This is a genomic window from Cryobacterium sp. TMS1-13-1 (assembly GCF_004403125.1).
Lineage (GTDB): Bacteria > Actinomycetota > Actinomycetes > Actinomycetales > Microbacteriaceae > Cryobacterium > Cryobacterium levicorallinum.
On the sequence record NZ_SOGX01000006.1, the window covers coordinates 57,672 to 114,391 of the forward strand.

The 56,720-nt window shown below is 64.5% G+C and carries 55 protein-coding genes and 1 pseudogene (1 of these 56 only partly in view); 24 read left to right on the top strand and 32 right to left on the bottom strand.

Features of this window, described 5'->3' with window-relative positions:
- Window positions 1–153 precede the first annotated feature (153 nt).
- Window positions 154–867 (bottom strand): GAF and ANTAR domain-containing protein, encoded by a 714-nt coding sequence (locus E3T31_RS04915; protein ID WP_134467742.1) that lies wholly within the window; start codon window positions 865–867, stop codon window positions 154–156.
- 228 nt (window positions 868–1,095) lie between these two features.
- Here E3T31_RS04915 and E3T31_RS04920 point away from each other — a divergent pair, with 228 nt between their 5' ends.
- Entirely contained in the window at window positions 1,096–1,944 is an 849-nt protein-coding gene (locus E3T31_RS04920; protein ID WP_134467743.1) for an alpha/beta fold hydrolase, read from the top strand.
- A gap of 250 nt (window positions 1,945–2,194) precedes the next feature.
- Here E3T31_RS04920 and E3T31_RS04925 read toward each other — a convergent pair whose 3' ends face one another.
- On the bottom strand, window positions 2,195–2,926 hold the full coding sequence (locus E3T31_RS04925) for a hypothetical protein (RefSeq protein ID WP_134467744.1): 732 nt from the start codon (window positions 2,924–2,926) through the stop codon (window positions 2,195–2,197).
- A 332-nt stretch (window positions 2,927–3,258) separates the two neighbouring features.
- Here E3T31_RS04925 and E3T31_RS18630 point away from each other — a divergent pair, with 332 nt between their 5' ends.
- From E3T31_RS18630 to E3T31_RS04965, 8 genes are all read left to right on the top strand, one after another.
- Window positions 3,259–3,582, top strand: a complete 324-nt coding sequence (locus tag E3T31_RS18630) for a metallophosphoesterase (RefSeq protein WP_166788390.1) — start codon at window positions 3,259–3,261, stop codon at window positions 3,580–3,582.
- A gap of 67 nt (window positions 3,583–3,649) precedes the next feature.
- Window positions 3,650–4,069 carry a prevent-host-death protein gene (locus E3T31_RS04935; RefSeq protein WP_134467746.1) on the top strand — a complete coding sequence of 140 codons (420 nt, stop codon included), beginning with the start codon at window positions 3,650–3,652 and terminating at the stop codon, window positions 4,067–4,069.
- Window positions 4,062–4,499 carry a cytotoxic translational repressor of toxin-antitoxin stability system gene (locus tag E3T31_RS04940; RefSeq protein ID WP_134467747.1) on the top strand — a complete coding sequence of 146 codons (438 nt, stop codon included), beginning with the start codon at window positions 4,062–4,064 and terminating at the stop codon, window positions 4,497–4,499. The genes E3T31_RS04935 and E3T31_RS04940 overlap by 8 nt, the downstream gene beginning before the upstream one ends.
- A 347-nt stretch (window positions 4,500–4,846) precedes the next feature.
- Complete coding sequence (locus E3T31_RS04945) at window positions 4,847–6,019, top strand: MalY/PatB family protein (protein ID WP_134467748.1); 1,173 nt, start codon at window positions 4,847–4,849, stop codon at window positions 6,017–6,019.
- Window positions 6,019–7,461, top strand: coding sequence for an O-acetylhomoserine aminocarboxypropyltransferase/cysteine synthase family protein (locus tag E3T31_RS04950; RefSeq protein WP_241977659.1), 1,443 nt, complete (start codon window positions 6,019–6,021; stop codon window positions 7,459–7,461). Before E3T31_RS04945 ends, E3T31_RS04950 begins: the two co-directional genes overlap by 1 nt.
- Before the next feature lie 20 nt (window positions 7,462–7,481).
- Complete coding sequence (locus E3T31_RS04955) at window positions 7,482–8,036, top strand: hypothetical protein (RefSeq protein WP_134467749.1); 555 nt, start codon at window positions 7,482–7,484, stop codon at window positions 8,034–8,036.
- Window positions 8,036–9,994, top strand: coding sequence for an ATP-binding cassette domain-containing protein (locus E3T31_RS04960; RefSeq protein ID WP_134467750.1), 1,959 nt, complete (start codon window positions 8,036–8,038; stop codon window positions 9,992–9,994). The genes E3T31_RS04955 and E3T31_RS04960 overlap by 1 nt, the downstream gene beginning before the upstream one ends.
- Complete coding sequence (locus tag E3T31_RS04965) at window positions 9,991–10,920, top strand: ECF transporter S component (protein ID WP_166788383.1); 930 nt, start codon at window positions 9,991–9,993, stop codon at window positions 10,918–10,920. The genes E3T31_RS04960 and E3T31_RS04965 overlap by 4 nt, the downstream gene beginning before the upstream one ends.
- A 309-nt stretch (window positions 10,921–11,229) precedes the next feature.
- On the opposite strand, the gene metH is transcribed toward E3T31_RS04965, so the two are convergent.
- Window positions 11,230–14,847, bottom strand: a complete 3,618-nt coding sequence (gene metH / locus E3T31_RS04970) for a methionine synthase (protein WP_134467752.1) — start codon at window positions 14,845–14,847, stop codon at window positions 11,230–11,232.
- A 432-nt stretch (window positions 14,848–15,279) separates the two neighbouring features.
- Here metH and E3T31_RS04975 point away from each other — a divergent pair, with 432 nt between their 5' ends.
- Genes E3T31_RS04975 through E3T31_RS04985 form a run of 3 tightly spaced genes read left to right on the top strand, consistent with a single transcriptional unit; the run spans window position 15,280 to window position 16,647 of the window.
- Window positions 15,280–15,870 (top strand): DUF6545 domain-containing protein, encoded by a 591-nt coding sequence (locus E3T31_RS04975; protein WP_134467753.1) that lies wholly within the window; start codon window positions 15,280–15,282, stop codon window positions 15,868–15,870.
- On the top strand, window positions 15,867–16,322 hold the full coding sequence (locus E3T31_RS04980) for a hypothetical protein (RefSeq protein WP_134467754.1): 456 nt from the start codon (window positions 15,867–15,869) through the stop codon (window positions 16,320–16,322). The genes E3T31_RS04975 and E3T31_RS04980 overlap by 4 nt, the downstream gene beginning before the upstream one ends.
- A gap of 31 nt (window positions 16,323–16,353) precedes the next feature.
- Entirely contained in the window at window positions 16,354–16,647 is a 294-nt protein-coding gene (locus tag E3T31_RS04985; protein WP_134467755.1) for a putative quinol monooxygenase, read from the top strand.
- A 48-nt stretch (window positions 16,648–16,695) separates the two neighbouring features.
- Here E3T31_RS04985 and E3T31_RS04990 read toward each other — a convergent pair whose 3' ends face one another.
- Window positions 16,696–17,022, bottom strand: coding sequence for an antibiotic biosynthesis monooxygenase (locus tag E3T31_RS04990; RefSeq protein ID WP_134467756.1), 327 nt, complete (start codon window positions 17,020–17,022; stop codon window positions 16,696–16,698).
- A 127-nt stretch (window positions 17,023–17,149) separates the two neighbouring features.
- Between E3T31_RS04990 and E3T31_RS04995 the strand changes: the two genes are divergently transcribed.
- Window positions 17,150–17,812 (top strand): histidine phosphatase family protein, encoded by a 663-nt coding sequence (locus tag E3T31_RS04995; protein ID WP_134467757.1) that lies wholly within the window; start codon window positions 17,150–17,152, stop codon window positions 17,810–17,812.
- 85 nt (window positions 17,813–17,897) lie between these two features.
- Here E3T31_RS04995 and E3T31_RS05000 read toward each other — a convergent pair whose 3' ends face one another.
- Together E3T31_RS05000 and E3T31_RS05005 are read right to left on the bottom strand one after the other, a co-directional pair.
- Complete coding sequence (locus tag E3T31_RS05000) at window positions 17,898–18,290, bottom strand: MmcQ/YjbR family DNA-binding protein (protein ID WP_134467758.1); 393 nt, start codon at window positions 18,288–18,290, stop codon at window positions 17,898–17,900.
- Window positions 18,291–18,299: 9 nt separating this feature from the next.
- On the bottom strand, window positions 18,300–19,298 hold the full coding sequence (locus E3T31_RS05005) for an LLM class flavin-dependent oxidoreductase (protein ID WP_134467759.1): 999 nt from the start codon (window positions 19,296–19,298) through the stop codon (window positions 18,300–18,302).
- Between the two features lie 299 nt (window positions 19,299–19,597).
- Here E3T31_RS05005 and E3T31_RS05010 point away from each other — a divergent pair, with 299 nt between their 5' ends.
- Entirely contained in the window at window positions 19,598–19,792 is a 195-nt protein-coding gene (locus tag E3T31_RS05010; protein WP_134444555.1) for a hypothetical protein, read from the top strand.
- Between the two features lie 500 nt (window positions 19,793–20,292).
- On the top strand, window positions 20,293–22,125 hold the full coding sequence (locus E3T31_RS05015; RefSeq protein WP_134467760.1) for an HNH endonuclease signature motif containing protein: 1,833 nt from the start codon (window positions 20,293–20,295) through the stop codon (window positions 22,123–22,125).
- Between the two features lie 91 nt (window positions 22,126–22,216).
- On the opposite strand, the gene E3T31_RS05020 is transcribed toward E3T31_RS05015, so the two are convergent.
- Entirely contained in the window at window positions 22,217–23,692 is a 1,476-nt protein-coding gene (locus tag E3T31_RS05020) for an MFS transporter (protein WP_134467761.1), read from the bottom strand.
- 84 nt (window positions 23,693–23,776) lie between these two features.
- Here E3T31_RS05020 and E3T31_RS05025 point away from each other — a divergent pair, with 84 nt between their 5' ends.
- Complete coding sequence (locus E3T31_RS05025) at window positions 23,777–24,637, top strand: 3-methyladenine DNA glycosylase (protein ID WP_134467762.1); 861 nt, start codon at window positions 23,777–23,779, stop codon at window positions 24,635–24,637.
- A 30-nt stretch (window positions 24,638–24,667) separates the two neighbouring features.
- Here E3T31_RS05025 and E3T31_RS05030 read toward each other — a convergent pair whose 3' ends face one another.
- The 14 genes and pseudogenes from E3T31_RS05030 to E3T31_RS05095 form a co-directional block, all read right to left on the bottom strand.
- The gene (locus E3T31_RS05030) at window positions 24,668–25,687 is read right to left on the bottom strand and encodes a class I mannose-6-phosphate isomerase (RefSeq protein WP_134467763.1); all 1,020 of its coding nucleotides are present in this window, start codon (window positions 25,685–25,687) and stop codon (window positions 24,668–24,670) included.
- Entirely contained in the window at window positions 25,684–26,727 is a 1,044-nt protein-coding gene (locus tag E3T31_RS05035) for an NAD(P)-dependent alcohol dehydrogenase (protein ID WP_134467764.1), read from the bottom strand. Before E3T31_RS05035 ends, E3T31_RS05030 begins: the two co-directional genes overlap by 4 nt.
- Window positions 26,728–26,756: 29 nt before the next feature.
- The gene (locus tag E3T31_RS05040; protein WP_241977661.1) at window positions 26,757–27,593 is read right to left on the bottom strand and encodes a DeoR/GlpR family DNA-binding transcription regulator; all 837 of its coding nucleotides are present in this window, start codon (window positions 27,591–27,593) and stop codon (window positions 26,757–26,759) included.
- Between the two features lie 42 nt (window positions 27,594–27,635).
- A complete protein-coding gene (locus E3T31_RS05045) occupies window positions 27,636–28,427 on the bottom strand; it encodes a triose-phosphate isomerase family protein (protein ID WP_134467766.1) in 792 nt (263 codons plus the stop codon).
- Window positions 28,414–28,884 carry a ribose-5-phosphate isomerase gene (locus E3T31_RS05050; RefSeq protein ID WP_134443987.1) on the bottom strand — a complete coding sequence of 157 codons (471 nt, stop codon included), beginning with the start codon at window positions 28,882–28,884 and terminating at the stop codon, window positions 28,414–28,416. Before E3T31_RS05050 ends, E3T31_RS05045 begins: the two co-directional genes overlap by 14 nt.
- Window positions 28,881–30,623, bottom strand: a complete 1,743-nt coding sequence (locus E3T31_RS05055) for a dihydroxyacetone kinase family protein (RefSeq protein ID WP_134467767.1) — start codon at window positions 30,621–30,623, stop codon at window positions 28,881–28,883. Before E3T31_RS05055 ends, E3T31_RS05050 begins: the two co-directional genes overlap by 4 nt.
- A 150-nt stretch (window positions 30,624–30,773) precedes the next feature.
- Window positions 30,774–31,751: a D-ribose ABC transporter substrate-binding protein gene (locus E3T31_RS05060; protein WP_134467768.1), complete on the bottom strand. Its 978-nt coding sequence runs from the start codon at window positions 31,749–31,751 to the stop codon at window positions 30,774–30,776.
- Between the two features lie 43 nt (window positions 31,752–31,794).
- A complete protein-coding gene (locus E3T31_RS05065; RefSeq protein ID WP_134467769.1) occupies window positions 31,795–32,928 on the bottom strand; it encodes an ABC transporter permease in 1,134 nt (377 codons plus the stop codon).
- A gap of 3 nt (window positions 32,929–32,931) precedes the next feature.
- Window positions 32,932–34,494, bottom strand: coding sequence for a sugar ABC transporter ATP-binding protein (locus tag E3T31_RS05070; RefSeq protein WP_134467770.1), 1,563 nt, complete (start codon window positions 34,492–34,494; stop codon window positions 32,932–32,934).
- Window positions 34,495–35,115, bottom strand: coding sequence for a DUF2291 family protein (locus E3T31_RS05075; RefSeq protein ID WP_198416975.1), 621 nt, complete (start codon window positions 35,113–35,115; stop codon window positions 34,495–34,497).
- An 11-nt stretch (window positions 35,116–35,126) separates the two neighbouring features.
- Window positions 35,127–36,149 (bottom strand): zinc-dependent alcohol dehydrogenase family protein, encoded by a 1,023-nt coding sequence (locus E3T31_RS05080; protein ID WP_134467772.1) that lies wholly within the window; start codon window positions 36,147–36,149, stop codon window positions 35,127–35,129.
- Between the two features lie 368 nt (window positions 36,150–36,517).
- Window positions 36,518–37,297: a hypothetical protein gene (locus tag E3T31_RS05085; RefSeq protein WP_134467773.1), complete on the bottom strand. Its 780-nt coding sequence runs from the start codon at window positions 37,295–37,297 to the stop codon at window positions 36,518–36,520.
- Window positions 37,294–38,067, bottom strand: a complete 774-nt coding sequence (locus tag E3T31_RS05090) for a hypothetical protein (protein ID WP_134467774.1) — start codon at window positions 38,065–38,067, stop codon at window positions 37,294–37,296. Before E3T31_RS05090 ends, E3T31_RS05085 begins: the two co-directional genes overlap by 4 nt.
- A 13-nt stretch (window positions 38,068–38,080) precedes the next feature.
- Window positions 38,081–38,491 (bottom strand): annotated as a pseudogene (locus E3T31_RS05095) (phosphogluconate dehydrogenase C-terminal domain-containing protein); the annotation flags it as partial.
- Between the two features lie 135 nt (window positions 38,492–38,626).
- Between E3T31_RS05095 and E3T31_RS05100 the strand changes: the two are divergent.
- Both E3T31_RS05100 and E3T31_RS05105 read left to right on the top strand, forming a co-directional pair.
- A complete protein-coding gene (locus tag E3T31_RS05100) occupies window positions 38,627–39,388 on the top strand; it encodes a FadR/GntR family transcriptional regulator (protein WP_166788391.1) in 762 nt (253 codons plus the stop codon).
- Between the two features lie 269 nt (window positions 39,389–39,657).
- Window positions 39,658–40,197 carry a hypothetical protein gene (locus E3T31_RS05105; RefSeq protein WP_134467776.1) on the top strand — a complete coding sequence of 180 codons (540 nt, stop codon included), beginning with the start codon at window positions 39,658–39,660 and terminating at the stop codon, window positions 40,195–40,197.
- Window positions 40,198–40,252: 55 nt separating this feature from the next.
- On the opposite strand, the gene E3T31_RS05110 is transcribed toward E3T31_RS05105, so the two are convergent.
- A complete protein-coding gene (locus E3T31_RS05110; RefSeq protein ID WP_198416976.1) occupies window positions 40,253–40,654 on the bottom strand; it encodes an ankyrin repeat domain-containing protein in 402 nt (133 codons plus the stop codon).
- A 355-nt stretch (window positions 40,655–41,009) separates the two neighbouring features.
- Window positions 41,010–41,639: a phosphoribosyltransferase gene (locus E3T31_RS05115; RefSeq protein ID WP_134467777.1), complete on the bottom strand. Its 630-nt coding sequence runs from the start codon at window positions 41,637–41,639 to the stop codon at window positions 41,010–41,012.
- 146 nt (window positions 41,640–41,785) lie between these two features.
- On the opposite strand from E3T31_RS05115, the gene E3T31_RS05120 reads away from it, so the two are divergent.
- Entirely contained in the window at window positions 41,786–42,562 is a 777-nt protein-coding gene (locus E3T31_RS05120) for an alpha/beta fold hydrolase (RefSeq protein WP_134467778.1), read from the top strand.
- A gap of 3 nt (window positions 42,563–42,565) precedes the next feature.
- Here the strand turns inward: E3T31_RS05120 and E3T31_RS05125 are convergent, their stop codons facing one another.
- Window positions 42,566–42,997: a VOC family protein gene (locus E3T31_RS05125; protein ID WP_092451521.1), complete on the bottom strand. Its 432-nt coding sequence runs from the start codon at window positions 42,995–42,997 to the stop codon at window positions 42,566–42,568.
- A gap of 227 nt (window positions 42,998–43,224) precedes the next feature.
- Between E3T31_RS05125 and E3T31_RS05130 the strand changes: the two genes are divergently transcribed.
- Window positions 43,225–45,099: a DEAD/DEAH box helicase gene (locus tag E3T31_RS05130; RefSeq protein ID WP_134467779.1), complete on the top strand. Its 1,875-nt coding sequence runs from the start codon at window positions 43,225–43,227 to the stop codon at window positions 45,097–45,099.
- A gap of 296 nt (window positions 45,100–45,395) precedes the next feature.
- Here E3T31_RS05130 and E3T31_RS05135 read toward each other — a convergent pair whose 3' ends face one another.
- The gene (locus E3T31_RS05135) at window positions 45,396–46,424 is read right to left on the bottom strand and encodes an NADPH:quinone reductase (protein WP_134467780.1); all 1,029 of its coding nucleotides are present in this window, start codon (window positions 46,422–46,424) and stop codon (window positions 45,396–45,398) included.
- Window positions 46,425–46,459: 35 nt separating this feature from the next.
- Window positions 46,460–46,828: a hypothetical protein gene (locus E3T31_RS05140; protein WP_134467781.1), complete on the bottom strand. Its 369-nt coding sequence runs from the start codon at window positions 46,826–46,828 to the stop codon at window positions 46,460–46,462.
- Window positions 46,829–47,303: 475 nt separating this feature from the next.
- On the opposite strand from E3T31_RS05140, the gene E3T31_RS05145 reads away from it, so the two are divergent.
- A complete protein-coding gene (locus tag E3T31_RS05145) occupies window positions 47,304–48,581 on the top strand; it encodes a sensor histidine kinase (protein WP_134467782.1) in 1,278 nt (425 codons plus the stop codon).
- Window positions 48,572–49,228: a response regulator transcription factor gene (locus tag E3T31_RS05150; RefSeq protein WP_134467783.1), complete on the top strand. Its 657-nt coding sequence runs from the start codon at window positions 48,572–48,574 to the stop codon at window positions 49,226–49,228. Before E3T31_RS05145 ends, E3T31_RS05150 begins: the two co-directional genes overlap by 10 nt.
- Window positions 49,229–49,268: 40 nt before the next feature.
- Here the strand turns inward: E3T31_RS05150 and E3T31_RS05155 are convergent, their stop codons facing one another.
- Window positions 49,269–49,922, bottom strand: a complete 654-nt coding sequence (locus E3T31_RS05155; protein WP_134467784.1) for a YigZ family protein — start codon at window positions 49,920–49,922, stop codon at window positions 49,269–49,271.
- A gap of 67 nt (window positions 49,923–49,989) precedes the next feature.
- Window positions 49,990–50,979 carry a DMT family transporter gene (locus tag E3T31_RS05160; protein ID WP_134467785.1) on the bottom strand — a complete coding sequence of 330 codons (990 nt, stop codon included), beginning with the start codon at window positions 50,977–50,979 and terminating at the stop codon, window positions 49,990–49,992.
- A 73-nt stretch (window positions 50,980–51,052) separates the two neighbouring features.
- Here E3T31_RS05160 and E3T31_RS05165 point away from each other — a divergent pair, with 73 nt between their 5' ends.
- Complete coding sequence (locus tag E3T31_RS05165) at window positions 51,053–51,607, top strand: CGNR zinc finger domain-containing protein (protein ID WP_174844848.1); 555 nt, start codon at window positions 51,053–51,055, stop codon at window positions 51,605–51,607.
- Window positions 51,608–51,657: 50 nt separating this feature from the next.
- The gene (locus E3T31_RS05170) at window positions 51,658–52,155 is read left to right on the top strand and encodes a nucleoside deaminase (RefSeq protein WP_134467786.1); all 498 of its coding nucleotides are present in this window, start codon (window positions 51,658–51,660) and stop codon (window positions 52,153–52,155) included.
- Here E3T31_RS05170 and E3T31_RS05175 read toward each other — a convergent pair.
- From E3T31_RS05175 to E3T31_RS05195, 4 genes are all read right to left on the bottom strand, one after another.
- Window positions 52,152–53,123, bottom strand: a complete 972-nt coding sequence (locus E3T31_RS05175) for an NAD(P)-dependent alcohol dehydrogenase (RefSeq protein ID WP_134467787.1) — start codon at window positions 53,121–53,123, stop codon at window positions 52,152–52,154. The two genes, E3T31_RS05170 and E3T31_RS05175, sit on opposite strands and share 4 nt — an antisense overlap.
- Window positions 53,124–53,587: 464 nt before the next feature.
- Window positions 53,588–54,553, bottom strand: a complete 966-nt coding sequence (locus tag E3T31_RS05185; protein WP_134467788.1) for a biotin-dependent carboxyltransferase family protein — start codon at window positions 54,551–54,553, stop codon at window positions 53,588–53,590.
- A complete protein-coding gene (locus E3T31_RS05190; RefSeq protein WP_134467789.1) occupies window positions 54,543–55,436 on the bottom strand; it encodes an allophanate hydrolase subunit 1 in 894 nt (297 codons plus the stop codon). Before E3T31_RS05190 ends, E3T31_RS05185 begins: the two co-directional genes overlap by 11 nt.
- Window positions 55,433–56,720, bottom strand: the 3' portion of a protein-coding gene (locus E3T31_RS05195; RefSeq protein ID WP_134467790.1) for an acetyl/propionyl/methylcrotonyl-CoA carboxylase subunit alpha. It continues 68 nt past the right edge of the window; 1,288 of the gene's 1,356 nt are visible here — the last part of the coding sequence; the start codon falls outside the window, past its right edge; its stop codon occupies window positions 55,433–55,435. Before E3T31_RS05195 ends, E3T31_RS05190 begins: the two co-directional genes overlap by 4 nt.

The following is a 56,720-nucleotide window of genomic DNA, read 5'->3' on the forward strand; positions in this document are numbered from 1 at the left end:
CACAGACGGTCCAGTTCACGGCTGCATTAGTCCCGCGCTCGATGGTTTCGTGGTCTGGCTCGGCAGGGTCGGGAGGACTCGTCCAGGTCAGAACTATAGCCAGTACCTCTACGAATGCATGGCTCACGCAGAGCGTGAATCGGGACACCCGACCTAGATCATGACGCGGCTGCGGATCACGTCTGCGGCGCTTGTGTGCATCGGCTCCTGACGCGAACGGGCGTGCTCGCGCAGCCGCTGGAAAGCTTCATCCATATTGATGCCGTTTCGTTCAGCGATGACTCCCTTGGCCTGCTCGATGAACACTCTGCTATTGAGGGCACGCTGTAGCTGTTCGTTTACCGTTGCATTCTCTCGAGCCGTGCGTTCATGGAGAAGGCTGATCGTCGCGACGTCGGCTAGGGCCTGACCAATTGTCGCGTCTTCATCACTCAACACGCCTTTCACCGTTCGAAACAGATTCAGCGCCCCGATGGTGTGGGGACGAAAACGCATCGGAATGGCGTGAACGGATTGGAAGCCCTGGGACAATGCCGCGGCCTGAAAAGTGGGGTAGAGATCCCCGTTGGTGGCGATATCGCTGAGCGTGACGACCTTTCCTGACCGATACGCGTCGATGCAGGGACCTGCTCCGGCTTCACGTTGCAAAACTTCAACGATCTGGCTTTCTTCACTCGTGGAGGCGACAACTTGCAGATTGCCGTTGTGGTCCGCTAGAAGGATGCCAGCTGCGGTGGCGTCAAGTAACACCACGCATTGGTCGACCAGGGTGTGCAAGAGATCGAGCACGTCATATTCGCCGACCAGTGCGTCGGCTAGTTCTACAAATGCTCCGCTTACCAGCGCGGCCCGGGTCATGCTCGTCATGCGGTTTAGTCTGGCTCTTAACTCGTATCGGGTGGCGCGTCAGAGTCGAATGTCAGTGCTTTGGCAGGTTGCACGATCTGCCTCCTCAGTCCCGGTCAGTTCTGTCGGATGTGGGGGACGAGCCCGACCGATGGCGCCGCCTACAGCCGTCTCCCAGCGAACACCGCTTACCTCGAATTAACCATCCCGATTACCTCCAAGGAACCATCCCGATTGCAAGGAGTGAACATGCCTTTCATCACCGTCACCGGTCAGAACGATCCGAGCGTTGAATTGCATTACGACGACGTCGGTGTCGGAAAGCCCGTCGTACTTATTCATGGTTGGCCCCTCAGTGGCAGATCCTGGGAGGGCCAGGTGCCAGCACTGGTTGACGCCGGCTACCGGGTGATCACCTATGACCGCCGCGGGTTCGGCCAGTCATCCCAGCCGTGGAACGGGTACGACTACGACACGTTCGCCGCCGACCTAAAGACCGTTCTCGATACCCTCGACCTGCGGGATGTTACCCTCATCGGATTCTCGATGGGCGGCGGCGAGCTCGCCCGCTACGTCAGTACCTACGGCACCGACCGCGTGGCGAAACTCGTCTTCGCCAGCGCGGTGACCCCGTACCTATGGAAGTCGGAGGACAACCCCGATGGCGGTGTCGACGCCGCCCTGGCCCAGTGGTTCCACGACGGTTTGACCGGCGATCGGCCGGCATTCCTGAACGAGTTCCTGACGATGTTCTTCACGGCGGGTAAGCCGTCCTTGGTCAACAAGCCGAAGGTCAGTTCCGAACAGATTGCGTACAACCTCGATATCGCCCAGATGGCTTCACCGAAGGGCACGCTCGATTGCACCACCGCCTTCGCGACGACGGACTTCCGCGACGACCTGACGAAAATCACCGTGCCGACCCTGGTGATTCACGGCGACTCTGACATCATCGTGCCGTTCGAGGTCAGCGGCAAGCGCACGCACGGGGCCATCTCCGGCAGCGTACTCGTACTGATCGAAGACGCCCCCCACGGTCTCACCGTTTCGCACAAGGCCGAGTGGAACCGGCACGTGCTCGCGTTCCTCGCCAAATAGCACGCCCGACAGGGCCCCTACCCACGATGTCGGGCCTTGTCGGTACGCGGCGGGCCTGAAAACTTTTCGTTACCTGTTCACCCGGTCACCCAGGACGTGGCCGAGAACCCGCACGACGAGATAATGACCTCCAAGAACTGTCGGTGGGTGGCTTGGCCCCTTCGCGTGTAGAGGTCTACTCGCAGAAAGTGACGCGGCAGTCAACGGCAGGCTGGAGTGGTCAGGGCTGGAGTGGTCAGGGCTGGAGTGGTCAGGGCTGGAATTTTCCCAGCACGCAGGCGGTGGTCGCTGACATCTGACCACCTGCTTCCTTGAAAATTGGCATCAGGCGCACGGCGCCCTCGCGTGTGTGAATGACCCCGGCAGTGTCTAGAATGGCCACAGCCTCAAGGTCCCGGGTAAGGGCCCAAAACGGCTGATGGAAGAGCCGTGTGCCGCCGTTGGGTAATTGGGTATGGGTCTGCGCGGTGTAAGCCGCCACAGCGGCTCGCGTTGACGGAAACAAGAGCAGAAATTGCCCGGCGCTCTGATCGTCGGTGCCGTCAGTGGACATGGTCGCCGGCACTACGTTCCACTCATTCGGGTCGTTCACGACCGACGTCAGGAAGCTACTGATCAGCCTGTATACGAGGGCACGAGGCGTGGTATTCGGCGTGACTCGGGGCGCCTGAAGACCCGTGGCGAACTCGATCATCTTCACGATCTCGTGCGAACTCTCCGAGTTCACAATGCGTCGCCATCCAATGTTGACGGCCTCACCCAAAACCACAAATCTGATGCCGCGTTCCAAATCGAACTGAATGCGCATGCCATCTTGTTCGTCGTGGAGCAGAACTACTGGTCCGTCGTCTTCAGCTGTGACGCCCGTTATGAGTAGATGCGGATGCCGGCGAACCAATTCGCTGGCGATCCACCAGGTCTGAGCCGTCATAAACCGGCTGGCCGCCGCAAAACGCGACTCAGAGGGGGGATTGAAAGTCACCGGAAGGCGATCCGGTGCCGGTGTACGGATCGGGTAACTAAATCAGGATTCGACATTGAGATGGAATGCTCCGTCATTTCGGGGTTCTCACCCGCGCGGTCGCGCGGGAACCAAGCAATCCAGCCATCAGCGCTAGGACGTTTCAAAGTTAGAGCGAAGTGTAAAATACTCATATTACGGATTTTTGAATCCAAACCGCTCCCCCCGAAAGAGTTACGGGCCACCACGATAACCGTTTTCAGCTAGTGGCGATCAACTCGCGCGATGTGACATGCATGGTGCAACGCGGTGGCAGATGGTGGTCATTGCGCAGATGTCAGATCCGCACTCCGATGGAAGACCTCGAAGCGCTTAATCGGTTGGTCCAGGTGGCCGATCACCTGAGAAGCCTCGCTGTTCCGCCTGAGCTCGTCATTGTTAGTGGTGACCTAACTACTCGGACCGTGGACGCCCTTCGTGCTGCCGAACGGACGGCGTCGGCCCTTCCCAACATTCAGTCTTTCCTGGCCGAACTTTCCGCAGATGTCCCGGTGCTCTGCTGCCCGGGAAACACGGACGATCGTGTCGCGTTTGCGGCCTACTTCGGCTCGTCCCCATCCGTCCCCGATCCTGTGCATCAAGTGCCGAGGTGGCCAGAGGAGGTGACACCGAGATAACATGTACATGACGTACTCAGCGTACGTTCGCATGTGCGCGCGGGTTCACCTGCGCAGAAAGGTCGAAATGCCACTTGTCGCCGATTACCGGACCTTTACAGACGTGCGCTCACATCTCAAGGAGGTGTTCGATGCAACCGCGCGCGGGCGAACCGTCACCGTGCAGCGCGATGGTCAGCTCTCTGCGGTCATGCCGGTGGATCGGCTCCGTACATACTTCTCTCGAACTGTATCGCCGCGCGTTCGCGTCACTCGGGAAGATGACCGCACCATTGCGTTGATGGATGGTCGCCCCTTCGTGTCAGAGGGTACGGATGTTGACGGCGCGCTCGCTGACCTCGCCCTGTCGCTTCGTGAGTACGCCGAAGACTGGGACGACCGGCTGGAGCGTGCTCCGAATCACGCCGGTAACTGGGCACTTGTGCAGCTCATTAAACTTTCAACCGACGAGCAGCTCCTCGAATGGCTTGAGCGCGGCGGTGAGTAAGTACCCGGCCGCGACCCGCGACGACCACGACGATTTCTGCGTGGCGGAGAAGTGGCAGCTCGTACGCGGCGCATCAGGACAGCCTGTTAGGCATCACCGCACCTATGAGTTGGCGCTCTGGGACGGGCAAATCCTCCGCACTCGAATCTCCAGCCCCATCGACCGGTCGACGTACTCTGCCGGGATGTGGACCCACATCCTGCGAACCCAACTCGCCGTTGACGCTGAGGCGTTCTGGGCCTGTGTTCGTGACAAGAAGTTGCCGGACCGCGGGGTGCCCGAAACCGTGACCCAGAAGGAGCCATTACCGCTGTATCTCGTTCGGGCGCTCAGCGAACTCGGCGTTGACGAAAGCGAGAGCCTGGCACTGACCGCGGTGGAAGCAGCGCAACTGCTGGCCGAGAAGATGGCCCAGCGCTACGGCCAATAAAGCCGTTCATGAGTGATTCGACACCGTCGTAGAACATGTCTCCCGTTGATGCCTTCTCGCCCGCGAACAGGGCCACTACGACCCGTCCATCCGCCGGTGGGAACCAGAAGGTCAGCCGACGCGCAATGCCGACGCAGCGAATCCTCGCAGTCTGGCCATACAGAAACGTCCCCTAAGCCGTCGGCTTACGGAGCGCTTGACATGTCGGTTCCCATTGCCTATCCAGGGCGTTAGTCAGGGGTGACAACACCCTTGACCGCTGCGACCGGGCACCGGCGGCATCCGCTCTGTGTCGAATATTTACGGACCTGTTCGCTAATTCGGGGCGGCAGGAACATGCTGTGGTCATGTCAGTCATCAAGGCCGCACCGCTGGAGCATATCCGGCGAGAGCGCAGCAGCATCAAGTGGACTCGGTTTCCCGCCGACGTACTTCCCTTGTTCGTTGCCGAGATGGATTACCCCCTGGCACCAGAGATCGTCGCGACCCTGGTGGAGCGCGTACAGGCTTCCGACACCGGCTACCTCGACGGCCCTGGGCCGCTTGCTCCGGCCTTCGCCGCGTTCGCCCTGAACCGCTGGGGCTGGAACGTCGACCCGAGCCACGTACATCTCGCCACGGACGTCAGCGTCGGCATCGTCGAGGCCCTGCGCCTGGCCGTGCCGGTTGGCGGCCGCGTCGCGATCACCCCGCCGGTCTACCCGCCGTTCTACGAACTGGTGGAGGAGGCCCTCGGTAACGTCGTGGAGACCCCACTGATCGAGCACGGTGACACCTGGCTGTTCGACTTCGCGGCGCTGGAGCGCAGTTTCGCTTCCGGCGTCGATGCCTTCCTCCTGTGCAACCCGCACAACCCGCACGGCATCGTGTGGGCGCGGGCCACACTCGAGGAGCTCGCCCGGCTCGCGGCCCGCTATGACGTCTTCGTGATCTCCGACGAGATCCACGCCCCGCTCACCTACCCCGGCGCCACCTTCACTCCGTTCGCCCCGCTGGCCGTGGCCGCCGGCGCGCGCGCGGTGACCGTGACCTCGGCGAGCAAGGGCTGGAACATTGCCGGGCTCAAGTGCGCCATCATGGTCGCGGCCGATGATGTGACCAACGAGCTGTTGGGCCGCCTGCCCGAGGAAGTTGCCTGTCGCACCAGCATTCTCGGCCTGCACGCGAATATCGCCGCGTTCGGTTGTACCGACTGGCTCGACACTGCCATCGACCAAATTGTCAGCAACGATGCTCTCCTGAATTCCCTACTCCGCGAACACCTGCCCGCCGTGATCTATCACCGGCCGCGCGCCAGCTATCTTGCCTGGATGGATCTTCGCCACGTCGGTCTCGGGGACAATCCGTACCAGCGCATTCTCGACGATGCCCGCGTCGCCCTCAACAGCGGTGAGTCCTTCGGCCTCGGCGGTCAGGGCTTTGCCCGCCTCAACCTGGCCTGCTCCCCCGACACTCTGCGCGAGGCCGTCGCCCGCATCGCGGCGCTGGTTGCCCGGGTGTCGGCCGAGGCTGCGGCCTGATGACCACCTCTACCCAAACGGATGCTCCGCTCCCGACCCACACCGACGCAACAGGAAGTTCCATGGCTACGCCAGCACCAGTATCCGCTTCACTCACGTCGTCACCGCTGAACCCTGACGCTCGTGAGGTCGTGGACCCGATTACCGACTGGGACGGCTTCAGCTTCGACACCCGCCAGGTGCACGTCGGCGAATACGCCGACGAAAACTGCAACGCACGCATTCCGCCGCTCACCCTGAGCGCCGGGTACGTCTTCGACTCCTTCGACGACGGTGCCGCCCGGTTCAACGGTGGCTCCCGCGAACCCATTTACTCCCGGCAGGGCAACCCGACCAACGCGGTCGCCGAGCAGCGCCTCGCCTCGCTCGAGGGCGGCTCCTCCTGTGTCGCCGTGTCGAGCGGGCAGGCCGCGATCAGCGCCGCCCTGTTCGCCCTGGCCGAATCGGGCGAACACATCGTCTCGACCGCGAGTATTTACGGCGGTACCCGCATTCTGCTCGGTCGCAGCTTTCGCCGCATGGGCATCGAGGTCGACTACGTTTGGGACACCGATTCCGATGAGGCCTGGGACGCGGTCATTCGCCCGGAGACCAAGGCGATTTTCACCGAAACCATCCCCAACCCGCGCAACGACGTCGTGGATATCGCCCGCATTGCCGCCGTCGCCCGCCGCCACGGCATCCCCCTCGTCGTCGACAACACCGTGGCCACGCCTTACCTGATTCGCCCGTTCGAGCACGGCGCCGACATCGTCGTGCACTCGACCACCAAGTTTCTCAGCGGCCACGGCGCCGGTGTGTCCGGCGCGATCGTCGACGGCGGCACCTTCGACTGGGCGGCGAGTTCCCGCCGCTACCCGCTGCTGACCGACTCGCTGCGCCCCGGCCTGCCGTCGCTGCTCGACCGGTTCGGCCCGGCCGCCTTCGCCCAGTATGTGCGCGAGGCCGTCGTCAACGACGTCGGCCCGTCGCTCTCCCCGTTCAACGGGTTTCTGCTGCACCAGGGCATCGAAACCCTGTCGCTGCGCATGGAACGCCACGTCGACAACTCCCGTGCCATCGCGCACTGGCTCGAAGAGCAGCCGGAGGTCGAGGTCGTCGACTACGCCGGCCTGCCGAGCAGCCCCCTGCACGACATTGCGCAGCAGTACTACAACGGGCGCACCGGCTCGGTCTTCGCCGTCACGGTCAAGGGCGGCACCGAGGGTGCCCGCGCCTTCACCAACGGCCTGCGGGTGTTCAGCCGCATGACCGGTATCGGCGACACCCGCTCGATGGTGCTGCATCCGCTGACCACCACCCACGCCTCCTTTGCCCCCGACCTCAACGCCCGCCTCGGCATCACCGCCGGAATGCTGCGCCTGTCAGTCGGAATCGAAGCGCTCGACGACCTTCTGCTCGATCTCCGCGGGGGGCTCGACCGAGTCGCCGGCATCCTCTAAACGCTAGGTACTCTGAACCAATGAACCTCACCCTGCCCACACGCACTCTGTCTACACTCGGCGCGCTCGTGCTGCTCGCTGTTCTCAGCGGATGCGCCGCCGCCGATCCCGGTGCCGGCTCGCCGAGCTTGGCTGCCGCCACCGCAACGGCCAAAGCGGATGCCTCGGCCACCGACTGCGCCGGCATCAACGTCGTCGTCGACTTCGGTACGCTCGACGCCGACACGGTCACCGACTGTGTCGACGCGACTGAGGCCATCGCCGCGAGCGCAGCACTCACAACGACCGGCATCGCCACCGAGGGCAGTGTGGAATACGGCGACGCCATCGTCTGCCGTGTCAATGACCGTCCGGCTGCCGACGAAACCGTCGGGGTGGAGGGCCAGGAATCGTTCACCGAGAGCTGCGCCTCGATGCCGCCCGCGTACGCGTACTGGGCCCTCTGGGTGAAAGCCACCCCCGACGCTGACTGGGACTACGCCATGGAGGGGCTCGGCACCCTCGAGGTCGAACCCGGCCAGTCCGTCGGGCTCGTGTACACCACCGGTACCGAGACACCCACGCCCGGCAGCTAGTGTTTCGCCTGCGCCTCGCCCCGCTCCGCGCGGCAGTCGTGCTCGCTGTCGGCTTCGTGCTGCTGCGAATCGTCTACCGAGTGGTGTTCGGGGGTGCTGGCGCCGGAGCTGGCGCCGTACTCATGGAACTTCCGAGGCTGCGGCTCGACGGCCCGTTCAGCCACATCACCCTGCTCGGGCCGATCACCACGGTCGGACTCGGCAACGCCGCGCTCAGCGCGCTGCCGGTCGCCGCGGTCATCGTATTCTTCGGCCTGCTCAATGCGGTCATCAACGTGCAGTCTCTGTTCGCGCGCGGTGCAGGGCGCGGTCGATTGCGGGCCATCTCGCGCTCGCTCGTGATCGCCTGGGCTACCTTTCCGGCACTTCTGGAGTCGGTGCGGCGGGTGAACGTCGCCCGGGCGCTGCGCGGCGAGCGGTCGATCGCGTCGCTGCTCGTGCCGGTCTTCGAGCAGACCATTGAGCGTGCACTCGCGCTGGCCGCGTCGATGGAAACCCGCGGATTTGCAGCCACCCGCGTCGTTCCCGGCGTGTGCGAGACACCGGTCGTTTTAACGAATGCCGCTCTCAGCTTTGGTGCCGACTGGCACCTCGACGAGCTCAACGTCACTCTTGAGCCCGGTAACCTGACCGTGATCGTCGGCGCAACCGGGTCGGGCAAGACCAGCCTGCTGCACGGCATGAGCGGCCTGTTCCAGCACTTCTACGACGGCGTTCAGACCGGCGGAATCGATATCACCGGCGCCGATCGGGCCACCACTCCCCCGCGCGACACCGCCGGATTCGTCGGGCTTGTCGCGCAGAACGTGCGCCTCGGCTTTGCGGCCGAAACCGTGCACGACGAAATCGGATTCGCCCTCGCGGTGCGCGGCGTCGCGACCACCATCGTGCACTCCCGGGTACGTGACATCGCCGCCCGGCTGCAGATCGATCACCTCGTTGACCGCCCCATCGAGCAGCTCTCGGCCGGCGAGGCCAGCATCGTGGCCATCGCGGCTGCGCTGGTGAACAACCCCATCCTGCTGCTCGTCGACGAACCGCTCGCCGACCTCGACACTGCCGCCCGCGACCGCGTCTGCGCCGTGCTCGACCAACTCGCCCACGAAGCCGGCGTCTGTGTCGTCATCGCCGAACACAACACGCGCGAATTCGCATCGATAACGGATGTCTGGCTGCAGATACGAGGAAACCACCTGCACGAGGTCTCCGCCGGTGAGATGCAGGCGCTGTCGACCGCCGAGACTCCCACGCCGACGCCGGTCGCGTCGCGAGATTTCGGAACCGTGCCTGCTGTGCTGTTGGCAAGCATCCGCCGGCTGAGCGTTCGACACCGAACGAGTCTGGTCGTCGACGACGTGTCCTTCAAGGTGCAGGCCGGCGAGCTGATCGCGCTTCGGGGTAGCAACGGCGCCGGTAAAAGTAGCCTGTTGCGGGCGATGGCGTTGCCGACGGCTGCCGACACCGTCACGGTTGCCGGCCATGACGTGCACTCCCTCAAGCGGCGAACCCGTCGGCAGGCCGTGGCGCTGGTGCCCGAGAACTTCGATGACCTGTTGTTTGCGATCACCGTGGCCGAGGAGTGTCGGCGGGCTAACGGCACTCTGGCTGGCGCCGATACGGCACAGACATTTGCGCAGCTGCTGGGTTTCGATGGCGTCGCGGATGCCGCGCACCTGCTGCAACGCCACCCACGCGACCTCTCTTCCGGCGAACGCCTCTGCCTCGTGATGGCCATTCAACTCGCGGCCCGGCCCGCCCTGCTGCTCATCGACGAACCCACTCGCGGCCTCGACCTCACGTCGCGTGCCCTGGTATGCGACGCTTTGCTCAAGGCCGCGAGCCACAGCGCTGCGGTTATTTTCGCTACCCACGACGACGACTTCGCGCGGGGTCTCGCCACCCGAATCCTGCGCATGGAAGCCGGCCGGCTGGAAGCCCCTATCGAGGTGCACTCGTGACGGTCATTGTGAGCGCGCGCCGGCGCATCCGCTGGACGTCGTGGATTCTGGGCAGCGGCAGCGTTCTCGCCGCCGCAGCCTTCGCCTGGCCGTTCTTCGTCGCGGCGGTGCCGGCCGACGCGCAGGTCGCCGTGCCGATCGTGGCGTTCGCGCTCATTCCGGCGCTCATCGTGGCCCTCGCGCTCACCCTCGACCGGGAGATGTACACGGCGAAAACAGTGGCGCTGCTCGGTGTGCTCGCGGCGGTCGGTGCCGCGGTGCGAATCGCGGGTGCCGGCATGGGCGGGGTTGAGGCGGTGTTCGTGCTGCTGATTCTGGCCGGACGGGTCTACGGCGCGCGGTTCGGTTTTCTGCTCGGACTGCTCACCATCGCGGTGTCCTCCCTGCTCTGGGGCGGCTTCGGGCCCTGGACCCCGTTCCAGATGTTCGCCTGCGGCTGGGTCGGTGCGGGCGCGGGGCTGCTGCCGCACTGGCCGAAAGCGACCCCGACCGCCCCCAGGACCCAACCGGCGTCGACCGCACAAGCGCCAAGCCAACCCGCGCATGGCGAGCCCGCGCCAGGCGCACCCGCGCAGCGCTGGCACCTCCCCAGGCTGAACGCGCAATCGCGGCTCATGACAGGGACGCGCTGGCATGGGAGCCTCGAAATCGTGCTGCTGGCCGTCTACGGCGTCGTCTCGTCGTACCTGTTCGGCCTCATGATGAACCTCTGGTTCTGGCCGTTCGCCGTCGGTAGCGGTACCGGCATCTCCTACACGGCCGGGGCCGACGCCGGGCAGAACCTCGCCTCGTTCGCGTTGTACTCCCTGGTCACGTCAACCCTCACCTGGGACACCGTGCGGGCCATCACCACTGTGGTCGGCATCTCCCTGGTGGGCCCGGCCGTTCTCGCCGCCCTGCGCCGCGCACGCCTGGGCCCCCGCTGACTCGTTCTCTGGCTCGAAGGCATCCGTTTCGCGCTGCGCGGGACTTGCGCCCGTGCGCGGGAGGCGCAACTCCCGCGTACTGGCGCAACTCCCGCTTCACGAGTGGCGCGGGAGTTCTGGCCAGGCTACAAGTCCCGCGCACTGGCGCAACTCCCGCGTGGCGCGAGCCCCCGAAGCCACCCCACTGCCGGATCTCCCGCGCATCGGCGTAACTCCCGCGCGTCTCGGCCCCGCAGCCGACGAGGCTCTGCAGCGAACACCCGCGCACTGGCGCAACTCCCGCGCGGAGCCCCCTCCGACCCCGACGAACTACACCGAGAAGTACTTCGCCTCCGGGTGGTGGAACACGAACGCGTCGGTCGACTGCTCGGGGTGCAGCTGCAGCTCCTCCGACAGCACCACGCCCATCCGCTCGGGCTTCAGCAGCTCGACCACCTTGCGGCGATCCTCCATCTCGGGGCAGGCCGGGTAGCCGAGCGAGAACCGGGCACCGCGATACTCGAGCTTGAACATGCCGGCGATATCGGTGGGGTCTTCGCCGCCCACACCGAATTCCGAGCGGATGCGCGAGTGCCAGTATTCGGCAAGCGCCTCGGTCAGCTGCATGGTGAGCCCGTTGAGTTCCATGTAATCGCGGTACTGGTTCGCGGCGAACATTTGGGCCGTCACTGAGTCCACGTTCGAGCCGGCGGTGACCAGCTGGAGGGCGACAACATCCGTTTGGCCAGACGCGCGACCGCGCACGAAGTCGGCCAGGCACAGGTGTTTGTCACGGCGCTGCCGGGGAAAGTTGAAGCGCAGGCGATCCGTGCCGAGCACGCCGTCGGAACCTCCGTCGGGCGCGAGCAGTCCAGCCTGGCCAACCAGGCCGGTCGGGTCGTCGCCGTGGTGCAGCACGACCAGGTCGTCGCCGTCGGCAACCACCGGAAAGTAGCCGTAGGCGACGGAGGCATCGAGCATGCCCTCGCCCAGGATGCGGTCGAGCCAGTAACGCAGGCGCGGCCGACCGACGGTATCGACCAGTTCCTGGTAGCTCGCGCCATCTTCAGCCCGGCTGGGCTTGAGCCCCCACTGCCCCATGAACGTGGCGCGTTCGTCGAGGAAGGCCGAAAAGTCGGCTAGGGCCACGCCCTTGACGATGCGGGTGCCCCAGAACGGCGGCACCGGGATCGGGTTGTCGCTCGCGACCTCGGACCGAGCGGGCATCTCCTCGGGTTCGGTCAAGGTGAGCAGACTCTTCTTGTGGATGCGTTTCTTGAGCGGCGGCAGGCCGACCGATTTGGGGTCGGCACCGCGGGCGATGGCCACGAGGGGTTCCATCAGGGCGAGGCCCTCAAACGCGTCGCGGGCGTAGCGCACCTGCCCGGCGAAGACGCTGTCCAGGTCGTCCTCCACGTAGGAGCGGGTGAGGGCGGCGCCACCGAGCAGGATCGGCCACTTTTCAGCGAGGCCACGCGATTCGAGTTCGAGCAGGTTCTCTTTCATCACCACCGTGGATTTCACGAGTAGCCCGCTCATGCCAATCACGTCGGCGTTGTGTTCTTCAGCCACCCGAATGAACTCAGCAATCGGCTGTTTGATGCCGATGTTGATCACGTCGTAACCGTTGTTGGTGAGGATGATGTCGACGAGGTTCTTGCCGATGTCGTGCACGTCGCCGCGCACGGTGCCGAGCACGATCGTGCCCTTGCCGGCCGCTTCGGATTTCTCCATGTGCGGCTCGAGCAGTGCGACGGCAGCTTTCATGACCTCGGCCGACTGCAGCACGAACGGCAGCTGCATTTCGCCGCTGCCGAAACGGGCGCCGACGACCTGCATGCCCACGAGCAGGTGCACGTTGACGATGTCGAGAGCGCTCAGCCCCCCCGCCCGGGCAAGGTCGAGGTCGGCTTCAAGGCCCTTGGCCTCGCCGTCGATAATGCGTCGTTCCAGGCGTTCGCCCACCGGAAGGGCGGCGAGTTCGGCGGCGCGCTCGTCTTTCAGGGCGGCGGAGTCGACGCCGGCGAACAGGTCGAGCAGGGCCACCAGCGGGTCGTAGGTGAGGGTGCCTTCGGCATCGTATTCGCGGCGGTCCCAGACCAGGTCCATGGCCACCTTGCGGCGGTCATCGGGCACCGAGGCGAGCGGCACGATCTTGGCGGAGTTGACGATGGCGGAGTCGAGGCCGGCCTCGGTGGCTTCGTGCAAAAACACCGAGTTGAGCACCGACCGGGCGGCCGGGTTGAGTCCGAACGACACGTTCGACACGCCGAGGGTCGTGTGGATGCCGGGGTATTTCGCCTTGATCTGGCGGATCGCCTCGATAGTTTCGATGCCGTCCCGGCGGGTTTCCTCCTGGCCGGTCGCGATGGGAAAGGTGAGGGCGTCGACGATGATGTCCTCGACCCGCATACCCCACACGTTCACGAGGGTCTCGACCAGCCGGGTGGCGATGCGCACCTTGTGTTCGGCGGTGCGGGCCTGCCCTTCTTCATCGATGGTGAGGGCGATCACGGCGGCGCCGTGCTCCTTCACGAGCGGCATGATGCGGCCGAAGCGTGAGGTGGGACCTTCGCCGTCTTCGAAGTTGACCGAGTTCACCACCGGGCGGCCGCCGATGAGTTCCATGCCGGCTTGCAGCACGGCCGGTTCGGTCGAGTCCACCACGAGCGGCAGGGTCGAGGCGCTCGCGAGTCGGGAGACGACCTGTTTCATGTCGGCGACTCCGTCACGGCCGACGTAGTCGATGCACACGTCGAGCAGGTGGGCGCCGTCCCGCACCTGGCTGCGGGCGATGTCGACGCAGTCGTCCCAGTTCTCGGCGAGCATCGCATCGCGGAACGCGCGCGAGCCGTTGGCGTTAGTGCGCTCGCCGATGGCGAGGAAGGCGCTGTCCTGGTCGAAGCTCACGTGCTGGTACAGGCTCGCAACGCCGGCATCCGCTTCGAGCGTTCGCGGTTTAACGGTGATACCACGCAACCGCTCAACCACCGCGGTCATGTGTGCGGGAGTCGTGCCGCAGCATCCGCCCACCAGCCCCAGCCCGAACTCCTTCACGAACTGTTCGTGCGCCGTGGCGAGCTGGTCGGGGGTGAGCGGGTAGCTCGCACCGGTCTTGGTCAGCTGCGGCAGGCCGGCGTTCGGCATACAGATGACGGGAACGCGGGAGAATTTGGAGAGGTGGCGCAGGTGCTCGCTCATCTCGGTCGGTCCGGTCGCACAATTCAGGCCGATGGCGTCGATGCCGAGGGGTTCGAGCGCCGTCAGAGCTGCGCCGATCTCGCTGCCCATCAGCATGGTCCCGGTGGTCTCCACCGTCACCTCCACGAAAATCGGCAAGCGGATGCCGGTTTCGGCGACGGCCTGCTTGCATCCGTTCACCACGCTCTTGGTCTGCAGCAGATCCTGCGAGGTCTCGATCAGAAAAGCGTCGGCGCCTCCGCGAATAAGGCCGAGCGCCTGCTCGGCGAAGGTGGCCTTAAGGTTGGCGTAGGTCGTGTGACCGAGGCTGGGCAGCTTGGTGCCCGGGCCCATCGAACCGAGCACCCAGCGCACGCGGCCGTCGCGGGCCTCGAACTTCTCGGCACTGGTACGGGCGATCTCCGCGCCGAGCCTGGCGAGCTCTTCAATGCGGTCCTCGATGCCGTAGTCGGAGAGGTTGGACCAGTTCGCGCCGAAGGTGTTGGTCTCGATGGCGTCGATGCCGGTCTCGAGGTAGACGTCGTGGATGGCCGCGATGATATCGGGGCGGCTCAGATTGAGGATCTCGTTGCAGCCCTCCAACTGCTGGTAGTCCTCGAGAGTGGGATTGTGCTCCTGCAGCATGGTGCCCATCGCGCCGTCCGCGATCACCACGGAGTTCGTCACGGCATCCAGCAGTGCCTGGGATCGAGCAGGGCGTGCCGCAGCGATAGGGGTGTCAGCGACAGTAGTTCGCACAGTGCTCATGCGCCCAGCTTAACTGCGGGCACCGGCACTCCGACGAGGAGGCGTAACGAATCTTAGTGTGCGTGCCCCGGCCCGATGCGTCTGCCCGATTCTAGGACTCAACATCCACGTGGAGCCAGGGCCCGCTCGATGAATGGTGGTCGTACCGTGTGCAGAACCGGTACTGGAGCCCCCGCGTTGCCACCATTATGAGCGATGCCCTGGCCGATCCTCCCCCGAGGACCCGCGTTAGACATGTCTATCGTAACCCAATATGGGTGCCGGTGCATACTCGCGGTGGCTGATCCCGCTGCGGGGTAGGCTAGTGGGCTAATAGGGGGCATCATATGACCTACGAAGCACGGCAGAAACAGGCACACACGATGGTGTCCGACCTCGGTCTGCCCCGCCCACTGACGGCTGAGTTGCTGCACCGGCACATGGAATCGGTGCGTGGAAAAAAAGATCGTGGTGCAGAGCGCGACCCCCCGCATGCTTGAGTCGGGGCTCTGCGGGCTGTGGATCGCCGTGGCCGGGGAGAGTTTTGGGCGCATCCACCCTGCACCGACCACCTCCCCGGTGCACCGCCAGCAATTCCTCAACCACGAGTTCGGTCACATGATTCTCGATCACGACAAAGAACTCATTCCTGGCCGAATCGCGTACAGTCTGAGCCTGCTCCTCTCGCCGATCAGCCTCGTCATCGGCCTGGGACTGACCGCCACCGTCGACGGGTTGACCTCGAGCGGGAGGAACTTCCGCGACCGTGTGCTTTTATGGCGCATCACACCGTTGTGGCAACGCCTCCTGGCCGACACTCCCGAGCTCAGCATCGAACGAGAGCTGTCACCGCTTCAGCGACTCATCGCGCGTGTGCCAGGTGCGCACCTGTACCGGCGGCGCGTCGAGATTCGGGACAGCTTGCTACTTCACCCCGAGCAGGCCGTCAGTCCGGCCGAACGGGGCCTGATCGACCTGGCCGAGGTGCGCACGCAGGCCCCGTCGCCGGCCAATCACACCCCCGTCGTCGGAACGCCGCGATGACCGCCACCCCAAATTCCGGCGAGGTAAGTCCGCAGCTGGAATTGGCGCGCAAACTCAATTTGCTGCTTGACGTCGTCGTCGCTGAAGGAAATACTCCGTACACCTATCGTCAAATCGAAGCGGGATTGAAGGAACGCGGCCTGACCCTCTCCCGAGCCCGCTGGGCATACATGATCACCGGCGAAGGTCCGCTCGTCACCGATCCAGCACTCCTGACCGGCATTGCCAAGTTCTTCCGCATCCCTCCGGAGTACATGCTCGGCTCCGATGGCGACCTGCCCGAACGGGTCGACGCTCAACTCGCCTTCGTGAAGAGCCTGCGCGTTGCGCGCGTGGTGAGCTTCGCTGCCCGGATGCTCGGCGACGTCTCCCCCGAAACCCTCCGGTCGATCACCGAGCTGCTCGAAAGCGACACTCCCGATCCACCTCCGGATTCAATAGATCACGCATAGTGGTCCCATCCTCAACCGCAAGGAGCTTTTCGTGCCCATCACTGCTTTTCTCGACATCCATGTGAAAACCGAGTCTCTCGCTGACGCTCCTGACATCCTGCACGAGACTCTTATCGTTACCAGAGCCTTCAATGGATGTCTTGGCGTGGATGTCCTCGTCGATACCGAAGACCCCACCCACTTCGTACTCGTGGAGAAGTGGGCGTCACTGGAGCACGACGCCGCCTACCGCACCTTTCGAGCCGGGCCAGGAAAATCATCCCTCGGAGCAGTCCTGGCCGGCCCGCCCCTGCTGACCAAGTTCGAAATCGCCACAGATATCTGAGGCACTATCCGAGGTGCGCGACCGCTTCTGCCGTGCCGCCAGACATCGTCAGCGCCCGGTTCCACCGGCGATGGCGTAGGACCACAGCTCACTGCTCACACCGACCGGGCGCGCGGCCGGCTCGCCGTCTTTCGGCGTCTCGCTGCGGTGCCCGTGGGCGAAGGACGGAGACGCGAGCCAGGCCTGAAAGGATTCTTCGTCGGCCCAGCGGGTGACGACGAGCCAGGTCAGCCGGTCATCGGTCGGCTTGAGCAGTTCGAAGCCCTCAAACCCGGGGCGGTCGTCGACGGCACCGGCGCGGGCGGCGAAGCGCTGGGCGAGCTCGTCGCCGCCGTCGCTCGGCACGGTGATGGCGTTGATCTTGATGATCGTCATGGGACTGCTTCCTGTTCGAATGCTCGAGGGTGTGTGACCCATGCTGCCACTCTCCGCAGCCCGGTGCGGCCGCGCGGCCGCACATCGGGCCCCACCGCCTAGGCGCGTTGCTTATGCTGGGGGGACCATGCGACTTCTTTTGATCCGTCACGGCCAGACTCCCGGCAACGTTCTCGGGCGGCTCGACACCGCGCATCCCGGTCCGGGCCTGACCGATCTCGGTCTGCGTCAGGCCGCTGCGATTCCCGATGCCCTGCGCTCCGACCCGATCGACGCCATCTTCGTATCAACGCTCCTGCGCACCCAACTAACGGCGCATCCGCTCGCCGCCGACCTTGGTCTAGAGCTGCAGGTTGCCGGGGGTTTGCACGAGATCGAAGCCGGGTCGCTCGAGGGTCTGCGTGATCGGGCATCCGTTCGCACCTATCTGGAGACCGCGGTGGCCTGGAGTTCCGGCGATCTTGATAAGCGGATGCCGGGTGCTCACGACGGCCACGATTTCCTGCGTCGGTTCGACGTAGACATTGCTGCGGCGGCGGGGCGCTCGGAAGTGGCGGCGGTGTTCAGCCACGGCGCGGCGATTCGGGTGTGGACGGCCGCGCGTGCCCAGAATGTGCCGCCCACTTTCGCCAGCGAGAACGAGCTCGATAACACCGGTGTGGTCGAGCTCACCGGCTCGCCAGAGGACGGTTGGACCCTGCTGTCTTGGGCCGGCCTCCCGGTCGGCGGCATGGCGCTGGCCGACCTCGGCGCGGCGGATCCACTGGGCGAACCGCTCGCCGAGGTGTGATTTGGCGGCATCCGTTCGCCGACCCGTGAGGTTCGGGCGACGACCCGTGAGTCTCGATCTGATTTCAACGGGCAAAGTCAAGTGGTCAGGGCAACGCGGGGGTTTTTGCTTCGAGAAGTAGCTGGTTGGGACGTTGCTGCGCCCGGGGAACTCTCGGCCGCACGAGAGCGTGGCTGTCCCGCAGCAGCTCTTCGACGAGCTCGCGGGGCACATGGCCATCGAGCACGATCGTGATCCAGTGCTTTTTGTTGAGGTGATACCCCGGCGCGATCCACTCGGGAAACTCCTCACGCAGCGCGCGGCTTTCCTCCGGGTCACACTTTAGTGAGACCGTCAGCGGGTCGCCAGCCAGGGCAACAAGGGCAAAAATCTTGCCGTTGCCGCTGGTTTTGAACACGCTCGTCTCCTCGCCGAAGGGAAAGGTCTCAACAGCCTGAGGCAGGCTCAGGCACAGGTCGACGAGCGCGTCCGGGGTCATCACCCCAATCTAGGCCGCGACAAGATTCATCGCATCGGCGGTCAGCGCGACCGACCGCAGGCGTTCCTCGATCAGCGGCGACTGGTGGGCCAGAATGAGCTCATCGGCCCCGGTTCCCTCGGCGAATTCGTTGAGGTAGGCGCGCACCTCGTCCGCCGTTCCGACGGCTGAGTAGCGCATCATGTTGGCGATGTTCCGGCCCTCCGGGGTGGTCAGGAAGACGTCGATCTGGTCGTCGCTGTACTCGGGCGTGGCCGGTCCGCGGGAGAGCATGCCGCGCACCCGGATGCGGCGGGTCGTGTCAAACTGCGCCACAGCATCCGCTTTCTCATCGGCCGCGATCACGTTGGCCGCAACGATGAGGTGCGGCGCGGCGAGCTGCTCCGAGGGGGTGAAGTCGCGGCGGTAGATCGCGATGGCCTCGTGCAGCGCGTCGGGCGCGAAGTGCGAGGCGAAGGCATAGGGCAGGCCGAGCGCGGCGGCGAGACCGGCACCGAACAGCGAGGAGCCGAGAATATACAGCGGAACGTTGGTGCCGGCCCCGGGAACCGCCTGCACACCGGGCACGATCGACTGGCCGCGCAGGTAAGCCTGCAGTTCCATGACGTCCTGGGGAAACTGGTCGGAGGCACGCGGCTCGCGTCGCATCGCCCGAGCGGTGGTCTGGTCGCTGCCGGGCGCGCGGCCCAACCCCAGGTCGATGCGGTCGGGGTAGAGCTCGGCGAGGGTGCCGTACTGCTCGGCGATCACGAGCGGGGAGTGGTTGGGCAGCATGACGCCACCGGATCCGAGCCGAATGGTGCTGGTCTGCCCAGCGACATGGCCGATCAGAATGCTGGTCGCCGACGATCCGATGGTCGGCATGTTGTGGTGCTCGGCATACCAGACGCGCGCATACCCGTTTTTTTCGGCGGTCTGGGCCAGCGCGACACTCGCCGCGAAGCTCTCCCGAGCGGTCTGCCCAGGGGCAATCGGAGCGAGGTCAAGAATGGACAGCGGAATAGTCATACTGGGACCAACGCTGGCGCGCGCAAATCGTTACCCGCTACCCGAAATGGGCAAGAGGCATTTCCAGCAGGTAACGAACTGAAACATTTTCGCCTTCTTGCAGACAATCCGTACCCGGGCGACCTAGCCTCGTATGCATAGACCAGCTCCGCCAGCATCGCCGGAGAGTGACATCGGGTTTCGATCCCGATCGCGTGCCAACAATTCGCGCACGATCAATTCGAGGCAAACGCCTGCTCCGGCAGGTGCATTCGCCCGGCAGCTCCGACGAGATGCCCCGCTGAAGTGGAACCACAACCATGACCGACGACGAACTCCTGCTTGAAATCGACTACACCGGCTACGACAGCTCCTGCCGCGACCCGCACATCACCCCGGCCGCGGACCTCGTGGAGTGCCGCCGCCTGCGCGGCCACGGCGGCGAGCCGCACGGCACCCGGGCCGGCGTCCGCGCCATCCGCTGGAGTGTGGAGCCCACTCCCCTGGCCGCGTAACGGCGACGCTGGCGGGCTCCGCCTGGGCCTGCGCGTCCGGGGCGCTCCTGCGCCTGCGCGGCCACTTTGCCGGCGGTTGCGGTTCCCGTTGCGGCTGCGTTGCGGTTCCCGTTGAGGCCGCGTTGCGCGGGTGCCCCTACGGTCCTCTGCGCCGGCCGTCGGGCTGCACCGGCGCGCACTGTTCTTGGTCCTGGTCTGTCAAACAGCTGGGACCGCGTTCGCAACATCGGCACGGCATGGCTGCACACGCTGTTTGTGGATCGGAACGCCATTCCAATCGCCCGAATCTGCCCTGCATAAAATGGTGACAGAGTTTCGATAGTTATTTTTATTTGTCGCTCGCGTCACCGCAACGCTTCCGATGGCACGAACCTTTGAATCGAACGTGATTCAGGGCCTTCCAGCGCGCGGGAAGCTCCGCCAATTCGCTGTGGCACCGAAATCCGTGTAGAAACATACCTGAGTTTCTCTCGTTTTTGTGTTCGATTTGGGGTAGAATCATGAGGAAGGAGGCAATGGCGCCCATGTTCATGGAAAACCCGAGTGAGTCCAGTTTGAACCCCACTATTGTGGCGGTGGAGCAGGCGCGGGATGCGTTGTTGGCGGCGTTGGGTGGGCTGTCGTTCGGGCTGCTCGGTGATGAAGAATCTTTGAGCATGTTGCTCGCGCTGGAGAGTGTGGGCTGGGTTGTTGATGGGGCCCGGGTGCTGTCGACGACGGATGTGCTGCGTCGTTCCGAGTACTTTGATGCGTCCGTGGCGAAGAAGGCCGCCGCGAAAACGGCCCAGCAGACTGAGATTGAAGCGGCGGGCGCGGTGTCTCTGACGCGTCGGCTGGGCTGCCGTAGCGGCCTCGTGTTGGTCTCGACCCTGGCCCGGTTGTCGCGCAGTGAGGTGCGGCAGCGTGCGTCGCTGGGTAAGACTGCGCGTGAGCGGATGCTGCTCGGTCGGCCCCTGACGCCGACCTATCCCGTTGTCGGCGAAGCTTTGCAGGGCGGGGCGCTTGGAGTGGAGCAGGCCCGGGTGATCGTGAAGGTTCTCGACGGCCTACGTTCCTCGGTTCTGGTTGATGACCTCGACCGGGTCGAACGCTCTCTCGTGGCGAGTGGGTCCGGTGCGATCACGCCCGAGACCGAGGGGCTTCCGGGTGCGGGGATTGCGTTCGCGCCGGAGTTGCTGCGCCAGCAGGGCATTGCGTGGCAGGCGCGCCTTGCGCCCGACGGGTCCGCGCCTGGTGAGGCGACGGCGGAACGGCAAAGCTGGCTCTCCTTTGGTGGGCTGGCGAACGGGGGCTACAGCCTCTCCGGCTGGCTGACCACCCTCGACCGCGCCATCATCAGTACCGTTTTCGACGCCTACCTCTCCTCCGCCGCCGCCAACCCCGTTCCCGGCGCCGCTCCGTGTGCCACAGTCGCGTTCCACGCGAGCGAACCGTCCGCTGAAGACGGCACGGACAGCACCAGCATCGATGGCAGCGACCGCATGGACGGCATCAGCACCGACAGCAGCAGCGGCAGCGGCAGCGACAGCAGCGACAGCGACGGCCTCGCAGCTGCCGCCGACGCTGACGGTGGCGACCAGGCCGAGAACCACGCACCGGCGGCAGAGCACTGCGAAGCCGACGAGCAGACCGACGGCCAGCACGGCCAGCACGGCCAGCACGAAGGCCGCGACGAGCAGACTGGAGCAAACGACGGCCAGGTGCTCAGTCCTTGCCCGCAGGAACCCGGCGACATCCGCTCGATCGGTGAGAAGCAGGCCGGCATCCTCCGCACGGTGTTCGAAGCCGCCGCCCGACAACCCGGCACCCCGACGATGGGCGGCGCGGCACCAACGGTGCTGGTGCACATCCACATCGACGACCTCCTCGCCGGGCGCGGCGCCGGCTGGATCGACGGCATCAACGGCCCCCTCACCGTCAAACAAGTCGACGACCTCGTCTGCGCCGGCGGGTATCAGCCCGTCCTGTTCGGCCACCAGGGTCAGGTTTTGCACCTCGGCACCAGCAACCGGTTTTTCACCAACAGTCAACGCCGAGCATTAGCCGCCCGTGATGGTGGCTGTGTCATCCCCGGCTGCACCGTGCCGCCGCACCTGACGCAGGCTCACCACGTTATTCCCTGGAGTGAGGGCGGTCTGACAAATATCGATAACGCCGTTCTCATCTGTAATGCCGGGCATGCCAGCATCGAAACGTCCGGATGGGACATCGACATGCGAGACGGACGCCCCTGGGTGCGCGGCCCCCTCATCTTCGACCCCACCCAAACCTGGCGCCCCGCCGGTCAAAACCGTGCCGCCACCCCAGCCGAGAAACCCTACTGGGAGAAGTAGGCCTACCGCTAATCGAGATCCCTGACGTGGGTCTCGATCACTCGTTCCTCGCGCCTCGCGCCTCGGCAGCGGCATCCGCTTTCTGCAAAGGTCAGTGGCGGAGCGAGATGCCGTGCCCGATGCGACGAAACAGCAAGGCCGCGATGATCGCACCGCCCAAGAAGAACCCTGCACCCCACCAGTAAGCCACGGCATAGCCGTCAACAGCAGCCTGGGCGGCAACCGCGGCCGTTGCGGGCAGGTGATCGGCGACGTAGTTGGTGGCCGCAGTGGCGGCGAGGGTATTAAGCAACGCCGTTCCGAGGGAACCGCCGATCTGCTGGCTGGTGTTGACCATCGCCGAGGCGACCCCGGCGAATTGGCCGTCGACGCCGAGCGTCGCGGTCTGCATGGAGGCGGGCATGATCGTTCCCATTGCAAGCCCGATGATCATCAGCGGCAGCAGCACGTCGATCCAGTACACGCTGTTCAGATCGAGGTGCGTGAGATACACCATGCCGATCGCGCCGAGGGCCATGCCGATCGGCACCAGTACCTTGGGCCCGAATCGAGGCACGAAAATGTTCGTCGACAGCTGCGCGGCCAGCACGAGCATGGCGATCATCGGCAGGAACGACAGACCGGTCTGCATCGGCGAATACTGCAGTGAGGTCTGCAGAAAGTAGGTCACGAACAGGAAAACGCCGAACATACCCGCACCAGAGATGAGAATCGAAATGTAGGCGGCCGCGCGGTTGCGATCCAGCACGATGGCCATCGGCAGAAGAGGATGCGCCGCCTTGCGTTGCCAAAGCACGAACGCGACTAGCAGAATCCCGGCCACCACAAGCGTGCCCCAGGTCAGCATGGAGTCCCAGCCGTCGGTCTCCGCATTGGAGAATCCGTAGACCAGACCGAACAGGCCTCCGGAGACCAGCAGGGTTCCGGGAATATCGAGCTTCGGTCGCGGGCCCGTGCGCGTGACGTGGCTGACGAAGACCGCCGCGCCGACAATGGCGACCACGGCGATGACGACGTTGATGTAGAGGTTCCAGCGCCAGTCGAAATTCTCGGTGAGATACCCACCGAGGAGCAGACCAACGGCACCGCCTGCACCGGCGATCGCGCCGAACACCCCGAAGGCGCGGGCGCGTTCCCGGGGAATCGTGAAGGTCGTGGTCAGTACCGCGAGTGCGGTCGGGGCGAGCAGAGCGCCGAAGGCACCCTGCAGGGCGCGGGCACCAACCAGCATGCCGAAGCTGTCGGCCGCCCCGCCGAGCGCCGAGGCGGCAGCGAACCCGATCAGGCCGATGATGAAGGTACGCTTGCGTCCGATCAGGTCGGAGAGGCGACCTCCGAGCAGCAGCAGGCTGCCAAAAGCGAGCGAGTACGCGGTGACAATCCACTGGCGGTCACCGTTGGAGAAACCGAGGTCGGCCTGGGCCGACGGCAGGGCAATGTTGACGACGGTCGAATCGAGCACGACCATGAGCTGGGCCAGAGCAACGACGGTGAGGGTCCACCAGCGGCGCGAGGTGGTCGGGGCAGCGACGAGTTCCGGGGGCGCGACGGACGAAGTCTGTGACATGTCGGATACTCTATACGGCGTCCTGCTGACCGCCGTCGGCCTGGGCAGCCAGCATCCTCAGGGTTGACGGCGTAGTGTCGACGGGTGCGACGTACTGACCAGACCCAGGAGCTCGGGACCGACGAGTGGCGGGGCCTCGAGCAGGTTCACGAGGAACGCGCCGACGCCTTCACTCGCGGCCGCCGAGAGCGCGCGGCAACCGGCCAGACGCATCCGGTCGACGATTTTCTGTTCACCTACTATCCATTTCGCCCGGGCCTGCTGCGCCGCTGGCATCCCGGCGCCGGCGTGCTGCTCCAGGGCGCGGCCGATCTGCCCCGCGCAACGTGGAAGTGGTACCGCAGCACGGGCAGCGCCAGCCAAGTGGATGCCGCCGCCTTCTCCGCGAAAAATGAGCGCGTCATCCGCTTCATCGGAACACTCCTCACCGCGACCCGGCAGCGACCGGCCCACTTCGGCTGTTTCGGACTGCACGAGTGGGCGATGGTCTACCGCCAGGGTGAGCACCGGCACGTCGCGCCGCTGCGCCTCGGCCAGAGTGACACCGACGCCGTCGTCGACGGCAACCGCGTGGCCTGCAGCCACTTCGACGCGTTTCGGTTTTTCACCCCGGCGGCCCTGCCGCTTAATCAGCTGCTGCCCACGCGGGAGAACCAGCCGGTGCTGGAGCAGCCGGGCTGCCTGCACGCCGGCATGGACATCTACAAATGGGTGATCAAGCTCGGCCCCCTGGTTCCCGGCGCGGTCCTGCTGGACGCCTTCGAGCTTGCGCGCGACATCCGCCAGCTCGACATGGAGGCCTCCCCCTACGACCTGAGCGCCTGGGGCTATGAGCCGGTAGCGGTCGAAACTGCCGCAGGCAAGGCCGAGTACGTGCGCCGGCAGCGCGGCTTCACCGAGCGCAGCAACCTGCTGCGCGACCGCGTGGTCAACCTACTCGGCTGACGCAGCAGCTGCTCCTCGGATGAGATCGGACTATCGCGCCTGATCGGGCATCGGCGGACGACACCGTAGCAGTGTCAGCTCACCGGTTATGGTGAGCTCACCGATGTTGTGCGGCGTGAGGATCGTGAGCCCCTGCGCGAGAACAACGTGGGAGCCGTTCGCTGCGGTGAGCTGCCCGCTCCCGGAGAGGATAACGAGAATGCTGAAGCCTGCCTCGAGCACGGTCTCCCCCGCTACCGCCCTGTGTTCCGCACGAAAGTAGGATCCGGCCTGCGGCACCAGGGTGTGCCCGCCGGTGCCAGCGTGCACGAGGAGCGTTTCGAGCTCCGCCAACGACCACCCGTGACGGTCGGTCGCCTCCAAAGCTTTCTCGACACCAATCCCGAGGTGACCGTGCCGCGGCCCATCGATCGCAAAGCCCTTCCACTCCAGCAGCACGGACATGTCCTCGGGCTCCTGCACCTCAACGATAAAGACACCGGCACCGATCGCGTGGGGCAGGCCGGGTGGCACGTAGATGGAGTCCCCCGCACGCACGGTCAGCAGGTGCATAGCGCCCAGCAGGGCGTCCACATCCTGCGCCTGCACCCAATCGTTCAACTCTGTCGCCGACACGTCACGGGCGAAGCCCAGGTGCACGGTGCCACCGTCCACCACGTACCAGGCCTCGGCCTTTCCGTGCCCGGCTCCGAGATTCGCCTGGGCGAACTCGTGGGAAGGGTGAATGTGCACGGGGAGCCGTTGGCCGGCGTCCAAAAGCTTGACGAGCAGTTTGGTGTCGGCACCGAACTGGGCATGGTGGTCACGGCCCAACCAACCGACCGGGTCACCGAGAACAGCGTCGCGGAGTCGTTCCCCGGACGGAAGCTCGGTCAGCCCAATATCCGCCTCACCGAAAATCGTCGTGGTCGATGCAACCCAATCTTCGGGAACATGATCGATGCTTCCTTCCTCGTGCCGGAAAGCGCGAATTTTGGGCCCGCCGGCGTAGAACCGGTTCGCCGGCTGGTTGCTCGGCAGGAGCACCGGTCGCTCAGGTGCCGCCGTCATCGCGCGGTTGGGTTGGGGGTCACGATGGATTTCAGAACACCCGGTTGCGTTGTTGAACGCAGGGCCGCGTCAACCTGGTCGAGGTCGAAATAACCGGTGACGAGGGAATCCAGATCAACGAGGCCTCGACTCACCAATTCGATGGCCGTCGGCCAGGTGTTGGCGTACCGAAAGATGCCCGTGACGATGAGTTCACGGTTCTGTATGACGGAAATCGGCAGGGCAATCTCACCCGCGCCCATTCCGACGAGCACGACGACACCCCCGGCGCGAACGGCTCTGAGGCCCGATTGCACGGCGCTCGCTGCACCCGAGGCATCCACAAATACGTCCACCGCGAGTCCGAGCGTCGCGATGTTTTCGACAAGTGGATCGATTGCCCGAGTCGCGCCAAAGGTCAGCGCTTGAGCTCGACGTGCGGGGCTCACATCCGAGATGATGATCTCGCTGGCCCCATAGGCACGAGCCACCTGCGCCGTGATGATGCCGATCGGACCGGCACCGGTGATGAGAACACGGGTACCGATGGTTATGCCGCCTTTTTGGGCGGTGGCGATCGCTACCGACAGGGGCTCGAGAAGTGCCGCCGCATCGTCGCTGACCGTGTCGGGCACGGCCCAGGCAAAGTGCGATTGGATTGCCACATATTGGGCGAAGGCACCATCGACTCCTGGGGTGGCATAAAAGCGCATGTCCGGGTCGAGATTGTACCGACCGATGAGGGTCTCGCGGGAAGTCGGCGTGGGTCGCTGCGGCTCGATGGACACACGTTCACCCACCCGTTCCGGGTCGATGGCTCGCCCGACGGCAACGATACGACCGCCCGATTCGTGTCCGAGGACAAGGGGCTCATCAACGATCCAGTCGCCAAGACGACCGTCATGCCAGAAATGAACGTCGGATCCGCAGACGCCGACCGCGGTTACTTCGACCAGAACCTGATCGTCGTCCAGCGCTGGAAGCGCTCGTTCTTCAACCGCGAGTGACTGCGCACCGAGCAAAACGCTCGCGCGCATGGTGGACGGAAGACTATTCGTCATGATGCCTTTCCTAAAAAAGATCGGTTGTACTAGTGACGGGCCGCCGAGGTGCCGTCGGCACGGGCAAGTTTGGGTGCGACGACGACCCGGATCCCTTTCGAACGCATCCTCGTAATGTGCTCGGCCGCCGTCTGGGCGTCCACGATGACGATGTCGTACTCGGTCAACTCGGCGAGAGCGTGCAGGGCGCGCTTCTCGAACTTGGTGTGGTCCACCAGAAGAATTCGTGTCGCTGCGGACTCGAACATCGCGCGCTTGGTGTCCACTGTCTCCAATGTCTGATGAAAACAGACATCGTCGGTGATGGCCGAGGTCGACATAATAAAGATATCGGCACGAAGTTTTTGGATCGCCTCGTTGGTCATGCGTCCGAGAAATGCACTGCACCAGTTGTAGTAGTCGCCGCCCAGGGCAACCAGGCTGATGCCACGCATGCCGGTGAGTTCATTCATCAGGGTCAGGACGTTGGTGATGACGGTGAGTGGTGCTCGGGTCGGCAGGTACTTGGCCAGCTGCAGCACGGTCGTCGAATCATCGAGAAAGATCGACTGGCCGGGTTCGATGAATTCCAGGGCAGCGACGGCGAGGGACTCCTTCTCGGCGACCTCTCGGTTCAAACGATAGACATCGCTCGACTCCACCAGACTCGTCGACAGCGCAGTGGCCTGTCCCCGCGTCTTTCGAAGAAGTCCCCGTGCTTCCAGCTCATCAAGGTCACGGTGCACGGTCATCACACTGATATCGAATCGCTCGGCGAGGTCTTCGATCCGTATTGCGCCCTCGGCCATCACGGCTTCGCTAATCGCTCGCTGTCGAACCAGCTGGCGCGACTGCCGGCTGTCATCGGAGACTGGGTTTACGTTCACGTCACTCTTCCCCGATTTCGTCTGGAACCACATTGTTTGCACTCATTTTAGGGTTGCGTGCTGGTGCGATCGCGCCGCAGCTTCCTCGAGAATCTTCCCGAGGGCCGTGGCGTCGTGCGCGAAACGACCGAGGAAGAGTCCATCAACCGATCCGCCCAACTCGCTCAGGAGCCCCGGTCCGGCGCTCCCGCCATAGATGACCCGGGGATTGCCCTCACCCATTCGCGTGCCCAGCCAGTCGCGCAGGAGAACGGCCACCGCGGCCACGTAGTCCGCCTGAGCTGGCTCAGCTGCTCCAATCGCCCATTCCGGTTCGTACGCCACCACAAGCGGCATTCCGCGGTCAGTTGGGCTGATCTCGATCAAAGCAGCATCCAACTGCTCGATACACGCCTGGGCAGCTTCGAGTGGTGTTCCGCGAGTCGGTTCTCCCACGCACAGAATCGGGGTCAGGCCATTTCGCGCAGCTGCACCAAGCTTTCGGGCTAGCACGGTTGGGCCTTCACCAAAGAGTGATCGCCGTTCCGCGTGACCGATCTCAACGAACGTGCACCCGATGTCAGTAAGGTCGGCGCCACTCACCTCACCGGTGAAGGCACCACGGTCCTCCCAGAAGAGGTCCTGTGCTCCGACCGAAACTCCGGTTCCCGAGAAGATCTCCACGGCCGTCGCGAGTGAGGTGAACCCGGGGAGCACCACGAGGGTGACAGCACCGCTGACCACTGATTCGTGGTGCCGCGCCAGCTCAGCAACTTCGGTGCACCAGGAGCGGGTGCGATTGTGGTCGAAGTACATCTTGAGGCTGACGCCCAGAAGCACGCTAGACGGTGACATTGTCTTCGTACGTCGATAAAATCGCTACCTTTTCTGCCGACGCGGACGTTTCGTCGAAGGTGTAGGTAAGCCATTCTTTCGCGAGACGACGAGCCAGTTCGATCCCCACGACACGCTGTCCAAAGGTGAGAACCTGCGCGTTGTTGCTCAATACTCCGCGTTCCACCGAATAGCTGTCGTGTGCCGTCACCGCACGAATGCCGGGAACCTTGTTTGCCGCAATAGCGACGCCCAGTCCGGTGCCGCACAGTAGCAGCGCACGGTCGGCCTGACCCGAGGCGATCAGTTCGGCGGCGGCGATTGCCACCGTCGGATAGGCAGTGTGATTGCTGGCATCAACGCCGACGTCGAGGACCGACTCGACCAGGTCGCTGGCTTCGAGGTCGGCCTTCAGTATCTCCTTGTACGCGAATCCGGCATCGTCGGATCCGATAATCAGGCGCAATTTCTGGCTCATTGACTTACTTTCTGTTGGCTGTTCATTACCGCGGCAATGGCGTCTATCGCCAGTGCCAGGGATACAGCCCCGGGGTCGGGGCTGCCGAGACTTTTTTCCATGTGCGGACGGGCGCGGCCAATTTTTGGCAGCAGCTGCGACGTGGCGTCAGCAGCGTCGGCAGCGATCAGGGCTGCACTCTTCCACGATTCCCGGGCGGTCAGACCTTGTTCGGCCGACTCGGTGAGAGCCACGGCGACGGGTGAAAGCACATCAACCATGGTCTTATCGCCCAGCTGCGCTTTGCCGAAGCGGGCGATCGCTGCCAATGCGGCGGTGACGCCGGCCGCAAGTTTCGTCGCGGTAGGGGCGGCGTCGTCCCCCACTTCAACGGCGAGAGCATTAAGGGCGAGGCCCCAGAGCGCACCGCTGGTTCCACCAGCCCGATCCGCCCAAGCATCGCCGGCCTTCGAGAGGATGCTGCCAGCTCCGGCTTCGCGGGCGGCCGCATCCTCTGCCGCAAGAAGGGCGGCGGTCGCACCGCGCTGCATGCCGATTCCATGGTCGCCGTCTCCAGCCACCGAATCCAACCGCCCCAATTCCTCGACGTTGGTGTCGATCATGTTCTTGATGGCACGGATGCTGTCCAGCACGATGACGCCGGAGGCTCGCGACACCGCGCTGGAGGGGAGGATGACATCCTCGACAATGTCCACCACCGTGCTCAGATTACTATCGAGAGCCTGGCGATTCACGAGGCCCTTGCGATATGCCGGCGTGTAGGCCGGAGATTTCCAGGCCTCTTCCAACTCTGCGTCGAGCCAGAAGAGGGTCAGGGAGACGCCGGCCATCTGAAAGCTCGTCACCAGCTCGCCGACCTCAGGGTCTACGATTTCCATTCCCTGCGCCGAGAGTAGTGCTGACACACTCCCGTAGGTCACGAAGAGCTCTTCATACTTCACCGAGCCCAGGCCGTTCAGGATGACTCCGACACGCGCACCGTCCGAGGAATCAAGATTCGCCGGTCGCGCTTGCACGAGCCCCTGTACGAGTAGCTCGGCGAGGCCATGAGCGGTCGGCACGTCTTGTTCACTGATGCCGGGCTCGCCGTGGATGCCCATGCCCACCGCCATCCGGCCCTCGGGAATGGTGAAGAGGGGGGCGGACGCACCGGGGAGGGTGCATCCGGTGAAGGCCACGCCGAATGAGCGCGTGTGCTCGTTGGCGCGGTTGGCGAGGGTCCAGACCGCATTCAGATCGTCGCCGCGTTCGGCCGCATACGCTGCTGCGCGAAACACGGCCAGGTCGCCGGCGACGCCGCGACGCTTGTGGGCCTCTTCCGCGGAGGCGCTGGAGATGTCGTCGGTGACGACGACCGTTCGGCAGGGAATACCCCCCGCGATAAGCCGCTCCTGGGCCTGATCAAAATTGAGAACGTCGCCGGCATAGTTTCCGTACGTGAACAACACACCCGCTCCGGCTGCTGCTGCTTTTGCGACCGTGTAGATCTGCTGCGCCGAGGGCGAAGCGAAGAGATTGCCCATGGCGGCGCCGTGTGCCAAGCCGGGGCCGACCAGGCCCGCGAAGGCCGGATAGTGACCGGAACCGCCCCCGATAACGACGGCGACCTGACCCGTCGGAGTGCGGGAGGTTCGCACGACCCCGCCGTGAACTTTCCGCACGAGCGTGGAATTCGCGGCGACAAAGCCGTCGATGAGCTCATCCGCAAACTGAACCGGGTCGTTATATAGGTAGGTCATGTGAAGCGCCCTCCGGGGCGATGCTGGAATCAGTGGGGCAATGGGCGAATGTCTCTTACGCCGTAGCGACGACGCTTTCGAGGGTGCCCGGCCCCGGGACGACCGCCGACAATGGTGACGGTATCGTCCCGGGGCCAGCGGGTGGTGGTGTTACTCGCTCAGGCCAAACGACGTGTACTTGCCAACGTTTTCGGTGGTGATCAAGATACAGTCGAAGGACTGCTTCTCGGTGTCGGCACCCGTCTTTCCGGTCTTGAGGTAGGAGTCTGCCTGGTCGACTGCGGCCGTTGCGAAGGCGACGACCGGCTGAAGAACGCTGTAGGCGAGGCTGCCATCTTCAACGGCGACCGCTGCGTCGGGTGAGCCGTCGAAACCACCGACGACGACGGAGTCGAGCTTGCCTGCTTCCTTCAGCGCAGCGATTGCGCCGAGGGCCATGGGGTCGTTGCCGGCAATGACTCCGGTGATATCCGGGTGAGCAGCGAGCAGCGTCTGCATCTTGTCGTGACCCTCCTTCTGGTCCCAGTTAGCGACTTCCTGGCCGGCGAGCTGCATGTCGGGGTACTGCGATAGAACCGTGGCAAAGCCGTTGGATCGTGTCGCCGCATTGTTGTCCGACGGCTTTCCCTTCAATTCAACATAAATACCGGTGCTGCCCATTGCTTTGACGAATTCGGCTGCGCCGAGGGCTGCACCTTGGGCGTTGTTGGAGACGAGCTGTGATTTGGCGATGCCTTCCTCGTTGATCTCGGCGTTGACCAGGAACACCGGGATGCCGGCATCCGTCGCCTTCTGCACGGCCCCAATGGAACCACTGGCGTCGGCCGGATCAAGAATAATGGCGACGGACTTGTTGGTTATGGCGGTATCGATCAGGTCGCTCTCCGCCTTTGCATCGGCCTTGTGCGCTGCGACATTGGCGGTGTATCCAAGCTTCTCTGCTTGCGCCTTCGCTGCGTCGCCTTCGGCGGTCCAGTACGGGTTGGCGAGGTCGTTGACGATGATGCTGATCAGGCCGCCGCCAGCCGCAGTGTCGTCAGTTGTTGTGGCGGGTGTGGCCGAGCATCCGGCCAGTACGACGGCGGTGGAGACGACCACGGCAAACGCTGCTGCTGCTTTGCGAAACATGTTGCTGTCCATTTCTTGGGTTGGGTATCGGTTGACGAAGCTGTCAGCCGATGATCTTCTCGGTCGCGGCGTCGGCTGTGGCCGGAGTATCGCGAGGCGAGGAAGTCGGTGAGGGTGATGATGGTGCCGCGGGAGCTTTGCGTCCCTTGTACTGCACGGCGTTGAGGAGAACGGCGAGAACGATGACGGCGCCCTTGAAAATCATCTGCCAGTACTCGGAGACTCCGATAATGACCAGACCGTCGGAGAGGAAACCGATAACGAAAGCTCCGAGGAGCGTGCCGCGAACGGTGCCGCGACCACCCATGAGGCTGGCGCCACCGATCACGACGGCCGCGATGGCGGTGAGTTCGAAGGTTTCACCGGCTGTGGGGTTGGCGGAGGTGAGTTCGGAGGCGATGATCACACCGGCGATGGCTGCGGCGATACCGCTGAGGACATACACACGAATTTTGACGCGGTTGACCGGGATACCGGAGAGTTCAGCTGCTCGTTCATTGCCACCGGATGCGTAAATCCAACGGCCGAACACGGTGCGATTCAGGAGGACGCTGGCGAGGATGGCCAGGACGACCATGATCACCACGCCGGTCGGCACGCCGAGGATCCGGTTGAAGCCGAGCATGTTGAATCCGGTGTTGCCGAGGGCTTCCTGGCCTTGCAGTGCCGGGTAGGTGAGGCCGCCTGTGATCAGGAGCGCGACGCCGCGCACGACGTAGAGCATGCCGAGGGTGGCGACGAAGGGTGCCACCTTGAACCGGGAGATGAGGACTCCGTTGATGAAGCCGACGAAGGCGCCGGTGGCCAGGGCGAGCAGAACGACGACCCACACGGAGGGGAAGAGTTTGAGCCCCAGGGCGGGGATCTCCACCCCCTGCATGAGAGCGCCGGCAACAATTCCCGACAGTCCCACGGTGGACCCGACCGAGAGGTCGATGCCACCGTTGAGGATCACCATGAGCATGCCGAGGCCGAGCACGGCGAAGATGGCCACGTGTGCCGACATCTGCAGCAGGTTGTTGACCGTGAAGTAGTTGGGTGACAGTGCCGAAAACACGATGATAATGACGATGAGGGCAAAGAATGCCCGCCCGCGCAGGAGCACTGCGCGAATGTCGAAGCCGCCTGAGAAGAGGGAGGACAAACCCGCCGAGGGTGTTTTTGTTGTGGTGCTCATGAGTTAGTCGTTTCCGTTCGGGGACTCGGCGATCACGGCTTCACCGGACGCAGCCATGATCTGTTCTTTGCTGGCATCGGGTCCAAAGGTCGCGACGATGCTTCCCTTGTTCATCACGATGATGCGGTGGGCAATACTCAGGCACTCGCCTACCTCGGAGGTCGAATAGATTACGGCGAGCCCGCGGGTGGCGAGCCCGGCGAGGAGCCCAAACACCTCGGCTTTCGCACCGACGTCGATTCCGCGGCTGGGTTCATCGAGCAAGATCACCTGAGGATTCGTTGCCAGCATTTTGCCAATGACGACCTTTTGCTGGTTTCCGCCGCTGAGCGACCCGATCGGGGCGCTTCCGCCGTCGGTTTTCACCCGGACATCGCTGATTTGGGTTTGCACCAGGGTGTCTTCCTGGGTCCGGGAGAGAAACATTCCCTTCACCAGGGTGGTCAGGCTGGCCAGCGACAAGTTGTGGCCCACCGACATCGACTGCACCAGGCCATCACGCTGGCGATCTTCGGGCACCAGCCCCAGCCCCCGTTTGATGCGGTCAGCGATCGGCAGATTCCCGAGGTTCTCGCCCAACAGGCTGACGGTTCCCTCCGCGACGGCTACTCGGCCGGCGACCGCTTCGAGGAGTTCGGTGCGACCGGCACCCATGAGACCGTAAATGCACACGATCTCCCCCGCTCGCACGTCCAGGGACAGCCGGTTGACGAGAAGACGGTCGGGAGCGGTCGCATCGGCGACACTCACGCCATCGAGGGAAAGGGCGACCGGTCCCAGTTCGTACCCGGTCGGCGGTTTGCCGAGATCGAAATTGCGGCCGACCATGTTTTCGACGATCCAGTCGAGATTGATGTGGTCGGCGTGGGACTGCGCGACGATTTCACCGTCTCGCAAGACGACGGCATAGTCGGTGACTTGCAGGGCCTCTTCCAGGTGGTGCGAGATGTAGACGATGGAGACACCGGCGGTGGTCAGATCGTTGATGACTTTGAACAGCACCTCGACCTCGGTCGCGCTGAGCGCCGAGGTGGGCTCATCCATAATGAGGATGCGGGAGTTGACCGACAGGGCACGGGCGATTTCTACAATTTGCTGTTGCCCCAGACGCAGTTCTGACAACAGCGTTCCCGGTGCGATCTCCTCCTGCAGTCCCGTCATCACCACCCGCACCGCCGCGTCCTCGGCGGCGAAGTCAACGCCACCCAGCGGCGTGGTCAGTTCGCGACCCATGAAGATGTTGTCGCGCACGCTCAGGTTTGAGCACAGGCTCAGTTCCTGGTGGATAATCGAAATCCCCAGATCGCGGGCCTGCACCGACGACGCGAACTCCACGACCTCGCCGTTCAGACGAATTTCGCCACTGGTCGGCGACTCCACCCCGGAGAGAATTTTCATCAGCGTCGATTTTCCGGCGCCGTTCTCCCCGAACAGGGTCGTGACCTTGCCACGCACAATGTCGAAGTTGACGCCCTTGAGAGCGTGCACTCCGCCATAACGTTTGACGACGGCACGCGCGCTCAGCGCTACATCGTCGGAATCGACATGAACATCAGCTGCCGACATTTAGTTCACCACAACATCAACGGGCGTGATGAGATACGACGCGGGGTTGACGAGCTGGAAAGCACCGGTGACCGTGATCGACTTACCGGCCAGTTCCGCTGCGACAATATTCGACAGCACCTCGACCTTCAGTTCCTCGTTCAACGCCGCGCCGGCATCCTGATACTCGATCTGGTTGGTGAAGTCAGGAAAGTGGATGGTTCCCGTCGCGTCCCGCAGGTCTGTCCCGCTGATCGCCGGCCCGGTCTGCATGCGCACCGTCACCTCGGCCGGCACCCCATCGATGGTGAACGGAACGATTCCCTGCGAGTCTGCCGCACCGGCTACCGCCGTGAACGAGACGGAGAACACCGGAAAGGATGTCCCCTCGACGACGCCATACTCCTCGGCCGCCGCTTCCGCGTCAGCCGCCAGAGCGGTCGAGACCAGAGCCAGGTCGTGGGCATTCTTCATCACTGCCGCCTGCACGACCGGAAATTCCGTCGCACCATACTCGGCGGCGCTGAACTCGACCGGCGTCGACGCCGCCAGTTCTTCACCCGTCACGACCTTCGTACCGAACCCCATCGCGACCAGCACAACAACGATCCCACCAACCCACAGTGCGCGACGCTTATTCACCGACTGCTTCCTCATGCGTGAAACACCTTCGAGGACAAGTCGTTCGGGCGGATCTGCAGCTTGCGACCAGTCCCCTTACGGAACATGTCGAGCGCCTCGGGGTAGTCCTCAAGGCTGAAGGAGTGGCTGATCATCGGTTCGCTCTTGATCGCCCCGGCTTCGAACATCTCGACCGCGCGTCCGAAGGAATTGAGCACGGCCATTGTTCCGACGATTGAGATTTCATCGCGGTAGACACGAAACGGCGAGTAGTTCGCCATGGCTTCGGCCGGCGCCACGCCGAAGTGCTGAAAGGTCCCACCGGCCTTGACCCGGGGCAGACCGTCTTCGATGGCGCGGATGTTGCCGGTGCAATCGATGACCACGTCCCACTTCTCGCGGCCCGCATCGTTGGCACTCGTGTAGGCGTTGTCGATACCGACCTCACGCGCGGTGGCGAGGCGCCCCTCGTTGAGGTCCACGATCGTGACGCTGGCTGCGCCGGCGCGTGGTGCGAGCTGAGCCATGAGGAGGCCCATGGTGCCGGCACCGTAGACCAGATAGTGCTCGCCCATCTTGCGCGGCAGAATGTCGTAGGCGCGGATCGCACAGGCGAGCGGTTCGATGAGCGCGGCCTGGTAGACATCCGTCTCGGGCTTGAGCTTGAAGACGTTGGCTGCGGGAGCGGTGAATCGTTCCTGTGAGGCGCCGTCAGAAGCCACGACTCCGAGGCCGTTCCAGGCGCGACACAGGTTCGACTTGCCGGTCAGGCAGTATTCGCATTCCCCACAGGTCGTGCTGGGGTTGACGGCAACCTGATCGCCGACCGCTACGTGGGTCACGCCGGTGCCGATGGCGACGACGATGCCCGAGGCCTCGTGGCCCGGAACCAGCGGAAAGATGGTGCCTTCGAATTCACCGTCGAACACGTGGGTGTCGGTGCCGCAGACGCCGACAGCGGCAACCTCGATGACGACCTCTTTGTGGCCTGCGGTCGGTTCCGGCCGCTCGGCCAAAGTGAGGTTTCCAGCTGATTCAAAAACGACTGCTCGCATGTGCCTGACGCTCCTATCGGGACTGTTCGGCCAATTTGCCGAGGTGAGTAGATCTCTGTGCCGCAACTGGCGCTTGCGCTCGATGTTGGCTACGAGTCAGACATCGTCGTCAGTTCCGAATGGAAATATCACGCCAACATCGCCAGACCCCGCAAGTTTTCGTGTTACATACTTGTGATCTTGTGATGTTTTGGTGTGAAATAAACGATACCTATCACAGCGGATGCTGTCAACTAACACGAGAATGTTCCTTTCGTGATGGCTGAGGGCGCACAACTTTAGCCCGGCCCGGACGGCACAAAGCTTCCGACCCGGTGGCCGGTCGTCAGCACAACCCGGGGTGCAGACGCCCTGTGAGTACCTGGAGCTCAGTGCACTGCGGTCGCGCGCCATCGAACAGCTTCGCCCGCCTGCACCGAAACGGTGATGCAGCCATCCACGCAAGGCACCGTCTCAGACGACATCGCGGGGCGAAGCAGTGCGATCCTGGCCGTGGCGTGTTGGGGAGTGACGACCCGCTCCAGCACCCCCGGCCTGCATCCCGGGCCATCGCCGGTCCGGAGTGCGGAATCCGCGATTTCCAGCCTCAACACCTGCGTCCGATCGGAGAGATTCGCGATCACTGCCGTGGGCGCACCCGACGCATTACGGATATCGGCAATCAGAATGGCGACGGCGGGGGGCAATTCTCCCCGCAGCTCGCGCAGGGGCACTCCCTCGAGTTCACGCATCCACTCGACCGCTGTGGCGACCGGGTAACGCGCAGCGACACCGGATCCCCCGATTCCTCGCGCACCCCACGCCTCGAAGTAGCAGAGGCTGGCCACGCCCGGCACGGCGAAGGCGTCAACGCTGGCGATCAGCCAGGCGGCCAGGGCTGCGCTCTGCTGGCGGGCGTCGGTCGCCTCCGGCAGGTGCTCTGGGCCGTAGCCGGTAAATTCGATCTTGTCGGGGCCCGCGACCGGTGCTGTCGTGGCGACGGCATTGAAGCGAGGCCGCAGGGTGATGGGGCCGATGTGCAGCGGGCGACCGCGAGCGATCCGCACGGCATTTTCCGCAACCGTGCGCTGAACGGCAATGGACTCGACGAGTTGTTCCCGTTCGAGCGCGTGCATGTGCGGGGTCACGCTGAAGGCCAGCGCAGTCACCGACGAAGGCAGCCGATCGTGATTGCGATTAAGTTCGGTGAAATGGGCTCGCGTGCCGCCAACGAGTTCGGCGAGCAGGTCGCGCTCGGCCGCCCCTCAACGAGGGCAGCCCACAGCACTCGCTCGCTGAGGTGGGTCGCCGCGTCGAAGGCTCCTAGGCGGCGGACGTCGAGCGGTGCCACGGCATCGAGCGCGAGGTTCACCTGCGCTGCAGTCGAGGCGACGATTCGAACGTCGAGAAAGTGGCCGTCGGCATCCGTTTGAGCACGCGCCAAAACGTCTGGCCAAGCGGTATCCGCCATGTTCAACTCGACCAGAATGGCAGTGAGGCCCGCTCGATCGGGAGTGACACCCGGTGCCGAGGACGCGCCCAGAGTGATCTCCGGCACTATTCGGTTCGACGGGCCGCCAACGACAATACGTGCGGGTTGATCCGGGGGGAACGCTGCGGCGATCTGGGTCGGAGCGGCCGCGCGCTCCCCGCCTGGGGATGGCGACTCGGCAATGCGCAGCACCACGGACTGCTCGATGGGCGTGCCGGGCCTGATCTGCACCGGGAAAGGCCGGTCGAGCGGTGTGCTGTAGGTCTTGAACGAGGCATCGGTCCAGTTCCGCTGATCCTCCGTTTCGAAGATGTCGCCGATGAAGCCGAGCGATGCAGTGAAGCCCGCCGCGTTCCAGCGCATCCCGGCGATATTTCGCGCTGGCTGGTGCGGTGAAATTGTTTGCGAAAACCGCACCGCCTTCTCGGCACCGCTGGGATCAGTCACAGTGACTACCTGGCCGGCCAGAGTTGGCGGATGCAACACAACGATTCCGATGCGGTTGCTCAGAATTGGCGAGGGCGACCTGGGTGTGGCCGAGCAGAATCGCGCGGGCAGCGGGTTCGGGAACGCCCATGGTGTCCACTGCTTCGCTGAGGGCTTCCCTGAGCAGTCCGCCGATCATGCAGGCGATGGTCTCCACCAGGGTCGGCTCGAGCTGGGCGAGCTGCTTGACGGTGACCCAGTGCACGTCGATGACCGGAGCGTAAATCACGCGGATGGCCGTCTCGGCGATGACACGCTTGCTCTCGTCATCCGTTTCAATGGCAGCAATGACATCTTGCGGCGCGGCGATGCCACCGAACGTGTCGGCATATTCTTCCGCGGTGTGGCGCTGCAGAAAAATGGAGGGGTGGCACGGGTGGGCGACTTTCAGGTCTCGAACACTTGAGACACCAGCGCTGGGCCAGTTAAGTATGCAATCCTCAACGCATATCTGTCAACCGGTTGACCAAATGCGGCGAAGTGACCGGTCGGCGGCCACGCTGTTTGATAACGTAACGACGTGCCCGCATACGCGACCAACGAAACCGACACCATCAGCGCCGCCCTTGGTGCCATGGGGCCTGGCTCGCCGTCCGCAGCCGTCGCGACCAAGCTTCTGGAACTATTTACCGAGGGGTCCATCGCGTCCGGCACCAGGCTTCCTCCGGAACGGCAGCTCGCCGCGACCCTGGCGGTCGGTCGGTCGGCCGTGCGGGAGGCACTCGCCGCTCTGGAAATTTTGGGGGTCGTCGACGTCAGGCCCGGTTCGGGCACCTACCTGCGCGGAAACGCCAGTGAGCTGCTCCCCCAGACATTGAGCTGGGGAATGATGCTCAACAAATCACGCACGGCCGAACTGGCCGAGGTGCGGGGGGCACTCGAAATTTATGCCGCTCGCCTAGCCACCGAACGGATGCCCCCCGCTGCGATCGCGCGTCTGCACGGCCATCTGGAGAAAATGCGATTGTCCGCATCCGACCTCTCGGCGTTCGTCGAAGCTGATCTCCAGTTTCACCTGGAACTGGCGCAGAGTACCGACAACACGGTACTTCTGGATCTGCTGCAGAGCATCCGCTCGCTCCTGCGTGTCTGGTCGGACCGGTCTGTTCAAGACGACGAGCACGCAAGATTGGCGATTGTGGAACACGCCGCCGTCTATGAGGCTATCGCCGCGGGTGATTCCGAAGCGGCCGCCACCGCAATGGTGACGCATATGCGTACCGCAAGTGCTCGCCTGGCTGGACCGACCGAGCCTCCTGCCACCGGGCCACTTGGGAATTGAGCCACCGCAGGTGGTGCCATCGAGCCTGCTGCCGCTTCCGGCACTGCCTCTCTTTCAGAGTGCGGCTGCCAGCGTCTTCTCAGGTTTCGCCGCGACGGCGAGTGGATGCCGCTCGTCGCGGCGATCTGCGGTCGTTCCGTGAGCGTGCCGAACGGTCCAGTGGGCCCGTTGTAGACGAGTCGACCAAACCCGGATCGCCGGGGCTCCGGATCATCTGTGCGGCCCGAAAACAACTCGAGGCTGGAACAGAACAACGATTAGGAGCTCTCATGAACACGATCACGAAGCACACGAACGTTCGCAAGATCACGGCGCTGGGAATCACCGGCGCCGCGGCATCCGCTCTCATCATCGGTGGTTTCGTCGCTCCCGCCCAAGCATTCACGGGTGACAGCACGAGCACCACGACGAGCACGAGCACCGACAACTCCTCCGAACAGAACCGCCTGGACATCATCGGTGACCTGTTCAACCTCTCCGGCAACGAGGCGACGGGCAACGGTGTGCTCGGCAACGACACCTCCGTCGGCGGCTTCGGCAACGGTGACACCTTGAACGGTGGCGTCGTCAACGGCCCGCTCATTGACGACTCGCTCACGAACGACATCGGCGATGTCGCCTCGGGCAACGAGGTCGGCAACGACGCATCCGTCGGGAACGGCACCGACGTGGTAGCACCGATCGAGGCTCCGGTCGACGCCGGCAACGGCACCGACATCGATGGCGTTGATGGCGGCGACATCGACGGCTCGGTCGACTCGATCGTCAACGACGTTCTCGGCGATCTCGGACTCGGCCTCGGTCGCTAACCAAACCGCTTAGCAGCCAGGGCGTCTCCCCTTCGGGAGGCGCCCTTCCTGGCGTTCAGTCGCGCGGGTACGACTCGATGATCTCGCGCATGCGCGGCAGCCCGAACTGGTCGGCGATGGCGACGCCACTGTGTGTGCCGAGGCGAGGGTCGGCATCCGCTTCCAGGAGCAATCGCAGAATCGCCTCATTGTTGCGAAAGACCGCGCACGAGATGGCGGTTTGGCCCATCGCATTAATTGCGGATGCGTCCGCCCCGCGGCGAAGCAGGTCAGCGACGGTCTCGGGGTGCTGCTGATAGGCCGCGACGATCAACAGCGTGTCTCCGCGCGGGTTGACCATATTGATGGACACCCCGGCGTCGAGCATTTCACCCAGCGGACCGGTCAAGCCGTCGCGGGCGAGGTCGAAAACGCCCTCGATGACCTGCGGGCTCGGCCCGGATGTGTTCTCGTTCACTGAGTGCTCCCGCTCGCTAAAATGTGTCTCCAGCGTAACCGGCGGCTGCCCGTGATCGCGAAAAAGTCACGATTCCCCCGACCAACATCGAGCGAGCTGGCGGCAGTTCCTGGTCGATGCCACACTCAGAGCATCAGACCTCGACCGCTCCTCTTCGCCGCTATTATCGCCACCGGCCTGCTCAGCCTGACCGCGTGCGCGAGCGACGAGGCCCCCCTGACGGAGATTCAAACTGCACTCAATCAACCGCAGGTGCTTACGTCGACGCCGATGAACGGGTACCTGTGGCTGTCCGTGTACTACGACGACGGCACCATTCAGAATTACGTCATCGTGCAATCCGCCCTGCTCCCGGTCAGCTGACCATCCCCGCGGCGAGCAACGCCACCACCTCGGCATCGGTCGTTGCTCTGAAGTCCCGATAGTGTGCTCCGACCGCCCAGAACTGCGGCGGTTGCAACACGCAGACGATGTCGTCAGCGCCCAGCCGAAGCGCCGCTCCCCCTGGCGCAACGGGGGCTGCCACCACCACCCGGCGAGCGCCGAGCCGTCGAGCCACCTGACAGGCGACTCGCGCGGTGGCACCCGTTGCGATGCCGTCATCCACAATGATCACCACCCGCCCCTGGAGCGCGACCCGCTTCCGACCGCCACGAAACAGGGTTTCCCGGGCTTCGAGCTGCGCCCGTTCCCGCTGTTCGACCGTGCTCAGGGCTGCCGCGCTCACGCCAACCTGCCGGAGGACCTCATCGTTGAGCACCCGCACACCGTTCTCGCCGATGGCACCCATGGCCACCTCAGAATCCATCGGCACGCCGAGCTTGCGCACCACGATGACGTCCAGTGGCGCGTGCAGCGCCCGCGCCACTTCGAACGCAACAGGCACTCCCCCGCGCGGCAACCCGACGACGACGGGGTCGCAGGGTCGCAGGTACTCGAGCCGGGCGGCCAGCTGGCGCCCGGCATCCGCTCTATTAGCGAACACGACCTCACCGTTCTTTCCGTCACGCTACCGCTTCCAGTCGCAGTGTGGACATGCGGCCCAGAATAGTCTCCGCGCGGGGCCACGGGGAGGGCAGCGTGGGCAAATCTGGGGAACCGGGGCCGCGGCATCCGTGGTGAAATGGGGGAATGTCGCACCGAACCGCCCCCGAGCACCTTTTCGTTCTGTCGCCGGACGGCGTGCAGCTCGCCACCTACGAGCTCGGCGACCCGGAGTACCCGACCGTGTTCGTCGTGCACGGCTTCGCCTCGAGTGCGATCGCCAACTGGCACGCCACGGGATGGACCCGTGACCTGACCCGGGCTGGCTTTCACGTGATCGGCATCGACCAGCGCGGCCACGGCGCCAGCGACAAGCCGCACTCCCCCGACGCGTACACGATGGAGCTACTCGTCGCCGACGTCGAAGCCGTACTCGACGCGTACCTGCTCACCGAGGTGCGCTACGTCGGCTACTCACTCGGTGCACGGGTCGGCTGGCAGGCCGCCCAGGATCTCGGCGGCCGCATCACGCACGCCGTTCTTGGCGGAATCCCCGACGGTGACCCGCTCAAACGCTTTCAAATAGCGGATGCCCGCGCCCACCTCGAACACGGAGCCGACGTCACCGACCGGCTCACCGGCGCCTACCTCACGATGGCGAAGGCATTGCCGGGCAACGATCTCGCGGCCCTCGTCGCCCTGGTCGAGGGTATGCGCGGCGGCCCGCAGCCCGGCGCTGCGAACGCCCCAGAGCAGCCACTGCTGTTCGCGACCGGAAGCGAAGACAGCATTCTGGACGCGTCGCGCGCGCTGGCCGGGGTGACGCCGAACGGTGGCTTCTTTGAGATTCCGGGCCGCAATCACTTCAACGCGCCAACGTCACGCGCCTTCCGCGAGGCGGCAATCGCGTTCCTGAAGGCTTAGGCCCTAGCCGAACGAGACGGTTCCATCGTCGTCGACATGCCAGCCGGGGTTGTGCGCGATCTCCCAGATTACGCCGTTCGGGTCGGCGACGTGGCCGTGGAAGATGCCGCCGAAGGCGCCGTCCTGAGCGGGTTTCAGTACGGTACCGCCGGCGGCCGCCATCGCCGCAACCGTTGTGGTGACTTCGTCCCGGCTGTCGAGGTTGTGCGAGAGGGTGACGCCGGTCGCGCCGGTGGTCGTGTGTTCGCGTTGCAGGTCTGCGTCGAATTTCTCGGCATCGAAGAGCCCAAGCATCAGGCCGGGTCCGACCTGGAAGAACACGATCTCACCGGGAACGTCCACGAGCGGCGTCCAGCCGAGGCCGTCGCGATAAAACGTGCGTACGGCCTCGAGGTCGCTCGTGGCTAGGGTAATGAAGTTCACGCGTTGTTCCATGGGTCCAGTCTCACAGAGGCGCCCGTGCTGTGAACTAGCCCCGGGGCGTGACCGCCGTCGACCGTTTCCAGACCGGTCCGATACCGACCCTATTGGCCGCGGTCCGGATGGCCCAGACGAGCAGACGTCGGCGGAAGAATGCGGATGCTGCGGCCCCGGGCATCCGCTTCAAGGTTCGTCGACGAGCCTTTACACCGGGGGCCCTGTCTTCGACTACCGTTGGTACTATGACCGCACCAGACACCACAGCGCAGAACGAGGCAGAAACTGCCACTGCAACCAAGACATTTGCCGATCTCGGACTCAATGACGCCATGCTCAAGGCGCTCAAAGCCGTCGGCTACGAAACCCCCTCGGCCATTCAGGCCGCCACTATTCCCCCGCTGCTGGAGGGCCTGGACGTTGTCGGACTCGCCCAGACCGGCACCGGCAAGACGGCCGCGTTCGCGCTGCCGATTCTGAACCGGCTCGACCTGTCCCAGAAGAACCCGCAGGCCCTCGTGCTTGCGCCCACGCGTGAGCTCGCGCTGCAGGTCTGTGAGGCGTTCGAGAAGTACGCCGCCCACATGCGCGGCGTACACGTGCTGCCGGTCTACGGCGGACAGGGCTACGGCCAGCAGCTGTCGGCCCTGCGCCGTGGGGTGCACATCGTCGTCGGTACTCCCGGTCGCATCATGGACCACCTCGCCAAGGGCACCCTCGACCTCTCAGAGCTGAAGTTTTTGGTGCTCGATGAGGCCGACGAGATGCTCAACATGGGCTTCGTCGAGGACATCGAGACGATTCTCGCCGATACCCCGGACGACAAGCAGGTCGCACTGTTCTCGGCCACGATGCCGGCTCAGATTCGCCGCATCTCCAAGAAGTACCTGCACGATCCCGAAGAGATCACGGTCAAGAGCAAGACCACGACCAGCGCGAACACCACCCAGCGCTACCTGATGGTGTCGTACCCGCAGAAGCTCGACGCGCTCACCCGCATTCTCGAAGTCGAGAACTTCGAGGGCATGATCATCTTCGCCCGCACTAAGAACGAGACCGAGTTGCTGGCCGAGAAGCTGCGTGCGCGCGGTTATTCCGCCATGGCGATCAACGGTGACGTGCAGCAGGTGCAGCGCGAACGCACCATCAACCAGCTCAAGAGCGGCAAGCTCGACATTCTCGTCGCAACGGATGTCGCCGCTCGCGGCCTCGACGTCGAGCGCATCAGCCACGTGGTCAACTACGACATTCCGATCGACACCGAGTCGTATGTGCACCGCATCGGCCGTACCGGCCGTGCTGGCCGCTCGGGCGCAGCGATCAGCTTCGTCACGCCGCGCGAACGTCGCCTGCTCTCCGCGATCGAGAAGGCCACTCGCCAGCCGCTGACCCAGATGCAGCTGCCGAGCGTTGAGGACGTCAATGTGACGCGCCTGACGCGCTTCGACGATGCCATCACCGCGGCGCTCGACGAGACCGACCGGATCAGCAAGTTCCGCGACATCATCGCGCACTATGTGTCGCACCACGACGTGCCCGAGGTCGATGTGGCTGCGGCCCTCGCCGTGGTCGGACAGGGCGAGACGCCCCTGCTGCTCTCAGCCGAGGATGTTCGCGCCCAGCAGCGCCTCGAACGCGACGAGCGGGTCGAACGCTCCGAGCAGCGCGGCGATCGTCCCGAGCGTGGCGGTCGTTCGGACCGCCCCGACCGCTCAGACCGTTTTGGTCGCGACGACCGTGGCAGCCGGGACGATCGGGGCAGCTACGGCGCCCGCGACGATCGTCCGGTGCGCAGCGAACGCCCGATTCGCTCCAGCGGCAAGCCGATGGCCCAGTACCGCATCGAGGTCGGCAAGCGTCACAAGGTGGAGCCGCGTCAGATCGTCGGAGCCCTCGCCAACGAGGGTGGCCTGAGCCGCGACGACTTCGGCCACATTAAGATTCTGCCCGAGTTCTCCCTGGTCGAGTTGCCCGCTGACTTGACGGGCGACGTGTTCTCCAAGCTGGAGAACACCCGCATCAGCGGCAAGCTGATCGAGCTGCGTGCCGACAAGGGCGGAGCCTCACGCTCCGCCGAGCAGGGCGACCGCCCGCCGCGCGCGCCGCGCCGCGAGTACTAGAACCTGCTTCAGAGGCCCCCTCACCGTTCGCGGCGAGGGGGCTTTCTGCACATTTAGCCACCGGACGGCGCGCATAACTCCTGCAATTCGTACCGGGCCCGCCTCGACACCCTTAGAAACACACGGATGTTCAGTGTGCGCCCCGCAAATTGCAGGAGTTATGCGCCGGGTCAGTTCATGTACCTGGCCAATGGTGGCCACTTCAGGAAACTCGGCAGCCGATCAGGCTCGAACCGCCCCGTCTCCGGCCGGCCAAAGCCCACACCTACCGGATTTCCTGATTTAGCCACCGTGGATCACGCTGACACGTCGATGAGCACCTTTCCGGTGACCCCGCTTTCGACGAGGGCGTGGGCATCCGCGGTGTGGGCCAGCTCGAAGCGGTGCAGCGGCAGTCCCGCATCCGATCCGACGGGCAAAGCGCCGTCAACAAGGGCTTCGTTGATGGCGGCAGCGGCCTGCTGCACGACCTCGATGCCCACTGTGTAGAGCAGTACGAACTGGTAGCGCACGTTGAGACTGAAGTGTTTACGCACGTCGAGGGTCATCTGGTCGCCGCCGTTGTTGGCGTAGACGGCGATCGATCCGCGGTTACGGATGACCGCCAGGTCGAGTTCGGAGTTCTGGGCCGGGGCTACCTCGACGATGAGGTCGACGCCGTCGGGTGCGATGGCTCGGATTTCAGCGGCGACATCGGGGCCGGTGTAGGTAAGCACATGGTGTGCGCCGGCTGCCGCCGCGAGCGCTGCCTTGGGCGGCCCGCTCACCGTCGTGATCACGGTCGCTCCTGCCCAGCGGGCGAGTTGGATGGCGGCATGGCCGACGGCGCCTGCACCACCCGCGACGAGCACGATCCTGCCGTCGAGCGCGCCGGGATGCAGCCGCCGCGGTCCATCCTCGGCGACAGTGAGCGCCCGGTAAGCGGTGATCGCTGGCACACCAAGGCACGCGCCCTGATCAAAACTCGCCGAGGAGGGCAGCAGAAAGACGCGTTCAGCCGGGAGCACGGCGTACTCCTGCGCGGTTCCGCCGGCGGCCCGCTGGTAGGCGGCGAGGGCGAGCCAGACGCGATCGCCGACGGCCACATTCGAGACACCGGAGCCGACCGCGTCGACGAGCCCGGAACCGTCCTGGTTCGGGACCACGTCAGGGAACGCGAGGGATTCCCCCGGGCGCGCGCCACGGCGCGACTTCCAGTCGGTAGGATTCACCCCGCCCACCACGATTCGCACGCGCACTTCGCCGGCTCCGGGCTCACTCACCGGCCGATCAACCAGGTGGAGCACGGACGGGTCACCGGTTTCGCTATACACAATCGTCTTCATGTGAAACCTAACGCTTGAGGCGCGGGAATGTTTCCCTAAAGCGCGGTTCGTTCGATCGTGGCTTCCAGGTTGGTGCGAATAGTGCTCATGGTCTCACTGAAGGCCTGGTCGATATCAATGTCGAGCTTGCTGGCCAGCACGAAGGTCCACCAGAGCGATTCCGCCAGTTTGTGCTTCAGTTCGGCGGTCGCGTCGCCGTCGATTGGCCAGGTTCCGTCGTGGGCGAGCAGCAGGCGGCCGATGTAGCCGACATCGTTGGTGTATCCGATCGCCATTTCGTTCAGCGACCAGGTCTTGCCGTTGAATCGTTGTTCAAGAATTTCGTACAGGGCGCGCACGCTCAGGGCCTCGGTGCTCGCGGCGGTCAGGCCGGTGTCGGGTGTGTTCGTCGGGGTGTGCGTCATCGTGCGGCTTTCTGGTGGGCTGTCCAACGTTACGCGGCGCGGCGCGAACGTGAACCGTGGTCGAGCTAACTCCAGCATTTCCGCGGCCGGTGGCCCACTCCGCCTCGGCCCCCGACCGAAGATGCACGGCGGTCGTGATCAGGAGCACGAGGTCGATGATGGGAGGCATCGAGAGCAGGGCGAGACCGAAGCGCGGTGTTTTAGAAACGCGGTGTTTTCAGGATGTAGCGGGCGAACAATCCGAGCACGATGACAGCCCAGAACCCAATTTCACAGACGACGATAATTCCCAGGATCACGACCTACTCCGTTCCAGGGTTCGCTAGTTTGTTCTGCGTTGATCATTCCTCCATGGTTGCGGCGGCCCCGCACGGGCGGATCGGCCCCGGGGCCTTCGTCGTCTCCACTTTTAGTTGCAGGCGAAGCAGACCACGGGTGGAGGCCGGGCTGGAAGCACGACCGTACGCTGGGGAGAATGATCCCCCGGCCCCCTCCCACCGAAACCAACGCAATCGACTCCGGACAGGCTCCGCGACTGCGGCCCTGGTCGCGCATCTGGCGGTACCTCGCGACCGCCCTGGCTTCCTTTGTCATCCTGGTTCTGGTCTTCGCCGACTATTCGGGGGCATTCTCCGACGCCCAGGTGTCGGAAGATCTGCTCGGCGGTCTGATCCTTCTGGACTTCGTCCTCGGCGCGGTCGCGCTGTGCCTGCTCCCTCTGCGTCGCCGGCAACCGGTATTGATCGCCGCCGTGACCGCTGCTCTGTCGGCCGTGTCGGCGTCCTCGTTCGCGGCGGCCATCTGGGCTGCAATTTCGATGAGCACCCGGCGCCGCTGGAAAGGCGTCATTGTCGTCGGCGTAATCTGGGGCCTGGCCACCGTCTTCTATGAGGTGATCGTGCGGGCGAGCCTGGCCGATCTCACTCTCTATCCGGCGCCGTGGGCATCCGGTGGTCTGGCGATCGCGATCTACGCCATTTGCGTGGCCACCGGGTTCTACATCGGAGCGCGCCGCGACCTGCTGACCACCCTCCGCGAGCGTGCCCTAAACGCCGAACGCGAGCAGACACTTCGCGCCGCGTCAGCCCGCGACGCCGAGCGCACTCGCATCGCCCGCGAAATGCATGACGTACTCGCGCACCGCATTTCCCTCGTCGCCCTGCACGCCGGCGCACTCACCTACCGAACCGACCTCACCCGGGAGGAGACGGTGCAGGCAGCCGGCATCATCCAGGACAACGCCCACCTCGCCCTGACCGAGCTGCGGCAGGTGCTCGGCGTGTTGCGCGGCGGGCAAGCCACTACTGTGGCGGGGCAACCCGAACCGGCCCAGCCGACGCTGGCTGACCTTCCTGCACTGCTGGCCGAGGCGCGCGAGGCTGGCACAAGGGTGACGCTCGATGAAACGGATGCCCCCGGTTCGGCCGGGTCAGACCAGGCAACGCCGGGGCCGTCTCAAACCGTGTCCCGCACCGCCTATCGCTTCGTGCAGGAGGCACTCACCAACTCGCGCAAACACGCGCCGGGTCAGCCGGTCACCCTCCGGCTCGAGCGCATCGAAGACCTGCTGCACCTCGAAGTGCGCAATGAGGTCGCGACCCCAAGCATTCGGTCACGCTGGACCGACGCAACCGGGAGCGGCGTCGGCCTGATCGGTTTGCAGGAACGCGCCGAACTCGCTGGCGGCCGGATAAGGCACGGCATCGAACCGGATGGCTCGTTTCTTCTGCAAGCATGGTTGCCATGGACCTGACCGTGCGTATTGTGCTCGCCGACGACGACGCCTTGGTGCGAACCGGCCTGCGCCTGATCCTCGGCGGAGACCCGGCGATCGAGATCGTCGGGGAGGCCGGCGACGGGCTCGCGGCGCTGGAACTCATCGGCCGAGAGGCGCCCGACGTGGTGCTCATGGATATCCGTATGCCGCGGATGGATGGTCTTGCGGCCACCCGTGCCCTGCAGGAGCGCGGCGATCCGGCCAGGGTGATCGTGCTGACGACCTTCGACACGGACGATATGGTGCTCACCGCGCTGCGGCACGGTGCAGCGGGTTTTCTTCTGAAGGACACGCCACCGGCCGAGCTCGTCGCCGCCATACGCCGGGTAGCCAACGGGGACCCGATGCTTTCCCCGAGCGTCACTGCACAGCTCATCGCGAGGGTGATTCGTGCGCCGGACGACCGGCAGCAGCGCGCCCAAGCCTTGCTCGGTCGACTCACCGAACGCGAAACCGAGGTGGCGATCGCGATCGCGCGTGGGCTGTCCAACGCCGAGATCGCCGCCGAGCTGTTCATGGGCGTCGCGACGGTTAAGACTCACGTCGGTCATCTGTTCACGAAACTGGACGCGGCCAACCGGGTGCACATCGCCCGTTGCATCCACGACGCCGGCCTCGCCTGACGCCAGCCGTCCCGGCCGCAAGTCGGATCGAATGGCATGGTCATGCCGGGACGTCGACCCATTCGTGGCCGACCGACTCGAGTTCGGCGCTTCCAGCCGTCACCCCCGCCACGACCGCGGCGAGCCGTTCGGGGTCATCATCGGCCAACCGGAGCACCGCTTCGCGACCGTAGTCTGTGCCGAGCACGAGCACGCCCCGCTGGCGTAGCTCGGCCTCGATGCGACCGGCATCCGCGTGGGACAGCGCGAGCGTGAACAGTTCGCGGCGTTCACGCCCGACGACGAGCCCCCGGGAATGCGCCGAGTCGATCGTGGTCAGCACGGCCTCGGAGTAGGCGCGCACGAGTCCGCCGGCACCGAGCAGGGTGCCCCCGAAATAGCGCGTGACAACGGCCACGCAGTCGACGAAGCCACGCCCCGCCAGTGCCTCGAGCATGGGCCGACCCGCCGTTCCCGACGGCTCACCGTCATCATTCGAGCGGCGTACCTGGTCGGGAGCACCGCCCGGCCCGAGGACGAACGCCGAGCAGTGGTGGCGAGCCTTCCAGTGCTCCGAGCGGGCTTCTTCGACGGCAGCGTGCGCGGCATCCTCGGTTTCGGTGCGCACCATTCGGCACAGGAACCGGGACCGTTTGACCTCGATCTCGGTGTCAACGCGGCTGCCGACGCCGCCGCGCAGGGTGAGATCGGACATGGGTCCAGTCTCCCGCATGTCCGGTGCGGTTCCGAGCGCCACCTCGTCGCGTTCGACGGCTAACGACTCAGTGAGTGGATGCCGCGGCCGTCGCCTCCTCGGAGGCGGCGGCCGCGGTGTCGTGATGGAGCGGCGCTATTGATGGCAGGCCCTCGGCGCGCTCAGACCGCACCGCAGCGATTCCACCGAGGATCAGCAGCCCGCCGAGTAACTGCAGCGGGCTGAGCTGCTCGCCGAGCAGCAGCCACGCGAACAGCGAGGCGAAGACTACCTCGAGCAGTCCGACGAAGGACGCGAGCCGGGAGCCGAGCACGCCAGCCGCAGTGATTCCGGTGCCATACGCGACGGCGGTGCTGACGAGCACGAGCAGCACCAGCGGCACCCACCACGGCGCCAGCGCGCCGAACAGCGGCAGGTCGCCAAAGGTTGCCGTGATCGGCAGCAGGCCGGTAACCCCGAGCAGACCGAGAATGATGCCTCCAACGATCAGGCCGAAGGCCGCGAGCGCGACGGCCGGCAGGTCGCGGTCCGGGCGCGCGGCAATGAAGAAATAGGCGGCGCAGCCAATCGCGGCGAGAAACGCGAAGGTCAGGCCGATCGGATCGACCGCCTGGATCGCTCCGGGCCCGATCACCAGCACCAGGCCGCCGACTGCGAGGGCCGAGCCGAGGAACACGGCCGGGCGGGGCATCCGCTTGGAAACGGCCCAGGCGACGCCGACCAGAATGAGCGGTGCCAGAAATTCGATGAGCAGCGCGGTCGAGACCGGGATGGTCGAAATGGCGGCGAAGTAGGCGAGTTGGGTGCACGCCACGCCGACGACGCCCATGCCGAGTACCCTCCAACGCCCGAGCCATAGGGCGGCCCAGCGCCCCCGCAATGCCATGACGGCCAGGGGCAGCAGCACGAGTCCGGCGGTGAAGGCGCGAACCGTGACGGCGGCGGCCGGCGACCATCCGGCCTCGAGCAGGGGCTTGACGAGCGCGCCGGAGGTGCCGAACGAGACGGCCGAGAGCACCGCGACGGCGAGGCCGCCAGGGATTGACGTCAGCTTCACGGAGGCGCCCTTCTGTCATAGTCTAAACTGCTTTACACCACTGACATTACGACCGAGTGCATAAGGAGTCAACTTGCATTTTGCCCCTGACACCGAGGAGGCTCTCGAGTTCGTGGTCATGCTCTGCGATACCGACGCAGGGGCCTCCCGCAGCGGTCGAGACGAGCTCGAAACGCTCGCCGACCTGGCCGCGTTGCTTGCCCCGATTCCGTTCACCGGGCGCATCGACGGGGATGACGCCGAACTGCGCGATGTACGGCAGACTCGAGCCCTACTCCGTAGGGTGTGGACCCTGGGCCGCGACGACGCGGTGATCGAGGTCAATCGCATGTTGCGCGAGGCTCGCGCGCTCCCCCAGCTCGCGCGTCACGATGTGTCGGACTGGCACCTGCACGCGACCGTGCCCGAAGCACCGCTCGGCGAGCGCATGCGCGTCGAGGCGGCGCTGGCGTTGATCGATGTGATCCGCAGCGACGAAATGGGTCGCTTGCGCATCTGCGAAGCAGATGCCTGCACCGGCCTGGTTCTCGACCTGTCCCGCAACGGGTCCAAGCGTTTCTGCAGTGTGCGCTGCGGCAACCGCATGAACATGATCGCCTTCCGCGAGCGTCAGGCCGCCGAAAAGTAGCCGCGAGGGTGATTAGGCTTGAACCTTTCCCCATTGAGAAAGTGACTCTCATGACTGACCTCAGCACGGTATCCAGTTCCGACGAAGCGCATCTGCGCCACGCGATCGAAGTCGCCCGCGCCTCCCGCGAAGTGGGCAACCACCCCTTCGGAGCGATCCTCGTCACGAGCGAAGACATCATCATCGAGGGTCAGAACACCGTCGTGACGCTTGGCGATCCGACCGGGCACGCCGAGATGAACCTGGTACGCATCGCGGCGACGCTGCTCGCCCGGGATACCCTGCACGCGAGCACCCTGTACACGAGCACCGAACCGTGCGCCATGTGTTCGGGAGCGATCTATTGGGCTGGCATCGGCCGCGTTGTCTATGCGCTGCCAGAAGAACAGCTCGCGGCGATGGTTCCGCTGCAAGACGGGGAGGCCACCATGGACCTGCCCTGCCGCGAGGTGTTCGCCCGGGGCGGCAACAGCGTGACGGTGGCCGGTCCGGCCCTTCTCGCCGAGGCTGCCGAAGTGCACGCTGGTTTCTGGGACGCCCGTAACTAGGTCGCGTCCTGCACGTGAATAACGACGTTGCCGATCTTTTGACCGGCCGTTACGTAGATGTACGCCTCTCGAATCTGGTCGAGTGAGTAACTGCGGTCGACCAGCGGGTGAAATTCGCCGGTCTCGACGAGCCCCTTCAGGAACAGCACGTCTCCTCGGGTGTCTTTCGGAATGGGAAACAGCACCCGCTTCTTTCGCAGCAGTGGCGTCGTGAGCGCGAGAAATGGGTTCTGCCACATAACGCCAAGCTCCGACGAGATGTACATTCCGCCGGGAGCCAGCAGCCGGCGGCAACGCCCGAAAGAACTCTTGCCTACCGCATCGATGACCACGTCGAACCTGTCGCCCCGCGCGGTAAAGTCTTCCGACGTGTAGTCCACGACTCGTTCGGCGCCAAGTGATTGCACCGTATCAAGGTGCGCGGTGGCGCAGACCGCCGTGACCCGGGCACCGAGCTGCACGAGCAGCTGCACGGCAGCGGAACCGATTCCTCCCGTTCCGCCGTTGACCAGCACATTCTGACCGGCCGTGATCTTGGCCGCCCGAATCATGTTGAGCGCGTAGTGGGCACCCTCTACGATCGGAGCGGCCTGCTCATACGACGTTGAGGCCGGAATCTCGGCCACGAGACCGCCTTCGGCGATGGTCAGGTACTCAGCGTGGCCGCCGAATTTCACGCCGTTGTAGCCGAAAACCCTTTGGCCGACCGTGAACGATGTGACGCCAACCCCGACTTGCTCGACCAGCCCCGCGAATTCGCAGCCGAGAATCGTCGCCCGCGGCGCCCGCAGCCCAATCAACAGCCGAACGAAATACGGTATCCCACTCAGAAAGCCGCAGTCCGTTCGGTTCACTGTGCTCGCGATCACGCGAACCAGAAGTTCGTCCGCCTGCGGCACCGGCATCGGAACCGACTCCACATGCACGACGCTCGGTGGTCCGTAGCGGCGGTACACGGCAGCTCTCATGCGGCACAGCGTACCCGCCTGCAGCAAATCGCTCCCGAATATTCTCGGGAGCGATTTTCGCGATCACCTTTGCCTCGGCGAGCATCTTCGCTGGCGTCACGCACTCCGGCATGCGGATGCCGCGGCACGCTCATTCCGCCGCGCTCGCTCACCAGGTCGGGGCCATAGTGATCAAGAAAACACCACGCACCGATCAGGGATCGCTGGCGCTGCGGAAGAGTACGCCGCACGTTCATGGCGCGCTGCCCGCCGAGGGGAACATCACGTGGCGGCAGTAGTTGCACGCTGCCCATCGGGTCTGTCGAATCACACAGCACCTCGTCGGGAGCAACCTCTGCATTGCCCACGTGACCAGCTTAATCGCGCCCGCCGGCCGGGGCCACGGCGACTGGGCGGCGATTGCACAACCGGACGCAGTTGCGAACAGGCACTCGGTCGTTCAACGCGCCGCCCGCAGCGGCGCCCTACGACCAGATTCTGGCGGCCCTGGCTGTGTTCTCGTGCCGAGCTTCCAGCGCCTGCTCCATCGTCACCGCGACGAAGTGGGTTTTCGTTCCCGGCGCGCAGCGAGCCACCAGATCCATATCGGCGGAAATGACAGTAGCCACCATGGCGTATCCCCCGCCGGAGACGGCGTCGCGGTGCAGAATGATCGGCTGGGTGCCACCGGGAATCTGAATGGAGCCTACGGCGTACCCGGCGTCAACGATATTGGACGGGTCCTGACCGGCACCAAACGGCTGCTCGCGGTCTTTCCATTCCACTCCGGGGCCGCTGTAGCGAAGGCCCATGCGGTCGGCGACCGGAGTCAGCACCCATTCGCTGTTGAGGAGGCTCTCCAGCCCGGACGCCGAGAGGTTGTGGTCGTACAGTCCGAGCATCACCCGAACAGCAACATCCTTGGTGAAGACCGGGCGATCATCCAGCGCGATGGCAGCCAGCACGGGCAGGCCATTGTCAAGAGCAGCACCGACCGGAACCAGGTCACCCGCGGCGAGGGCTCGTCCCGCAACTCCGCCGATGGCTCCGATGGGATAGGTCGAACGCGAACCGAGAACTTCCGGCACGTCAATTCCGCCGTGCACGGCGATGAAATACTTCGTGCCGCCCTTGATCACACCGAACTTCAATTCATCACCGGCCGCGAGCTCGAGCCGTTCATATTCGGGCACGAGTACTCCGTTGACGAACACGTCCACCGGAGCACCCGTCACGGCGATGACGGCGTCGGTCGTTGACACCAGCTTGGGGCCGATATAAGTGCACTCCAGCACGGCCTCGCTCACAGTGTTGCCAACGAGACGGTTGGCCAGCGTTGCCGAATACTGATCCATCGATCCACCCTGCGGGATGCCAAACCGGTAGTAGCCGATTCGCCCTTGATCTTGCACGGTGGTGGAGAGGCCGGGTTCGAGAATGTCAAATGCCATTGAGCACCTCCAGAAGGGATTTCTTGTAACCGTCGGGGTCGGCCAGGGCTGCTCCCAGGTCGAATGCGATCGGAGCCTGCCGGTAGCGGAAGGTTCCAGCATTGACCTCCGCCCGGATGCGCCGATATTCGGCCTCATCGATCGGTTTGAACTTGACGATGTCGCCCGGTTTGAAGAACACCATGAAGTCAGAGAAATCGTCGAGTTCCTGAGACGGATCGAAGATCGGAGCGGCCGCTATTCCGAACATTTGGTATCCGCCGGCGCCGCGCACCGAGTAGATGCAGCTGAAGCAGCCACCGTATCCAACGGTCAGCGCCGGCGTATCCGTGCGGGGGCTCAGGTACTTTGGCACTTCCAGCTGCTGCTCACGCTCGACCAGCTGGAAGAGAAAGGGCAGGCCGGCAACAAATCCCACCATCGACACGAGCCAGGGCGACTCGTGATGACGTTTGATGAACTCCTCGGCATCGGCCAGACCATTGACCTCGGCGGCATAGTCGAGGTCATTGCCCTCGGGCCTCTGATGGTAGCCCTCACGAAACCGGGCACCCGTTTCATTCGTGTACGGGTCGTTGTACCAGACCGGAATCTCGATGATGCGCGTCTCCAGAACCTTGTCGGTGGACGAGCGCACGTCGTCTTCCAGCGCGTGCACCACCCGTTCAAGTTCCTGCCAGGCCAGAATGTCCGGGTCGAAGCGCACCAGCAGTGAGGCGTTGGCCGGGCAGATGTCCACGATACCGGCGAGCGCTCTCGATTCCAGGGCGTTGGCGATGCTGTTCGAGATGAAGTTGGCTTCCAGCGACATACCCTCGGCGATTTCTACAAAGAGAAACTCGTCAGCACCCCAGGTATATCGGGCTGCGGTCTGCTGTTTCATTCCGAGTTTCCCAACGAGCTAAGAACCGATTCGATGTATTTCGTGTGGTGCTTGACCTCGGCGAAGTCGTCCAGGGCAATGAGGGAGCTGAGTAGACCGATGGTGGTCTTGACCCCGTCGATGTGCGCTTCGCCGAGAGCTCGTTCCCCGCGGGCGATGGCCAGCTCGCGTGTCGGCGCCCAGACAATGATCTTGCCCAGCAGGGAGTCGTAGAACGGGGCAACGGTCTTGCCGGAAATGAAACCGAAATCGGACCGCACACCAGCCCCCCCAGGCAGGTTCATGGTCTTGATGAGACCGGGGCTGGGCATGAAGTTGTTGTCCGGGTCCTCAGCGTTGATGCGAAATTCCAACGCGTGCCCGGAGAATGCAACCTCATTCTGGGTAAGGTCGAGCTTCTCCCCCGCGGCGATGCGCAGTTGTTCACGAACCAGGTCCAGCCCCGTGATGGCCTCGGTGATGGTGTGTTCGACCTGAATTCGGGTGTTCATCTCGATAAAGGCGACCTCATGGCTGTGCGGATCGTAGAGAAATTCAACGGTGCCAACGCCGACGTAGTTCGCCTTACGTGCTAACTCAACCGAGGAGTCTCGCATCCGTTTGCGAACCGCGTCGGGTAGCCCTGGCGCGGGGGCTTCCTCGAGAATCTTCTGCTGTCGGCGCTGCATCGAGCAATCACGGTCTCCGAGATGCACATAGGTTTCGCCGTCGCCCAAAATCTGTACTTCGACGTGGCGTGCCTTCGTCACAAACTTTTCGAAATAGACGTCTGAGGAGTTGAAGGCTCCGAGCGCCTCCGCCTGCGCGATTTCGACTGTTCCGCGTAGCTGTGCGGGGTCCTCAACCAAGCGGATGCCTCGCCCGCCGCCGCCGGCGGAGGCTTTGACCACGAGGGGGTAGCCGATTCGTGCTGCAATGGCTTCGATGTCGTCATCGTCGCGCAGTGCCGTCTCGGTGCCAGGGAGAGTCGGGACTCCGGCGTCGATCGCTGCGCGCCTGGCGCGAGACTTGTCCCCCATGAGTTCGATCGATTCCGGGGAGGGACCGACCCATGTCAGCCCGGCAGCAATTACCTTGCGCGCGAATTCAGCATTTTCCGAGAGAAAGCCGTAGCCGGGATGCACGGCATCAGCGCCGCTGTCGAGGGCTGCCTTGAGCACGGCGTCGTGGTTCAGATAGCTGAGGCCGGCGGGAGCCGGTCCCACGACGATCGCCTCATCCGCGAGATCAGCGGCGAGGGATGTTTTGTCGGCTTCGCTCACGACCGCAACGGTCACGATGCCC

Bases quoted from the DNA above. Each gene is read 5' to 3' on its own strand.
- E3T31_RS04915 (WP_134467742.1), bottom strand. From the start codon at position 867: ATGACGAGCATGACCCGGGCCGCGCTGGTAAGCGGAGCATTTGTAGAA.
- E3T31_RS04920 (WP_134467743.1), top strand. From the start codon at position 1,096: ATGCCTTTCATCACCGTCACCGGTCAGAACGATCCGAGCGTTGAATTG.
- E3T31_RS18630 (WP_166788390.1), top strand. From the start codon at position 3,259: ATGGAAGACCTCGAAGCGCTTAATCGGTTGGTCCAGGTGGCCGATCAC.
- E3T31_RS04935 (WP_134467746.1), top strand. From the start codon at position 3,650: ATGCCACTTGTCGCCGATTACCGGACCTTTACAGACGTGCGCTCACAT.
- E3T31_RS04945 (WP_134467748.1), top strand. From the start codon at position 4,847: ATGTCAGTCATCAAGGCCGCACCGCTGGAGCATATCCGGCGAGAGCGC.
- E3T31_RS04950 (WP_241977659.1), top strand. From the start codon at position 6,019: ATGACCACCTCTACCCAAACGGATGCTCCGCTCCCGACCCACACCGAC.
- E3T31_RS04955 (WP_134467749.1), top strand. From the start codon at position 7,482: ATGAACCTCACCCTGCCCACACGCACTCTGTCTACACTCGGCGCGCTC.
- metH (WP_134467752.1), bottom strand. From the start codon at position 14,847: ATGAGCACTGTGCGAACTACTGTCGCTGACACCCCTATCGCTGCGGCA.
- E3T31_RS04980 (WP_134467754.1), top strand. From the start codon at position 15,867: ATGACCGCCACCCCAAATTCCGGCGAGGTAAGTCCGCAGCTGGAATTG.
- E3T31_RS04990 (WP_134467756.1), bottom strand. From the start codon at position 17,022: ATGACGATCATCAAGATCAACGCCATCACCGTGCCGAGCGACGGCGGC.
- E3T31_RS04995 (WP_134467757.1), top strand. From the start codon at position 17,150: ATGCGACTTCTTTTGATCCGTCACGGCCAGACTCCCGGCAACGTTCTC.
- E3T31_RS05000 (WP_134467758.1), bottom strand. From the start codon at position 18,290: ATGACCCCGGACGCGCTCGTCGACCTGTGCCTGAGCCTGCCTCAGGCT.
- E3T31_RS05005 (WP_134467759.1), bottom strand. From the start codon at position 19,298: ATGACTATTCCGCTGTCCATTCTTGACCTCGCTCCGATTGCCCCTGGG.
- E3T31_RS05010 (WP_134444555.1), top strand. From the start codon at position 19,598: ATGACCGACGACGAACTCCTGCTTGAAATCGACTACACCGGCTACGAC.
- E3T31_RS05015 (WP_134467760.1), top strand. From the start codon at position 20,293: ATGAGGAAGGAGGCAATGGCGCCCATGTTCATGGAAAACCCGAGTGAG.
- E3T31_RS05020 (WP_134467761.1), bottom strand. From the start codon at position 23,692: ATGTCACAGACTTCGTCCGTCGCGCCCCCGGAACTCGTCGCTGCCCCG.
- E3T31_RS05030 (WP_134467763.1), bottom strand. From the start codon at position 25,687: ATGACGGCGGCACCTGAGCGACCGGTGCTCCTGCCGAGCAACCAGCCG.
- E3T31_RS05035 (WP_134467764.1), bottom strand. From the start codon at position 26,727: ATGACGAATAGTCTTCCGTCCACCATGCGCGCGAGCGTTTTGCTCGGT.
- E3T31_RS05045 (WP_134467766.1), bottom strand. From the start codon at position 28,427: ATGTCACCGTCTAGCGTGCTTCTGGGCGTCAGCCTCAAGATGTACTTC.
- E3T31_RS05050 (WP_134443987.1), bottom strand. From the start codon at position 28,884: ATGAGCCAGAAATTGCGCCTGATTATCGGATCCGACGATGCCGGATTC.
- E3T31_RS05055 (WP_134467767.1), bottom strand. From the start codon at position 30,623: ATGACCTACCTATATAACGACCCGGTTCAGTTTGCGGATGAGCTCATC.
- E3T31_RS05060 (WP_134467768.1), bottom strand. From the start codon at position 31,751: ATGTTTCGCAAAGCAGCAGCAGCGTTTGCCGTGGTCGTCTCCACCGCC.
- E3T31_RS05065 (WP_134467769.1), bottom strand. From the start codon at position 32,928: ATGAGCACCACAACAAAAACACCCTCGGCGGGTTTGTCCTCCCTCTTC.
- E3T31_RS05070 (WP_134467770.1), bottom strand. From the start codon at position 34,494: ATGTCGGCAGCTGATGTTCATGTCGATTCCGACGATGTAGCGCTGAGC.
- E3T31_RS05080 (WP_134467772.1), bottom strand. From the start codon at position 36,149: ATGCGAGCAGTCGTTTTTGAATCAGCTGGAAACCTCACTTTGGCCGAG.
- E3T31_RS05105 (WP_134467776.1), top strand. From the start codon at position 39,658: ATGAACACGATCACGAAGCACACGAACGTTCGCAAGATCACGGCGCTG.
- E3T31_RS05120 (WP_134467778.1), top strand. From the start codon at position 41,786: ATGTCGCACCGAACCGCCCCCGAGCACCTTTTCGTTCTGTCGCCGGAC.
- E3T31_RS05125 (WP_092451521.1), bottom strand. From the start codon at position 42,997: ATGGAACAACGCGTGAACTTCATTACCCTAGCCACGAGCGACCTCGAG.
- E3T31_RS05130 (WP_134467779.1), top strand. From the start codon at position 43,225: ATGACCGCACCAGACACCACAGCGCAGAACGAGGCAGAAACTGCCACT.
- E3T31_RS05135 (WP_134467780.1), bottom strand. From the start codon at position 46,424: ATGAAGACGATTGTGTATAGCGAAACCGGTGACCCGTCCGTGCTCCAC.
- E3T31_RS05140 (WP_134467781.1), bottom strand. From the start codon at position 46,828: ATGACGCACACCCCGACGAACACACCCGACACCGGCCTGACCGCCGCG.
- E3T31_RS05145 (WP_134467782.1), top strand. From the start codon at position 47,304: ATGATCCCCCGGCCCCCTCCCACCGAAACCAACGCAATCGACTCCGGA.
- E3T31_RS05150 (WP_134467783.1), top strand. From the start codon at position 48,572: ATGGACCTGACCGTGCGTATTGTGCTCGCCGACGACGACGCCTTGGTG.
- E3T31_RS05155 (WP_134467784.1), bottom strand. From the start codon at position 49,922: ATGTCCGATCTCACCCTGCGCGGCGGCGTCGGCAGCCGCGTTGACACC.
- E3T31_RS05170 (WP_134467786.1), top strand. From the start codon at position 51,658: ATGACTGACCTCAGCACGGTATCCAGTTCCGACGAAGCGCATCTGCGC.
- E3T31_RS05175 (WP_134467787.1), bottom strand. From the start codon at position 53,123: ATGAGAGCTGCCGTGTACCGCCGCTACGGACCACCGAGCGTCGTGCAT.
- E3T31_RS05185 (WP_134467788.1), bottom strand. From the start codon at position 54,553: ATGGCATTTGACATTCTCGAACCCGGCCTCTCCACCACCGTGCAAGAT.
- E3T31_RS05190 (WP_134467789.1), bottom strand. From the start codon at position 55,436: ATGAAACAGCAGACCGCAGCCCGATATACCTGGGGTGCTGACGAGTTT.